Origin of the sequence: Oleiagrimonas soli, from assembly GCF_000761445.1 — a bacterium.
GTDB classification, from domain to species: Bacteria; Pseudomonadota; Gammaproteobacteria; order Xanthomonadales; family Rhodanobacteraceae; genus Oleiagrimonas; species Oleiagrimonas soli.
The window spans coordinates 1,749,836-1,806,159 of the sequence record NZ_KN196470.1 but is presented as its reverse complement, the minus strand read 5'-3'; the positions used below and the strand labels follow the sequence as shown (position 1 = coordinate 1,806,159).

Here is a 56,324-nt window from a genome sequence, read left to right as displayed (position 1 = left end):
TGAGCGAATCGCTGGCAGGCACAGTCAGCGACAGCGGCCATCTGATCGCGGACCTGGGCGACGGCATCTCGGACGGTCTTGGTCAGACCGGGAACATCGACGATCCGGCCAGCACCACGGTGCAGAGTCTGAGTACCGTGGTCGAGGACTCCGGCGGCATCGTGCAGGATCTCGGCACGACCGTCGACAGCATCGGCGCCTTCCAGGGCTCGCCGATCGAGCCGATCACGGCCACGGCCAGCCAGGTGATCACCACCACGGGCGAAAAGCTCGAAGACGGCGGTACCTGGCTCGACGGCACGCTGACGTCCAGCCAGGGTCAGGCCCTGACCGCCCCGCTCGATAACGTGGTGACGGCCATCGGCGGTATCGGCCAGACCAGTGCCGGCGGCGACAACCTGATCGCCTCGACCTCGCTGGCGGTGGGCGACACCACGTCCGGGCTCGGTGACGGCGTGAGCGGTCTGGGACAGCAACTCGGCGACACCTCGCTGCTGGGCGACAGCACCACGACCGCGAACCTGGGCACGACCGTCGACGATCTGGGCGGCTCGATCAGCACGCTGGGCGATGGCATCAGCGGCGGACTGGGCACGTCCGGCGGCGACGGCAATGTCGTGGGCACCACGCTGGATGGCGCCACGGGTGCGGTGTCCGGTCTCGGTACCACGGTCAGCGCTGCGGGCACGACCGTGTCCGATCTCGGTGGCACGCAGACCGCGCTCGCGCCGTTGACGGATACCACCGGAAGCCTGGTCCAGCAGGTCGGAAGCACGGTGACCTCGACCGGCGATGCGCTCGGCACCGCCACCGGCAGCAGCGGGGGACAGACCCTGACGCAGGGCTTGAGTACGGTGGTGAACGGCGTCGCCGACGCGACCGGCGGCAGCCTGGTTGGCGGAACGACGAGCAGCGGAAATCTGCTCGGTGGACTGACTGCCAGCGTGGGCGCCACGTTGGACGCGCAGGCGCAAACCGACACGGGTGCCGACACCTCGACGAGCACCGACGGCAAGCACGGCCTCGTGAGCGGTCTGCTGGGACGCTAGACGCATCGCGCATGATGCGAACCCGCTGCACGGCCGGACAGCAATGGCGGCCCGGCCGTGCAGCGGATGAATCAGCCGACCGACGACCCATGGACAGGGGGAACGTTCGATGAAATCCGCCTCGATCGCATCGCTGGCCTTGCTGGTCGCCACCTCCGCGCAGGCCCAGAACCGCCCGCCTCCGAGCAACCCGCTGCAGACCCTGCCGCAGGTCGAGGAGCCCAAGGTCGCGCCATCGGTGTCCGTGCATGTGCAGAGCAAGCGCAATGCACGTCTGGAAAAGCTCCTGGATCGACGCATCACGCCGAAAAAGTTCGGTGTGGCGGGTGTGCGGAGCCTGCCGTTCGAAACCGTGGCCGCCCTCTTCCGTCCGCTGCGCGGACGTAGCGTCACGGTCGGCGAGTTGCTGAAGGTCGCCAAGCAGTGCACGGCGCTGTATCGCGCGCGCGGCTATCCGCTTTCGTTCTGCTATCTGCCGGCACAGGACTTCGCGCATGGCGTTGTCCGCGTGCAGGTGGTGGAAGGATACGTCGCCGACATTCAGATCGAAGGCGATCCGGGGCCGCTGGAAGCGCAGGTCCGCGCCATCGCCGCGCACATGATCGGAGAACGTCCTCTGAAGCGATCGACGTTCGAACGTTACGTGCAGGTCCTCGGTCTGCTCCCGGGCGCGAGCGTGAAGGTGGATGCTCCGCCACCCTCGACGACCGACGGCGCGACCCGACTGAAACTGCGGGTGCAGCGCAAGCGCTACGACACCAGCGCCGGCATCGACTTCAATCATCCCGGCGTGCAAGGCGTGCTGAGCGGCACGCTGTATGCGCCGACTTCGCTGGCCGATCGGCTCAAGCTCTCGATGCTCTACCCCCGGGGGCGCGGTCATCCGACCTACTACGCCGCGCAATACGCCCTGCCCGTCTACAGTGACGGCCTCTACCTGCAGTTCGACGGTTCGCGTTACCGGGGCACGCCGGATCTCGGCGATGCGCTCCCGACAGAGCTTCGTCACCGGGTGGCGCAGGACCGAATCGACATGTCCCTTCGCTATCCGCTGCATCTGGACCATGAGCGCGCCTGGTTCCTCGATGCCGGCATCTACGGGACCGATCAATCGGATGGCTACCGCAACGTACTCAATGGCGCCGCGCTGCGCGTCGACACGCATACACGCGTGCTGCAGGGCGGGTTCGACTACCGGAAGACGACCGCCAAGCGCCAACGCAGTTTCAGCATGCGCATCGCCCGCGGGCTAGACGCTCTTGGCGCGTCATCGACCGTCATGGCCACGATCCCGGGCACGTTCGGCAACGATGTCGACCTGACGTTCACCCGGGTCCATCTGTCCTTCGTGCAGAGCGACGATTGGCGGCATCACTTCGGCAGCGTGCTGCGTCTGAGCGGTCAGTACAGTCCCGACCGGCTGCCGATTTCGGAAAAGATCACCTTCGGCGGGCCGCGGTTCGCGCATGCGTACGATCCCGGCATCGCGTCCGGCGATTCCGGCTGGGGCGCTTCGGCCGAAGCCCATCGCCGCATCGACGCGGCCCGGGCATGGCTGAAGCAACTGACGCCCTACCTGCTGACGGAGTACGCCCGCACCTATGCGCACAACACGCATCCCGACACGCTGGTCTCGGTCGCGCTGGGGCTTCGCCTGACGGACCGGAGGCATTACAGCGTGGACATATCCGTTGCAAAACCCCTGCGCGACCGCCCCGTCGGCGATGGCAGCGGCCGTCGCGGCACGCGAGCGAACCTGAGCATCGCCTACCGTTTTCCATGAGCGACAGGATGCGAGGGATGCGGCACAATGCCTTCTCCCCGTATTTCCTCGCCATGTCCGATCCGCGCGCCATTCCTGCCCTGCACCGCCCGGTCCGCGACTGGGTGCTGAAAGCCTTCCCCCGCGATCGCGGGAACGGCGTGGATTATCTGCATCCGCAGGGCGATCCCGGACTGTTCGGACCCGATTCCGTGACCTGGCGCATCCATGCCGATTTCCCCGGCATGCTGTCCGGCGGACTGTGCGCGCTGATGCTGCAGACGCTGCATCCACGTGCGCTTGCCGCGGTCTGGGACCACTCGAATTTCCGCGCCGATCTGGTCGGTCGACTGCGCCGCACGACCACCTTCGTCGGCGGCACCACCTACGCGCCTCGCGAGGCCGCGCTGCAGATGATCGAACGCGTGCGTCGGATCCACGCCGGGATCGCCGGACACACCGAAGACGGCTTGCCGTACGCCGCCGACGATCCGCATCTTCTGACCTGGGTGCACGTCACCGAGGCGTACGCGTTTCTGCAAGGCTTCCGGCGCTATGCACGCGTCACGGTGACGACATCCACCGCGGATGCCTACTACGACGAAGTGCGACGTATCGCCGAGGCACTGGGCGCACAGCAGGTGCCGACCAGCGAAGCCGCCGTGCTGGACTATATGCGGCGCATGCGTCCGGAGCTGCGCTTCGATGCCCGCTCGCGGGAGGTGCTGCGCGTGCTGGGCGGCATCCGCCTGCCGGTTCCCGCCGCGGGCCTCTCGCGCGAACTGTTCCTGCATGCGGGCGCCGCCCTGCTCCCACCGTGGGCGCAGGAGCTTATGCAGCGTTCGGGTGCGCAACGCCTGAAGGCGCATGTCGCGGCTTCGACGCTGCATGCGATGGCGCCGGTCTTCCGCAGCGCCTTGCGCGATGGCGTCGCGTCGCAGTCCTGCCGTCGCATGGGGCGTTCGCCGGAGAGTCTGAGCACCTTTCCTGCCAGCCCCGAGTCCTCAGCGTTCTACGTGGATCGGGACCGCTCGGACAATGGAAACGTCCGCAGCACACGATAGCGCACCGACGAAGTCAGCGTGCCCTGGACCAGCGCGAATGCGTCGATGCACCACGGCCATGCTGGCTTCAACGCCGCATCCGCCAGCGGCGTGCGAGCGCGTCGAAGCAGGGTCACATGCGGTACGAAAGGCGTCGTTGGCGTCGGTGCCGGAAACCCCATGTCGGCGAGCCTTGCATGCAACGCGGCATGCAAGGCGGAGAGCGTGTCGGGACACGTGGAAGCACCGAGCCAACCCACGTCCGCGCCGAAGTGACCGACACGATCCAGAATCAGCGTGCATGCGTGTGCGCGAACCGACTCCGCCGCTTCCACGATCGGTTCGATGATTTGCGGGGACACCTGCGCATGGTTTCCCAGGTAGGCCAGCGTGAGGTGATAACGCGAAGGATCGACGCGACGACCGTCCTGTGCATCCCGATTCGACAACGCCCGCTCGGCCGCTTCGCTCAGACGCGCACGCATGACCGCATCGGGCCAGACGGCAAAGAACAGGCTGTGCCGCATCATGCGGAGCGCAGGCAAATGGACGCGGATGTCACGCCGACGCGCATACGAAAACGCCCCGGCCGCGATGCGGTCCGGGGCGTTCGTTCTGCGCGGAGCGCGCTCGCGTTACGAAGTGCGGGTACCGGCAAAGTCGATCACCAGCGAAACGCGACGGTTGTCGGTGCCGGCGTCATGCGTCTTGCCCGGTTCGACCTGTCGATCGCGAGCCTCGCCGTAGCTGACCGCACGCACCTGGTTGGCGTTCATGCCGGCCGTGTTGACCAGATAATCGCGCACCGCTTCGGCACGCTTCATGCCGAGCTTCTTGTTGTACGCGGCCGAACCGGCCGGGTCGGTGAAGCCTTCGACCGTGACCACGGCATCGGAATGATGCGCGTTCATGACCTTGGCGAACTGGTCCAGCATCGCCTTGTCGCTGTCCTTGAGGTCGGCCTTGTTGAAGTCGAAGTGCGCGACGGTGTCGACACTGATGCGACCTTCCATTGCCGTGATGCGCGCGTCGTACTGCGACAGCTTCTGCTGCATGTCCTGCGACAGCGAGTTGATCTGCTGCTGCAGATCCTGATCCTTGGCCTGCAGCTTCTGGATCGCCGCATCGAAATCGGTCTTCTTCACGTAGTTCGTGCATCCGCCCAGCGCAAGCGCAGCCACGGCGGCAGCCATACACAGGCTCTTGTAGTTGAACATCATGGAATCCTCGTTGGCTTTCAGGGGAAGCACCGGCACGCATCGACGTGCGCATCCGGTGACGCTAGAAACCTACTGCAAATTCAGGTTCAGAGCCAAAGAATCGCGAACCGTGATTTCATGGACATTCAGATACCCTTTCACCGCGCACCGCCGCCTGTGACGCGCTCCACAGCTCCATTACATGAACGCTTGCGCCTGCGACAACTGGATGCTTGGGATCGTGGCTCGCTACACTGAATGGATGGCTGGGCGCATTTCTGCGTCCTTCGACACAGGGAGTTGCTTCCATGCTGCGCATGACCTTCTACGTTCTCTCGCTGCTTGCGCTGGTGGCGATCGCTGTCCTTGGAGTTTTCCATCCAGGGGCCTACTACTTCCTGCTCCTGGTGATACCGCTGATCGGCATCGGCCTCTACGACATCTTCATCGCGCGGCAGAACGTGCTCAGCAACTATCCGGTGATCGGACACCTGCGCTACATCATGGAGTTCATCAGTCCGGAAATCCGCCAGTACTTCCTGGAGAGCGACAAGAGCGGCCGTCCGTACACGCGCCAGCAGCGCGGACTGATCAAGGCGCGCGCCCACGGCAGCGAAGCCGTGCATCCGTTCGGCACCGAATACGACGTCGACGAGAGCGGCTACAACCTGGCGCTGCATTCGCTGGCCGTGAAGAAAGTGCCCGAATCGGCTGCTCGCGTGGACATCGGCGGACCGCAATGCACCCGTCCCTACAATAGCTCGCGATTGAACATCTCGGCGATGAGCTTCGGCGCGCTGAGCAACCACGCGGTGCTGGCCATGAACAAGGGCGCCAAGCTTGGCGGCTTTGCGCAGGACACCGGCGAAGGCGGCCTGACGCCCTACCACCTCGAACACGGTGCGGACGTGATCTGGGAGATCGGCTCGGGCTACTTCGGCTGTCGCACCAAGGACGGCCGCTTCGACGACGAACAGTTCCGCAAGAAGGCCTGCCAGGATCCGATCAAGATGATCGAGATCAAGTTGTCGCAGGGCGCCAAGCCCAGCCACGGCGGCGTGCTCCCCGGTTCCAAGGTCAACGCCGAGATCGCCGAAATCCGCGGCGTGCCGGAGGGCGAGGACTGCGTGTCGCCGGCCACGCATCCGGAGTTCGATACGCCACGCGGACTGCTGGCCTTCGTCGAACGCCTGCGCAAGCTCAGCGACGGCCGTCCGGTCGGTTTCAAACTGTGCGTGGGTCGGCGCAGCGAATTCCTCAGCATCTGCAAGGCGATGGTCGAGACCGGCATCACGCCGGACTTCGTCACCGTCGACGGCGCCGAGGGCGGTACCGGCGCGGCGCCGGTCGAGTATTCGGATCGGCTCGGTCTGGTGATCGACGAGGCCCTGCCCTTCGTCCACAACGCCCTGACCGGTTGCGGGCTGCGCGACAAGATCCGCATCATCGCCAGCGGCAAGATCGTCGACGGCTTCGACATGGCGCAGAAGATCGCGCTGGGCGCGGACGTGTGCAACGTGGCGCGACCGATGATGTTCGCGGTCGGCTGCATCCAGGCGCAACGCTGCCACACCAATACTTGTCCGACCGGCGTCGCCACCCAGGATGCGCGTCGCGCACGCGCCATCAACATCGACACCCGCGCCGTGCACGTCAAGCAGTACCACGCGGCCACGATCCGCAGCTTCCTCGACATCACCGGTTCGCTCGGCGCGGCGCATCCCTCGGAACTGCATCCGGAGCACTTCCTGCAGCGCCTGCCCGACCAGACGCCGCGCAGCTACGCCGACATGTTCCCCGCGCCGGACAACGGCGCGCTGCTGCGCGGGGAGATTCCCGCGGACTTTGAAAAGCCGTGGTCGAGAGCCAGCGCCGAACGGTTCTGAATCAGGAGCTGCACGAAAGCATCGAACACCCCGCGCGCTGCGCCGCCCAGGCCGGACGGCGCGCGGCGTAGACTTCGGCGCCGGCCTGCTCGGTGTAGGGATGCCGCAGCACGTCCAGCCAGTCTTCCAGCGCCTGCATGTCGCCCTGCTCGGCGCGTTCGATGGCCTGCTGCGCCAGATAGTTGCGCGGCACATAGCAGGGATTGGCCGCCAGCATGTGCTCGCGGCGCGTTGCGTCGTCCCATGCGTCCGCACGAAGACGCGCCGCATAGCGCGCAAGCCAGGACTGCATCGCCTCGTCGTGCGAGGCACGCAACGCCGCATCGTAGAACGCGGCCTCCAGCGGTTCGCACGAGGGGGCCTGCGGATCGACATCGCACAAACCGCGGAACGTAAGCGTCATGTCCATCTGTGCGCGCGCCATCAGCGTATGCAGATCCTGCAGCAAGGGCAGATCGTCGTCGCCGAAGTGCTCCAGACCGAGCTTGCGTGCGTGATGATGTCGGCTGTGGCGCGTCAGCGTATCGACATAGTGCTGCAGACCGCGCCGCAGGGCTTCGTCGTCGTCGACCACCGGCGCCAGCGCGCTGGCCAGGCAGCCCAGGTTCCAGTAGGCCACGTCCGGTTGCCGGCCGAAACGGTAGCGGCGGCGCTGCGCGTCCGTGGTGTTCGGCGTCCAGTCCGGATCGTAGGGTTCGATCCAGCCGTAGGGGCCGTAGTCGATGGTCAGACCGAGCACGGACATGTTGTCGGTGTTCATGACGCCATGCACGAAGCCCACGCGCATCCATTCGGCGATCATGCGCGCCGTTCGTGCGCAGATGTCGGCGAACCAGTCCGCGCGGCGCGCCTTGCCGCTGCCGGGCAGCTCGGGGAAATCCCGTTCGATGGTGAATTCGACCAACTGCTCCAGCAAGGCGAGATCGCCGCGCGAGGCCGGCAGCTCGAAATGGCCGAAGCGAATGAACGAAGGCGCCATGCGGCACACGATCGCGCCGGGTTCGTGCTGCGGATGGCCGTCGTAGAACATGTCGCGCACCACGCGCTCTCCGGTGCCGATCAGGCACAGCGCACGCGTGGTCGGTACGCCGAGGTGATGCATGGCCTCGCTGCACAGGAATTCGCGCAGTGACGAACGCAGCACCGCGCGGCCGTCCGCACCGCGTGAATACGGCGTGCGACCGGCGCCTTTGAGCTGCAATTCCCAGCGTTCGCCCTGGGCGTTGAGCGTCTCGCCGAGCGAGATGGCACGACCGTCGCCGAGTTGTCCGGCCCAGTGCCCGAACTGATGCCCGCCGTAGTTGCTGGCGAACGGCGCTGCACCCTCCACCCGATGCTGGCCCGAGAACAGGCCGACGAAGCCTGCATCGATATCGGTCGCATCGAGATCGATCCGCGCGGCGGCCTCCGGCGACCATGCCAGCAGTTCCGGCGCGGGCATGCGTGCGGGATCGACCCGCGAATACATGGCGTGCTCGACCACGCGCGGTCCCGTGTCGCGACTGGCGTCACCGGGAAGTTCACGCAGGAAACGATTGTCGAAGTGCAGCGGGCGCATGCGGACTCAGGGATTCAGGGAAGCAATGAACGGCCGCTCACGGCCCCAGTCGAATCGGTGCGACGGTATCGAAGATGGCATCCACGGCGTCGGCGTCGAGTCGTGTCCATGTCCCCGCTTCCAGACCGTCCAGTTCGAGGCCGCCGATGCTCTCGCGGTGCAACGCTTCGACATGATGACCGCAGGCCGCGAACATGCGGCGTACCTGATGATAGCGCCCTTCGGTCAACGTCACGCGGGCGCGTCGGGCATCGAGTGCGTCAAATCCAGCGGGGGCGAGCGCCTGCTCCTCGCCCTTCAACGCCAGATCGCCGGCCGCGAATCGCGCCGCTTCGTCGCCGCGCAGTTCCTCTGCCAACGTCGCGATGTAGCGCTTGGGCACGTGATGACGCGGCGAAATGATCCGATGCAGCAAGGCGCCGTCGTCGGTCAGCAGCAGCAGTCCACTGGTCTCGCGGTCGAGTCGTCCGACGCTGGACAGCACCGGGCGGCGCTGCAGGAAGCGCGGCGGCAGCAGATCGTAGACCAACGGTCCGGCATCGTTGTGCGAACAGGTGTAGCCGACCGGCTTGTGCAGCGCGATCACCAGACCTTGCGGCGGGTCCAGCGGTTCGCCGTCGATCCGGACCTCGGCATGCGTCATGGCATCGTCCGCGTACAGCACCTCGCCCTGCGCATCGGTGATGCGGCCTTCGCGGAACATCGCCTTGACGTCCTTGCGACTGCCGTAGCCGAGGTTGGCGATCAGACGCAGCAGCTTCATGCGCGCACCGCCTCGATGACCTTGAAACCATCGCGCTCGACGACCGTGCGAACCGATGCGAAGGCTTCGCCGAGCACGGCTTCGTACGGCAGATGCCGGTTGGCGACCATCCACAGCACGCCCTGCGGACGCAGCGCCTCGGCCGCGGCGCGGATGAACGCCTGCCCCAGTTCGGGTCGGTCGGCGCGCCCCTGGTGGAAAGGCGGGTTGCTGACGATGACGTCGTAGCGCGCAGGCAACCCTCGCGCCACGTCATGCCAATGCACGTGCACCGGCATCGTGCGCCCCAGCGCATGCATCATTTGCTCCATGTTGCGCCGCGCGGGTTCGAGCGCACGCGCCTCGGCTTCGTACAGGTCCAGCGCGGTGATGCCGGGTGCGCGTTGCAACAGTTCGACGGAAAGATACCCGTAGCCGGCGCCAAGGTCGGCCACATGCCCGCGCAACGTCGACGGCAGGTGTTCGGCAAGCAGGGCCGAGGCAACGTCGATGCGGTCCCAGGCGAACAGGCCCGGCCGACTGACGAAGCGGCCGTCGAGGATGGGTTGCGCCGCATCCAGCGCCAGCCAGGAGGACAACACCTCGGCATCGATGCGGGCGTGCTCCAGGTCGCTCCAGAACACGCGGCATTTGCTGCGCGAGCGATGCTCGATGAAGTCGGTCAGCCGCTGCAGATCGCGTTCGCCGCTGCGTGCGCCGCCCTGGTTGGGCATCGCCGCGACGATCACGCCGTCCGACTTCGTGTGCGCCACGGCATGCGCCAGCCATGCGCGTGCTTCGTCGCGCTGCTTGGGCGGCAGCACCAGCGTGAGGTCGAAGCGTTCGTCGCCGATGTCACCGATCTCGCCATGCACCGAGCGGCCGGCATCGAGCAGCGGCTGCGCCCACGGTCTGAACGATTGCACGCAGGTCCAATGACGCGCACCGGGCCAGGTGTCCAGCGCGCCGGCCTGCGCGCGCAGGAACAGCACGCGTCCGTTCGCGCGCGACGCCAGCGCCGGCTCGGCCAGCGTCTCGGCCATGGCCTGCAATGCGGCGTTCTCGTCCTGTCGAACGGTGGCGGTCATGCGTCTTTCGTGGTGACGGAAACAGGCAGGCATTCTACCGGGCCTTCCGCACTATCCGTTGTGGCGGGTGGCAGCGAGGGGAAAAGCGTCTACCATGGACCTAACTTCGCGGAAGGACCGGCCGAATGAAGTACACGCTTTGTCTGATGGCGCTGATGCTGACGGCCTGCGTGACCGCGATCGCTGTGTCCACGCCAGCGCATGCGCAGCAAGCCGACGGTCCGGGGTTCGTCGCGCAGATCGATCTCGACGGTCCCATCGGGCCGGCGGCCGCGGAATACGTCAATGACCGTTTCGCCGAGGCGCGCAGGGACGGCGCGCGGGCCATCGTGTTGCGTCTGGACACGCCAGGCGGACTGTCGGCGTCGATGCGCACGATCATCGCCGACATCCTCGCCTCGGACATCCCGGTCATCGCCTACGTGGCGCCGGGCGGCGCGCGGGCGGCTTCGGCCGGCACCTATATTCTCTATGCCAGCCATCTCGCGGCGATGGCGCCGGCCACCCATCTCGGCGCCGCCACGCCGGTCTCGCTGGGCGGCAAGACGCCGATGCCGAACCCGCTGCAGCCGGAAGCCAAACCGGCGGCATCCGCCAGCGCGCCCGCTCCCGCCGCAGGCGCGGATGCCGAAAGCAACAAAGTGCTCAACGACGCCATCGCCTACATCCGCTCGCTGGCGCAGTTGCGCGGCCGCAATGCCGCGTGGGCCGAGAAAGCCGTGCGCGGCGCAGCCACGCTGACGGCAGACGAAGCCGCGCGCGACCACGTGATCGATTTCGTCGCCCCCGACATCGCCTCGCTGCTGAAGCAGGCCGACGGCCGTCGCGTACGCCTGGGCGAGACCGATGCCGTGGTGCGCGTCGCCGGACTGCCGGTGCGCGTGTACGAACCGGGATGGCGCACGCGCTTTCTCGGCATCATCACCAACCCGACCATCGCCTATCTGCTGCTGATCGCCGGCCTCTACGGACTGCTGCTGGAAGCCTTCCACCCTGGCGCGCTGTTTCCGGGCATCGCCGGTGCGATCTGTCTGCTGATCGGTCTGTATGCCCTGCAATTGCTGCCGGTAAACTACGCCGGCCTGGCCCTGATGGCGCTCGGCGTCGGACTGGTGGTCGCCGAGGTGATCACGCCGACCGTGGGCGCACTCGGGGTGGGCGGAGTGATTGCGTTCACCGTGGGGTCGATCATGCTGTTCCACAACGACGCGCCGGGCTTCGGCGTCAACGTCGGCGTCATCGCCGGTCTCGCGCTGTGCGCCATCGTCACTCTCGGCGGCGTGCTGTGGATGGTGATGCGTTCGCGACGCGTGCAACCCTTCAACGGCGACACGCAACTGGCCGATCCACGTGGCGAGCTGCTGGAACCGCTGACGGCCGACGGCGAAGCCTGGGCGCGCATCAACGGCGAACGCTGGCGCGTGCGAAGCGAAAGTCATGTCGAGCTGCCGAACGGTGCGCATGTGCGTGCGCGGCGGCGCGACGGATTGATCCTGTGGGTCGAGGCCGACTGAAGGCAGCCCACGCAAACGACGTTTTCGTCACTCTTGGAGAATCACATGTTCGGACTTGGTGGAATCATCCTTCTGTTCGTCGTGGTGCTATTGATCTCGTCGATCAAGGTGCTGCCCGAATACCAGCGCGGCGTGGTGCTCACGCTGGGCCGCTACACCGGCACCAAGGGCCCCGGTCTGGTGATCCTGATCCCGATCGTGCAGAGCATGACCCGCGTCGATCTGCGCGTGGGCGTGATGGACGTGCCGCCGCAGGACGTGATCTCGCGCGACAACGTGTCGGTGCGCGTCAACGCGGTGGTGTACTTCCGCATCATCGAGTCGGACAAGGCCGTACTGCAGGTCGCCGATTTCTATCAGGCCACCAGCCAGTTGGCGCAGACGCGCCTGCGTTCGGTGCTGGGCCAGCATGAGCTGGACGAAATCCTGTCCGAGCGCGAATCGATCAACAAGACGTTGCAGAAGATTCTCGACGAGGCCACCGACCCCTGGGGCATCAAGATCACCGACGTCGAGATCAAGGACGTCGATCTCAACGAGACCATGGTCCGCGCCATTGCCCGCCAGGCCGAAGCCGAACGCGAACGCCGCGCCAAGGTGATTCATGCCGAGGGCGAAATGCAGGCGGCCGAGAAACTGCGCGATGCCGCGGAGATGCTGGCGCAGCAGCCGCAGGCCCTGCAGCTGCGTTATCTGCAGACGCTGGCCGACATGGCCAGCAACGGCAAGTCGACCACCATCGCCTTCCCGCTGCCGCTGGATCTGATCAAGCCGCTGATGGCGGCCTTCGACCGCAAGGACTGACTCAACCGGTTCGTGTCGTGTCCTGATCGTTCGCCGCCGCATAGGTGGAATCGGCGGCGGCGGTCAGCCACGCGTGCTGTGGTTGCGAAGCGGTAATTCGTTCCAGCGCGCCTTCATAGTCGGCCAGATGCTCGCGAATCCAGGTGCGCGTTTCCGGCCCGAAGATGCGCTCGAACTTGCGCTTTGGCGCGCGCAATTCGCCGCGCGTGGAACCCCGCTTCCAGGGCTCGTCGTTGAGGCAGGCGATGTGCTGACGATTGCGGCCGTCGCCGCCCGATGTGTCATGGTCGGGAACGCCGGTCAACGTCCGCAGCAGCGCTTGCACGTCCTCGCTGGCGGCAAACAGGCTGTCGTAGGGAAGCACCGTGTGCCGCGGATCGCCGGCCCATCGCACATGTACGCTCAGGGCGCGGTTCCAGCGCTGGACCCAGTGCGGAATGCCGCCACTGAAGACCTCGTGTTCGCTGTAGCGCATCTGCCCATCCACGGCCGAGGCCAGCACGTCTTCGCCGCGTCGCACCACGTGGATGAAGTGTGCGTCGGGAATCTGCTCCGCCAGCAGTTCCACGTAGGCCAGGTGATCGGGCGTCTTCTCGACCCAACAGCTGCAATCCCGCGCCTTGGCCGAGGCATCGAGAGCGCGCACATAAGCATGGATGTAGCTCCGCCCGCTGACATAGCGCCGTAGCCTTGGTGCCGGCGACGTCCCGAACGCTTCGTCCAGCGAGCGTTGCAGGGCGCCGTGGGTCTTGCGCTTGGCCAGCCGCACGCGCTTGCGCCATTTGGATTCGGCTACAGGGTCCTCGCACAGCCAGCGGTCGAACTGGCCGAACAGGCGGATCGCGTAATGGGTCTCGCCGAAGGACATCACACCGGGAAGCGCGGCCAGCATGGCCTGCACGATCGTGGTGCCCGAACGGGGGCATCCGACGACGAAGATCCTGCGCATGGGGGAAACGGAGGGCATAAACCTGAGAACGCATGACGACGGAAAAGGACGACATCGAAGATACCGATACGCGATGCACGCTTCCGTGCGCTCGACAGGACTTTCGACAGATGCCCGAATCGCCCGCCTGCAGTAAGTTTACCGTTTGACCCACCACGAGGAATCCCCATGCGTAGACATGGTTCCGTGTCCATGCTGCTCGGCATGGCGCTGGCAGTCTTCCTGGCCGTGCCGGCGCTGGCGGCCCCGCCGTCGAAGAAGGACGGCGACGGCATGCACCTGCCGCCCTTCCCCGCCGATGCGCACACCACGCAGGTCACGCATGTGGCCGGCAAGACGATCAAATACAACGTCACCGTCGGTTCCCTGCCGGTGCGCAACGATCAGGGCAAGAAAATCGCCGAGGTCATGTACACCGCCTATACGGTGCCCGGCGGCGACCGGCCGGTCACGTTCGCCTTCAATGGCGGTCCCGGCGCATCCTCCGTGTACCTGAACTTCGGCGCCATCGGCCCGAAGAAGATCCGCTTCGGCGACGAGGGCGACAACCCGTCCGACCGTCCGACGCTGCACGACAACCCGGGCACCTGGCTGGACTTCACCGACCTGGTGTTCATCGACCCGGTCGGCACCGGCTTCAGCCGCTCGCTGGAGCCGCAGAAGCAGACGGTCAAGGATTTCTACAGCACCGACGCCGACATCCACTACCTGTCGCGCATCGTCTACGACTGGCTGATCAAGAACGGCCGCATGACCTCGCGCAAATACCTGGTCGGCGAGAGCTACGGCGGCTTCCGCGGTCCGCGCATCACCGAGTACCTGCAGACCCAGCTCGGCGTGGCGATGAACGGCGTGGTGCTGGTGTCGCCGTATCTGGACCCGAACAGCTACAAGAATGGCGAGGTTTCGCCGCTGCCGTGGATGCTGACGCTGCCGTCGATCACCGCCGCGCATCTGGAGCGCGAGGGCAAGCTGACGCCGCAGGCGATGCAGAAGGTCATCGATTACACCCGTGGCGAATACGCGCATGCGCTGATGCTGGGCAACAGCAACCCGGCCGAGCGCGACCGGATGATTCAGCGCGTCACCGAGATGACCGGTCTGGACCCGACCTTCGTCAAGCAATCCGGCGGCCGTCTCGACACCGGCGCCTACCTGCGCGAGGTGCATCGCAGCCAGGGCAAGCTCGGCAGCGTCTACGATTCCAACCTCACCGGCTGGGATCCGTTCCCCTACGCGCCGCGCCAGAAGAGCAACGATCCGATGCTCAACGCCATCATCGCGCCGACGACCGAAGCCATGGTCAACTTCATCACGCGCACGGTGGGCTGGAAGTACGACGGCCGTTACTACGCACTGAGCTACAAGGTGAACAGCCTGTGGCACGAGGACGACGATGCCGACAGCGGTTCGGTCAAGCAACTGCGCGAAGCGGTGGCCAACGACGGCAAGCTGCGCGTGCTGATCGCGCATGGCTGGAACGACCTGTCCTGCCCGTTCATGGGGTCGATCCTGGTCGTCGACCAGATGCCGAAGATGGGCGACGCCTCGCGCGTGCAGGTGCGCGAATACCCGGGCGGTCACATGTTCTACACCCGCCCCGACAGCCAGAAGGCGTTCCGCAAGGACGTCATGGCGCTGTTCCAGGCGCACTGAGCGCCCGCATCCCGCGCCGGTCGCTTCAGGCGGCCGGCGCGTGTTCGTCCAGCCACGCCTTCGGCGGGCAGACCTCGAAAAGCCCGAGCTTGCGCAGGCGGCGCGCCAGTTTCAGAAGCGCCTTGTCCTTGCTCAGCAGGACATCTGCATCGGCCGCCAGCGCCAGTTGCAGAAACTTCTGATCGTCGGGGTCCTTGCAGCGCGGCAGCGTCTGCGCTTCATCCTCCGGCACCTCGATGCAGCGATGCACCGCATCGAACGCCTCGATGGCGCACACGCGCTGCGCCGGCCGCAGCTCGAACAGCGGATACTGCAGCACATGCAGGAATTCGTCGCGGCAAGCCGGGCTGGTGACCGCATCGCACCGCCCGCTCTCGATCAGTTCCAGCAGCGGCTTCCAGTTCGGATCGCGGAACACGTAGAGATCGAGCAGCACGTTGGTGTCCAGCACCAGTCGCGGGTGCAAGGCAGACCGATCCGTGTCGGACGCGCCTGGCGGATGACGCAGAAACCACGCTTCCAGCGCCAGATGATGGTGTTCGAGTTCATCCTCGTAGGCGTCGAGGATGCAGGGTTCGCAACCGCTGCCGCAGCAATCGGAAGGCAATGGCTTTTCCGGCGCCAGCGGGCGCGGGTCGTCTTCGATCGGCATGCGCGCATTGTACGCGCATGCCGCATCCAGGCTGACCTCACAGCTCGAAGCGGTAGGCCACCTTCACCAGAAACTGCTCGCTGTCGCGCAGGTTGAAGCTCTGGCGGAACTGCGTGCCGGTCGAGGTCAGCAGCGGTTCGAGCGCGTAGCCGCCGCGACCGTAGACGATGTACAGATTCGACAGCGGCGCCAGCTGGTAGCGATAGCGGATCTGGAACCCGAGATTGCGCAAGCTGAAGTCGTCGATCGGCGTCGCATCCGGATGCGCGCGCATGTCCGCGCCGACCTGATACGCTTGCCGCATGCGCGCATTGAGGCCGAGCGCCTGCAGGCGCACACGCAGTTCCTGCCGTTCGCTCAGATTCCAGTTCAGCGCCGCATCCAGCTCCAGGGTGCGGCCGTCGAAGCTGCCGACGAGATTGTCGCGCTGCCAGATCAGCCAGTTCGGCTGGTAGGTGTAGGACACGCCGGGCGTGAAACTCAGCGCATCGCTGAAGTAGTAGGTCGGCAGCACCTCGATCTCATAGCCGATGCGTTTGAGTCCGGTGAGGTCGTTGCCACTGACGTTGGCCGAAAGGTCCCAACCCCAGGCGCCGCGGCGCGGCAGCGTGCGCTCGGCGAACAGCGTCGCGTTGGCATGCGTGCGCAGCGCATGGTTGCCGCGCGTGAGCAGATCGTCGTGCCCGGAGGCATCGAGGTTGAGCTGCAGGTAGTCGGTGCCGCCGTCGCGCCGCTCGTTGCGGCTGATGACACGGAATTGCCGCTGTAGCGTCAGCCCCTGGTCGTTGTTCATGCCGATGATGCGCCAGCGCCATTCGTGCGAGGCATACGTGGAATCCGCCGGCAAGTCGGTGAAACGGCGTCGGACTTCCCAGTGGACGTAATTCAGGTTGTTTCGCGGAAGATATCCAAAATCATTGATATCCAATGTTTTTCCGAAATGCATCGCGATCCATTGCTGGGTCCATCGCGGATTCATCTCGTACTGGATGATGGTGCTTCCACCACTGCCGTGCAGGGTCGTGCCACGCTGCTGGATGGTGTCGCCGACGACGTTGCTGGTCACCGTGAGCTTCGCGTTCGGCTGCCAGATGTGGTCGATGCCGAGCACGGTGGCGTCGCGGTCGAGGAACGGATGGTCGACCCGCGTCAGCAGCGCACCGAGTGTCTGCGTCTGGAAATGATGGCTCACGCGTACGGCATCGAAGGTGCGACCGGCGGCGCCGCTCTCCTGCGCCGACAGCACGCCGTAGTTGGTATCGCCGATGCTGCCGTTGAGCTTCAACGCACCGGTGATGTCGGCCGGACCGCTGCCGTCGTCGGCCGGACCGCCCACGCGGCGCGTGTAGATCAGCTGACTGTTGTCGATCAGCAGACCGAAGTCGAAGATGCCCTGGTTCTCGGTGAAGAACGGACGCTTGTCGCTGAAGAAGGTTTCCTCGGCGCCGAAATTGACCACCAGATCGTCGCTTTCCACCTGGCCGAAATCCGGGTTCACCGTGGCCGTCAGCTGAGTCTGTCCGTTCGGTTTCCAGAACAGGTCCGCACCGGTCTTGAAGCTGCTGCCACCGTGGACCTGATCGTGCACCGCCGACACGTATGGCGTCACCGCCAGCAACGACTGGGTGTAGGACGGCAACGTCACCTTGCGGAAATCGGACAGAAAACGCGCCCGCATGAAGCTTGCCGTCGGCCAAGCCATGCGTTCGCCGGTCGAACCGACCACACGATCGAGATACAAGCCGATGGTGCGCTTGCCGCCATGCGCGCGGCGCATCGGCGCGATGTACCACGGGATCAGTATTTCCACGCTCCAGCCCTGCGCATCCTCGCTGACCGCATGCTTCCAGTCGCCATCCCAGTCCTTGTTGAAGCTGGACTCGTTGGTGATGACTTCGTCGATCACGCTGCCCGAAAGCGCCACGGTGAAGTCGTAGCCGGTACGGCCGTCGCCGTCGAAATCGACCATGACGTTGACGCGATCGACCAGCGCCTCCTCGTCGCGACGCGTGCGCTGGTGCGTGCGCGTCACGCCTGCCGGCTGGGCGAGGCGAAAGGCCACGGCCAGGCCCTTCGGCGTCGACATCACCCAGGCTTCGGTGGGCAGCGAACCGGGCTTGCCGCTGAGCGGCTGCACATCGCGGAAATCCGTGATGTGACGCGCACCCGCCCATTCGCCCGGCGTGATGTGGCCGTCGATAGTCACCTGCGCGCAGGCGGAGAACGCTGCAAGGCTCAGCGCAAGCAGCAACAGCATGCGCGCACATGCACGCCGGACGGGATGTCGATTCATAGGCATACCGGGCACAACCATCGAGGGGATGTGCGAAGTCTAGGGTGCCCGTGCCGTGCCGCCGACTGGCAGAGGTCATGCCAACCTTTTGTGCGCTGCACGCATCCGATACGCGGCGACATGCATCCGGCGATGCCGCATGTGTTGCGGCGCGTGCGCTTCAGACCGGCGTTTCCGCCTCGATGCGCGCCAGGGCGCGGCGGTAGGCGGGGCGTGCCTGGATGCGCTGCAGGAAATGCTCGATCCCCGGCATGGCCAGATCGATGTCCTTGCGCATGGCCAAGGCCTGCAGCGGAGTACTCATCTGGATGTCGGCCGCCGTGAAAGCGTCACCCGCGAACCACTCCCCCGCCGTCAGCGTCTGCTCCACCCACCGCACGTTGTTCTCCAGGCTCGGCTGCAGATAGCCGCGCCGGACACGGCCTGAAATCGCGCGCGCCAGCGGCCGCACCGGCCACGGGGCGCGATCGATGCGGTCGAACACCAGGCCCATGACCAGGTACGGCATCAGCGACCCTTCCGCGTAGTGCATCCAGTAGGTGTAGTCGCGATGTGGCGGCGTCCCCGCCGGCGGTATCAAGGCTTGGCTGCCCTCGCCTTGCAGCAGGTAGTCGATGATCGCACCGGACTCGGCGAGGGTGAACGCGCCGTCCGTGATCACCGGCGCCTTGCCCAGCGGGTGCACCTGGCGCAGCGCGGCTGGCGCAAGTCCGGAGGCCGTGCGCGCATAGCGCTGCACGGCATAGTCGACGCCGAGCTCTTCGAGCAGCCAGACGATGCGCAGAGAGCGCGAGGTGTCCAGATGATGCACCGTAATCATGGGTGTTCCTTGTTGGCGTAACGCGCCGCGTGCGCAGAGGCGATCGCGCCACGGTAACAGCAAGCGAGGTCGACGATGAACCCGTGCATCCGCTGAAGTCCCGCCGCGCGATGCGCTACCGTAGTCGTCGTCCCTATCCATCGGAACCTTCGCGTCATGCAACCCGAGCACGGCATCCACACCATCGACACCGGCTTCCATCGACCCCGTTTCGACGCCGCCTACCTGCTGGTCGAGAACGGCCGCGGCGCGTTCATCGACTGCGGCACCAACCACTCGGTGCCGCGCATGCTCGACGCGCTGAAACATGCGCAGCTGGAACCGGAGCAGGTCGACTTCCTGATCCTCACGCACGTGCATCTGGACCATGCCGGCGGCGCGGGCGAACTGATGGCCCGATTGCCGCAGGCGAAGCTGGTGGTGCACCCTCGCGGCGCACGGCACATGATCGATCCGAGCAAGCTGTGGGCCGGCGCCAGTGCGGTCTACGGCGAAGCCGTGATGGAACGCGACTACGGACGATTGCGGCCCGTGCCGTCCGAGCGTGTGATCGAAGCCGAGGATGGCTATGTGGTGGAGTTCGCGGGCCGCCCGCTAATGTGTCTGGACACGCCCGGACACGCACGGCACCACAACGCCGTGTGGGATCCGCACAGCCGCAGTTGCTTCACCGGCGACACCTTCGGGCTTTCGTACCGCGATTTCGACACCGAAGCCGGCCCGTTCATCCTGCCAACGACCTCGCCGGTCCAGTTCGATCCGGAAGCGCTGCATGCCTCCATCGCGCGTCTGCTCGCGTTGCAGCCGCAGGTCATGTATCCGACGCACTTCGGGCGCATCGAGGACGTCGCCCGACTGGCGCACGACCTGCACGAGCAGATCGACGCGATGGTCGCGATCGCCCTGGCCTGCGACGGCCGCGACGACCGTCACCAGGCGCTGACGGAGGCTTTCGCCGAGCTGTACGCGCGTCGTCTCGCGCGGCATGGATGGACCGGCAACCGCGCACAGTTGCAAACGCTGCTCGGCGTCGACATCGAACTCAACGCACAGGGACTGGAAGTCTGGCTGGACCGTCGCCAGCGCGAGGCCTGATACGCTCAGGACATGCGCGTGCCGTTGGGCACCGGTCGCTCCAGCGTGGTGACGACAACGCCGGCCTCGGTCTCGAACCCGGTCAGCAGGAACTGCGACCGCACTGGACCGATCTGCTTTTCCGGAAAGTTGATGACGCCGACGATCTGCCGCCCGACCAGTTCTTCCGGCGCGTACAGCGCCGTGATCTGGGCGCTGGTCTTCTTCTCGCCGTAGGGTCCGAAATCGACCCACACGCGATAGGCCGGCTTGCGCGCCTCGGGAAACGGCTCCACGCGGGTCACGGTACCGGCCACCAGCAGCACGCGCTGGAAATCCACCCACTCGATGGTGTCGATGTCGTTCGTGGTCATCGTCGCTCCCGCAGGTCCTTCCATGCATCGCGCAGCTGCAGCCACCAGTAGCTGCCCTGCGCGGCAAGATAACCCAGCGGCCGCCACGCCGACACCAGTCCGTAGCGCTGGAACGTCTGCCAGTCGCGATCGTCGCCGGCCATCGCCGCCGCCAGCAGTTCGCCGGCCACGCAGGTCGGCGCCAGACCGTGACCGCCGAAGGCCTGCGCCCACCACAGCCCCTGTCCGTCGCCGCCAATCTGCGGCATCTCGTGTCGTGCGTAGCTCATCAGGCCCGACCAGGCAAAATCGATGCGCGCATGCGCAAGCTGCGGATAGACGCGTGTCAGATCCCGACGCAGCAGTTTCTTTACCGCCTCCGCCGAACGGTTGCGCACGGAGATGCGCCCGCCCCACAGCAGACGATCCTGCGGCAGCTTGCGGTAGTAGTCGAAGGCGAAGCGCGTGTCGTACACGGCGCTCTGCGTGGCGATGGTCTCGTGCAGACGCGCACCGAGCGGCTCGGTCACCATCACGTAGGTCGCGATCGGCAGCACCGCGCGATCCACGCGCGCATGCAGACCGGCCAGATACCCCCCGCAGGCCAGCACGACCTGCTCGGCCTGCACTTCTCCCTCCGCCGTGCGCACGATCCAGCCGGATCCGTCGCGAACCAGCGACTGGGCGCGACTGTGCTCGAAAAGGTTCACGCCCTTGTCCGTCGCAGCCTTCGCCAATCCCTGCGCGTACTTGAGCGGGTGCAGGTGCAGCGCGTTGCGCTCGAACAAGGCATCCGTGTACCGCCGCGTATGCAGTTGCTCGCGCAGCACGGCTTGCGGCACCCAGCTCCATTCGGTATCGAAATGCTTCGCCAGCAGGCGTTGACGCTCCAGCAGCACGCCGGGATCGCTGAACCAGTTCGCCCACAGCACGCCGGCATCGGTGACGTCGCAGTCGATGTCGTAGACGGAAATGCGTCGTCGGATGCGCCGCACGGCATCGACCGTGCGCAGGAAGAGCGTCTTCGCGGCATCGGCGCCGAGCTGGTCGAGCAGACTGCGTTCGCCGAGCGAGTAACCGGCGAACACGAAGCCGCCGTTGCGACCGGAGGCGCCGAAGCCGATGCGCTCGGCTTCCAGCAGACACACATCCTGCACGCCGCGTTCGGCCAGGCCCAGCGCCGTATTGAGTCCAGCGAAGCCGCCGCCGATGATGACCACGCGCGCGCTTCGCCGGCCGCGCAGTGGCGCACGCGGAGGAGCGTTCGCCGTCGTGGCGCGGTAGTAGGACAGGCTTGCGTCTTCACTCATGTCGGCATGCCTCGCGCGGATACCGTTCGACCGCATGGCGCGTCGCCGCGCGACGAACGCTCAGCGAGCGGCAAACGCTTCGTGGACCGCAGGCGCGAGCTCGGGATCGCGCAGCGCCAGATGCATCGTGGCGCGAACCAGACCCCGCTTGTTGCCGCAGTCGAAGCGTTGTCCCGCGAACCGGTAGGCCAGGACACTCTGCTCCTGCAACAGCGCCTCGATAGCGTCGGTCAGCTGGATCTCGCCGCCGCTGCCGGGCCGGGTCTTTTCCAGCAACGCGAAGATGCGGCCGGGCAGCACGTAGCGGCCGACCACGCCGAGATTGCTGGGCGCTTCCTCAGGCTTCGGTTTCTCGACCATGTGACGAATCTTCGACGCATGCGCGTCGATCTCGTCGCCGGTCGCGACGATGCCGTACTTGTGCGTCTGATCGTGCGGCACTTCCTCCACCGCGATCACGCCGGCGTCGTGCGTCAGTGCGGCCTCGGCCATCTGTCCGAGCGCGCCCGCGCCTTCTTCGTTGAGGATTAGGTCGTCCGGAAGCATGACGCCGAACGGCTCGTCGCCGACGACCGGCTTGGCGCAGAGCACCGCGTGACCCAGACCGAGCGCTTCCGGCTGCGTCACGAAGATCGCGCGCACATGCGAAGGCAGCGTGCTGCGCACCTGCGCCAGCAGCGTCTCCTTGCCCTTCTCCGCCAGCTTGGCCTCCAGCTCGTAGGCCTTGTCGAAGTAGTCGGCGATGGCGTGCTTGTAGCGGTTGGTGACGAAGATCAGCGTGTCGGCGCCGGCCTCGACCGCCTCGTCGACGGCGTACTGGATCAGCGGACGGTCCAGCACCGGCAGCATCTCCTTGGCCACGACCTTGGTCGCGGGGAGAAAGCGCGTACCCAGACCGGCGACGGGAAAGACGACTTTGCGCAAACGCTTGCTCATGCGGCTCCTTCATGTTCGGTGGGGTGCAACGGCACGACGTTGTCGGACGACGGCGACTCGTTCCAGCGGAATTCCGGCAGCAGGCGCGAGATCTGTTCCTGCATTGCGGTCTCGTCGCACTGCGCCACGGATTGTTCGAGCTGATCCAGCTGCGCGCCGAGCAGCTCCCACGCGACCTCGCGCGAACGCGCCAGGAAGATCTTGGCGTGCGTGGTCGCGCTGTATTCCTCGCGCGCGTGAAACAACTCCTCGAACAGTTTCTCGCCGGGACGCAGTCCGGTGAAGACGATGGGAATGTCCACGCCCGGCTGCTTGCCGGCCAGGCGGATCATCTGCTCGGCCAGATCGCGGATGCGGATCGGCTCGCCCATGTCGAGCGCGAAGATTTCGCCGCCCTGCCCCAGCGCCGAGGCCTGCAGGATCAGCTGGCAGGCTTCCGGAATGGTCATGAAGTAGCGCGAAATCTCCGGGTGCGTGACCGTGACCGGCCCTTCCTTGGCGATCTGCTCGCGGAACAGCGGCACGACCGATCCGGCCGAGTCGAGCACGTTGCCGAAGCGCACGGTGACGAAATGCGTGCGCCGGGACTTGCGCGAAAAGTTCTGGCAGAAAATTTCCGCCACGCGCTTGCACGCCCCCATCACGCTGGTCGGATTGACGGCCTTGTCGGTCGAGATCAGCACGAAATGATCGACGCCGCAGCGATCCGCTGCCTCGGCCACCACGCGCGTGGTCAGCACGTTGTTGCGCACCGCTTCGCGCACCTGCCGCTGCAGCAGCGGCACATGCTTGTAGGCGGCTGCGTGGAACACGATTTTCGGGCGGTGCTTCTCGAACAGCGCGTTGACGACCGGGCGGTCGCCGGCATCCACCAGCAGCGCATGCAGCACCAGCTCGGGATACTGCGCGCTGAGTTCACGCTCGATGCGATACAGGTTGTATTCGCAGCTCTCCACGATCACCAGTTCGCCGGCGCCCAGACGGGCGACCTGACGGCACAGTTCGGAACCGATCGAACCGCCGCCGCCGGTGACCAGCACGGCGTGCCCGCTGATGCTGGTGCGGATCGCGGTCCAGTCCAGCTGCACGCTGTCGCGGCCCAGCAGATCCTCGATCGCGACGTCCTTGATCTGATTGAACTGTGCGCGACCGGCGACCACATCGTCCAGACGCGGCACCGTGCGGAACGGCACGCCGCTGGCCTGACACAGCTCGACCACGCGCCGCATCTGCGCCGTGCTCGCGCCCGGCTGCGCGATCAGCAGCATCTCGGCGGCCACTTCTCCGGCCAGCGCCGGCAGCTGTTCGATGCGACCCAGCACGGGCACCCCGTGCACGCGCGCGCCGCGCAGCGAAGCGTCGTCGTCGACGAAACCGACCAGTTGATAGCGGCTGTCCCGGCGCAGATCGCGCGCCAGCGTCTCGCCGGCGCGACCGGCGCCGATGATCAACACACGTTGACTCTGCCGGTTCGCGAACAAGTCCAGTCGACTGTCCTTCCAGAATCGATAGGTCAGACGCGGGCCGCCCAGCAGCACCGACAGCGTGATCGGGTACAGCACGAAGACCGAACGCGGCACACCGGCAAGACGGTTGTAGAGGAACAGCATCAGGCCGATGCCAAGGGTGCCGACGACCGCCGCGCGCGCGATGTTCCAGAGATCCGGCAGACTGGCGAAACGCCACAGCCCCTTGTACAGCCCGGTCCAGGCGAAGACGCCGCCCTGCACGACCAGCACGAGCGGGAATTCCAGCGGCAGGAAGTCCGCATGCCCGGTGGTGTGCACCAGCACGTAGCGAAGTGCCTTGGCCAGCCACCAGGCCAGCGCGACCATGACCAGGTCGTGCAGCACCACGGCCAGCCGGGGGTGAATCACGCCGATCAGACTACGCGGGTGCACGAGACGCTCTCCTTGCCACGCGGCGCAGACAGAAACGGCGTGCCGACCACCAGACGATCATGGTCAGCGCATAGGCTGCGACGCAGAGCCACAAGCCGATCGACGGCTCGCGCGCCGCCAGCCAAGCCAGCGGGGCAACGATTGCCAGGTTGTATATCAGATAGAGCCATCCGGTTCGTCCGTGGGAAAATCCGCTGCGCACCAGCCATTGGTACAGATGCTCGCGATGTGCAGTGTACCAACGCTTCCCGCGAAGCATGCGGGCGGCCAGCGTCATGCCGGCATCGGTCATGAAAACGGCGTGCACGATCAGGATCGGCCATAGTGCGGCGATGTCTTCACGGCACCATAACGCGGCGAGCATGAACACCAGCAAGCCGGCGCTTCCGCTGCCGACATCGCCCATGAAGATGCGCGCCGGCGGAAGATTGAAGGCGAGAAATCCGGTGGCTGCCGCCGACAGGCCGAGGTTGAGCATGGCCAGATCGGGCCAGCCCTGCAGCGTGCACAAGCCGGCCGACAGCAGCCCCACGAACACCAGCTGCACGCCTAGCATGCCGTCGCTGCCGTCCATGAAGTTGTGCAGGTTGATGCTCCAGGCCGCCGCCAGCACCAGCGGCGCCAGCCACCAAAGCAACCATCCTGTCATCAGGATCAACGGCACGCAGAACAAAAGAGCGGCCACCAGGTGGATGGCCAGCCGCGGCCATGCCGGCAAGTCCCGGTGATCGTCCATCCAGCCGATCAGCGCGACCAGAAACAGCGCCGCCAGGAAGACGACCGTCAACAGCGCAGGCTGCGTGAACACCAGCACAGGCGCCATGCCGAGCGCGGCGCCCATGGTCAGTCCCAGTCCGCCGCCGCGCGGCGTCGGCATCGTGTGCGAACGACGCTGTCCGGGGTGATCGAGCATGCCGCGGCGGCGTGCGTAGTCGACCATGAAGCCAGTCGCCAGCATGGACGCCAGCATCGCCACCAGCACGGATACGGTCGCCAGGGCGAGCAGATGCAGATCCATCATCGCCTCACTCGTTGGCGACGCCGAGAATCGGCAGCACCGTCGACCAGTTCTTGCAGCTAGGGCACTGCCAGTGATGCGCCTTGGCGCCGAAGCCGCACTGGCTGCAGCGGTACATCGCCTGCCCGGCCAGCAGCTTGCGCGTGAGGTCGCGCAGGATCAGGAAGTTCGCGTGCGCTTCGCCGGAGACTTTGTCCATGGTGGCGTCGATCAGCGCCATCAGTCCGCGCACCGAGGGACGCATGCGCAACTGTGCCGTGAGGAAATCCACCGCCACGCGTTCGCCGTCGCGCTCGCGGTAGATGCGCGTCAACGCCAGCACTGGCGAGATGCCGTGATAGCGCTCGATCACCTCTTGCAGGAAATGTTCGGCACGCGTCATGTGTCCGGCGCGCGCGTAGCTTTCCAGCAGCGGCGGTAGGATTTCCGGCACGAAGGCCAGGTTCGAGCGCGCCGCGCGTTCGTAGCTTTCGATGGCTTTTTCGTCGTCGCCCGCATGCGCATGCATGGCACCGTCGATCATGTGCGCGCGCACGCAGCCGGCCTCGTGCTCGAAGGCCTGCTTGAGATATTTCGCGGCATCGTCGAGCGCGCCGTGATGGCGCGCCTGCTCGGCCAGTTCGCAGTAGAACTGGGCGATCTCGCGGGACTGCGAATGACCGGTCATCTTCTCCAGGCGACGCGCGTGCTCGATGGCCTGGTGCCAGTCGCGTTCGTGCTGATAGATCGCGATCAGATGACGCAACGCCGAGGGCGCGTGGGCGTTCATCGCGGCCAGGTCGGCGAACAGCGTCTCGGCGCGATCCAGCAGACCGGCGCGCATGTAGTCCTCACCCAGTTCGAGCAGCGCGACGGTCTTCATGTCGTCGCTGAGATTGGGACGAGAGACCAGATGCTGATGCACGCGGATGGCCCGGTCGACCTCGCCGCGGCGACGGAACAGATTGCCCAGCGCCAGATGCGTCTCGACCGTATCGCGATTGTATTCGGCCAGGCGCAGGAAGACCTCGATGGCCTTGTCCTGCTCCTCGTTGAGCAGGTAGTTCAGTCCGCGGAAATAGTCTGAGGACAACGCGTTCACGCGGGCACCGGAGTGCTTCGCGCCAGCACGGCGCGCAATCCACCAGCCGCTCAGGAAAGCCAGCGGCAGCAGTGCGCTCAACAGGTAGATCGGATTCATGCGTCGGCTGCGTCCTTGCGCACCTTGCGGGATCGGCGACGGTCGCGCAGATGTCTTGCGCTGACGCCCCACCATGCCGTGAAACCACCGAGCAGCCAGCCCAGCACCAAGGCGGCCAACAGCGTGCCGCCCTTGGGAAGTTGCGCTTGCGCGAAACCGAAGTCGTAACCGACCAGATCGGCATTCAGGGCGCCGAACACGACGCCGGCGGCCAGGCAGACGAGCAGCAGGAGAATGATCAGGATGCGCATGCGCAGAGACTACCCCATTGCCCCTTCGACGCACAGCCGTGCGCGCATGTCGCGGCGATCAATCCTCGCCGCTGTTGACACGCTCGCGCAGTTCCTTGCCCGGCTTGAAATGCGGCACGTGCTTGCCCGGAAGGGCCACGGCTTCGCCGGTCTTCGGATTGCGGCCCATGCGCGGGGGCCGATAGTGCAACGAGAAGCTGCCGAAGCCGCGCACCTCGATGCGATCGCCTTCGGAAAGCGCGCGACTCATCTGTTCGAGCAGGCCCTTCACGGCCATCTCGACATCGCTGTAGGCAAGATGCGTCTGTCCGCGCGCCAGCGCTTCAATCAATTCGGATTTGGTCATGGTACCCGCAGTTTCCCTGGTGCACAGACCGTACAGCTCCCCTGTCAAGCCGTGCCTTGTTTGCTATCTGCTCCCCCTGTGCGCGACACATGCGGATGCATCGTGCGAGCAGGAATACCCCATCTTCTTCGACAAGACCGTGCGGGGCGGCACAAACCGCCCCGCACTCGTCCCGTACTTACTCGGAATCGGGCTTGTTCATCTGCTCCTGCAGAAGCGCGCCCAACTTCGTGGTGCCGCCGCCGGCACCCTGGTACTCGGCCAGCGTTTCCTTCAGCTCGGCCTCGTCCTTGGCGCGGATCGAGATCTGCAGCATGCGGCCGCGACGATCCATGCCGGTGAAGCGGGCTTCGACTTCGTCACCGACCTTCAGATGCTCGGTGGCGTCCTCGATACGCTCCTTGGCGATGTCGTTGGCGCGCAGGTAGGCCTCGACGCCATCGCCCAGGTCGACCACGGCGCCCTTGGCGTCGACTTCCTTGACCGTGCCCTTGACGATGGTTCCGCGCGGATTGACCGCCATGAACTGGCCGAACGGATCCTGCTCCATCTGCTTGATGCCCAGGCTGATGCGCTCGCGCTCCGGATCGACCGCCAGCACCACCGCCTCGACTTCCTCGCCCTTCTTGAAGTCGCGGATCAGGTCTTCGCCGGTGCCCTGCCAGGAGATGTCGGACAGATGCACCAGTCCGTCGATGCCGCCTTCCAGGCCCACGAAGATGCCGAAGTCGGTGATCGACTTGATCTGACCGGATACCTTGTCGCCCTTGTTGTGCATGGCGGCGAAGGCTTCCCACGGGTTGGACTGGGTCTGCTTGATGCCCAGCGAGATGCGGCGACGCTCCTCGTCGACGTCCAGCACCATGATCTCGATCTCGTCGCTGACCTGCACGACCTTGGCCGGATTGACGTTCTTGTTGGTCCAGTCCATCTCGGACACGTGGACCAGACCCTCGACGCCCGGCTCGATCTCGACGAAGCAGCCGTAATCGGTGACGTTGGAAACCTTGCCGAACAGGCGGCTGCCGACCGGGTAGCGGCGGGAGATGTTGACCCACGGGTCATCGCCCAGCTGCTTCAGGCCCAGCGAAACGCGGTTGCGCTCGCGGTCGAACTTCAGCACGCGCACGTCCAGCTCGTCGCCGACGTTGACGACTTCGGACGGATGACGCACGCGCTTCCACGCCATGTCGGTGATGTGCAGCAGGCCGTCGATGCCGCCCAGGTCCACGAACGCGCCGTAGTCGGTGAGGTTCTTGACCACGCCGTGCACGATCGCGCCTTCGGTCAGGCGCTCCAGCAGCTTCTCGCGCTCCTCGGAGTACTCGCTCTCGACCACCGCGCGGCGGCTGACGACGAGGTTGTTGCGGCGACGGTCCAGCTTGATGATCTTGAACTCGAGGTCCTTGCCCTCGAGGTAGCTCGGATCGCGCACGGGACGCACGTCGACCAGCGAACCGGGCAGGAAGGCGCGCACATCGCGGATGTCCACGGTGAAGCCGCCCTTGACCTTGCCGGAGATCTTGCCGGTGACGATCTCGTCCTTGTCGAAGGTTTCTTCCAGGTCGTCCCACACCATGGAACGCTTGGCCTTCTCGCGCGAGAGCTTGGTCTCGCCGAAGCCGTCCTCGAGGGCTTCCAGAGCGACCTTGACCTCGTCGCCCACTTCGACCTCGAGGTCGCCGTTTTCGTTCTTGAACTGCTCGATCGGAACGATACCTTCACTCTTCAGACCGGCGTTGATGACGACCACGTCGGCGCGGACCTCGACCACGATGCCGGACACGATGGCGCCAGGCTTGAGACGGGAGAGGGTCTGTTCACTCTGTTCGAACAGTTCAGCGAAACTTTCAGTCATGTGATTTCCGTAAAATGGTAAAGGCCGCGCCCGCACACGCCGTCGGTTGTTCGCAGCCGGACTGCGCTGCATGCATGCGGATGAAACGGCCCGCCTGTTGTGGGTGCCTTGGCACCGTTGATGTCACCCGCGCCGCGGCACGGGTCCGTACATGAGCATCGGCAGCACGCCGAAGACGCTGAAAAATACGTCCGCGACCGCCCCTTTGCCCCCTACTCCGCACTGTCGCGCCGCTTCAATCCGGCTGCACCAGGGCGATGACTTTCGCAACCACCGCGTCGATGGGCATGCCGGTCGAATCGACGAGCAATGCGCCCTCGGCGGGCCTGAGCGGAGCCACGGGGCGACTGGCGTCGCGTTCATCCCGTGCCTCGATCTCACGTTGCAGACCGGAAATTGTAACGCTGAGACCCTTTTCCTTCAACTGCTTATAGCGTCTTTTCGCACGCTCGGCGGCACTGGCCGTCAGGAAGACCTTGAACGGCGCGTCCGGGAAGATCACGGTGCCCATGTCGCGACCGTCGGCCACCAGCCCGGGACGCTTGCGAAACGCTAACTGTTTGTCCCGCAAAGCTTCTCTCACCGCCGGGATGGCGGCGACCGCGGAGGCGGCCGCGCCGCAGGTCTCGGTGCGGATCTCGTCCGTGGCGTCATGGCCGTTGACGATGACCCGCGTATCGCGGCCGTCCTCGCTCGGCTGGAAGCGAATTTTCGCCGCCTGCGCGCAACGCGTGACCGCTTCGGCGTCGGTCAGGTCGATATCGGCCATCGAGGCCGCGTAGCCGACGGCGCGGTACAGCGCGCCGGAATCGAGCATGTGCCAGCCCAGGCGTTCGGCCACCAGACGACTGACCGTGCCTTTTCCGGAGCCGGAAGGGCCGTCGATGGTCAGCACGGGAACGGGGGTCCTGGAAGGCATGGCTACTCCGCATCGGATCGATCCGGCCCATTCTAGCCCGCGTTGACCCCTTTTCGGGTGCGTGCTACAAGCCGGGTGCATTCAGGGGGAATGCAGAACCGTGCTTCCTACATGACCGATCTACACGCTCTGTTCGAGCGCGCCGTGACGGCGGCGCGACGCCTGCCGGAACGGCCCGACAACGACACCTTGCTGCGTCTGTACGCGCTGTACAAGCAGGCCACCGAGGGCGACGCCCGCGGCCCGCAGCCGGGATTCTTCGACTTCGTCGGCTGCGCCAAGCGCGAAGCCTGGGAGCAGCTTGCCGGCATGTCCGACGAGGAAGCCATGCGCAACTACGTCACGCTGGCGCGATCGCTGGGCGCCAAGGTCTGAAACCCGCCCAGCGCACGTCGCGACCGACTCAGGAACCGAAGCCGATCTCGTCGCCCTGGTGCTTGCGATCCCAGGCGCGCAACTCGTCGCGGATATGCGCGATGCGCTGGCGACCCAGCGCGTTGTGCTCGTCGTCCAGCACCTGACCGCCCAGCAGCTCGGCCATGCGCTGCGCCGTGGGCAGCATCGCGTCCCACGCATCCAGCGCCGACACCGGGCCCGGCAGGGTCATGAAGAAACTCAGACCGGTGGTGGTCAGATCGACCACGCGACTGAGATCGAAACTGCCCGGCTGCAGCATGTTGGCCACGCTGAACACCGGCCCGAGTTCGGGCTTGCCTTCGAGCAGGCGGTGGAAGATGCCCTTGTGGCCGAATTCCAAACCGGCCTTGTCGGCCGCCACCACCAGGTCGGCGCCCTGGAATACCGCGTGCCCGGGGGCGACCACGTTCACCGCGACGATGCGCTCCACAGGCAGATCCGCCGGACGCTGCCCGACGCCGGAACGAAGCGCATCGGGCGCCGGACGCGGCGGTGAAGCCGGTGGCACATGCGCGGCGCGCGGTGTCGGCGTGATCGGCGGAAGCTCGACATCTTCCACGTCGTCCGCTTCGTCCTCGGCTTCACGGTGCTCGTTCAGCAGCGAGGCCTGGAACGGTTCGACCTGCGTGGTGCGCAGCGATTCGTCGGCGTCGTACTCGGCGTCGGCATCCGCGTGGTCCCCGCCGAGCGTCGGTTCGCGGCGCTCGGCGCGGCCGCCACTGGGGGGCGGCGCGGGCTGGCGACGTCCCTGCCCGGGTTTGCGTGGTTGGCCGAACAGCCAGATCGAGGCCAGCACGATCAAGCCGATGATCAACAGCGGAATGCCGACGGCGGGGTTCCAGTGCATGCCCTACTCCAGAAATGCGTGCGCGAACAGTATGCGTGCCGATGCCGAGCGCATCGACGTCAACGCCTATTCTTGCGCCTGTCGCGGCGCAAGCCAACCGTCCGAACGGCCGTGGTTCAGGCGGCGCCGGCCAGACGCGCGGCTTCGGCCAGGTCGACCTGCACCAGACGCGACACGCCCGGCTCGCGCATGGTCACGCCGCACATCTGCTCGGCGGCCTCCATGGTCGACTTGTTGTGGGTCACGAACAGGAACTGCACGCGGTCGCTCATCTCCTTCACCACGCTGGAGAAACGGCCGACATTGGCCTCGTCCAGCGGCGCGTCGACCTCGTCGAGCAGACAGAACGGCGCCGGATTGAGCTCGAAGATCGAGAACACCAGCGACACCGCGGTCATGGCCTTCTCGCCGCCGGACAGCAGCGAAATGTTGCTGACGCGCTTGCCCGGCGGCCGCGCCATGATGGTGACGCCCGTATTCAGCAGATCGTCGCCGGTCAGCTCCAGGTAGCCGTGACCGCCGCCGAACAGGCGCGGGAACAGCTCCTGCATGCCGGCGTTGACCTTGTCGAAGGTCTCCTTGAAGCGCTGTCGGGTCTCGCGGTCGATCTTCTTGATCGCGTTCTCCAGCGTTTCCAGCGCGCTGGTCAGATCTTCCAGCTGCGCATCGAGGTATTTCTTGCGCTCGGCCTGCTCGTCGTATTCCTGGATCGCTGCCAGGTTCACCGGCTCCAGACGCTGGATGCGCTGCGCCAGCGTCTCCAGGTCCTTCTGCCAGACCGACGCGTCCGCGTCTTCGGCGAGTTCCTCGAGCAGCGCGTCCGGTTCCAGACCGAGCTGGGCGATGGATTCTTCTAGCTGACGCGCGCGCAGTTCCAGCGCTTGCGCCGCCATGCGCTTCTCGGACAACGCGTCGCGCTTGCCCTGCAGCGTCTGGTCGAGCTGCTGGCGATCCTGCTCCAGACGACGTACCTGCGCATCGCTTTCTTCGACGGCGCGGCGCGCTTCGACCAGCTTCTTGTCGACCAGCAGGCGCTGATCCAGACAGGCCTGGCGTTCGGCTTCGAGTTCGGCGATCGGGCTGGCGCCCTCCGCGAGCTGCTCCTCGATCGCTTCGCGTCGCGCCAGCAACTGCTGCAACTGGGCTTCCATGCGCGACACGGATTGCTTCAGCGACTGCTGCGACGAACGACGCGATTCCAGCCGCAACGCCAACTCGTGCGACTGATCGGAGGCGTCGCGCGCATTCATGCGCGCTTCCTCGCGCGCTTCGAGCAGGCTGCGACGTTCGTTGTCCAGTTCGCGGCGGCGGTCTTCCAGATCGCCCATGCCGGACACGGTCTGATCCAGGCGTGCACGCGCCTCGCGGGTCTGTTCCTGCAGGGCCGCGTGATGTTCGTCCAGCTCCTTGAGTTCGCCGGCGATCTTTTCGGCGCGCGCCCGTGCCGTTTCGACCTTGCCGCGATGGCTCTGCAGCTGACCGGCCAGCTCGGACAGGCGGCGATGGCCGGTGTACAGCTCGCGCTGCGCATCGTCGCGCGCGCGCTCGGCTTCGCCCTTCTCGTCGCGCAGCGCATCCAACTGCTCGCTCAGTGCCTCGACACGCTGTTCCAGCGACTGCACTTGTTCGCGCAGCTGCTGCAGCTCGCGCTCACGCGCCAGCACGCCGACCTGATTGTCGCCGGCACGACGCACGCGCGCCCACTGCGGCGACAGCCACAAACCATCCTGGGTGATGACCGACTGCTGCGCGGAAAGACTGGCGACCTTCTGCTGCGCCGCCGCGGCGCTGTCGGCCGTGACCACCTGCGCCAGCAGCGCCATCGCCGCGGCGGGACCCTTGACGCGTTCGGCCAGGGTGCCGGCGACCGACGCCGCGTCGTGACGCGCGACCAGCGTGATGCTGGCGTCGTCCAGTCCTTGCAGATCGTCGACCAGCCGATGCGGATCGTCGACCAGCACGCCGTCGAGCATGCCGGCGAGCACGGTCTCGACCGCCGTTTCCCAACCCGGCTCGACCTGCAACGCCTCGCCGAGGCGACGCGACTTGTCCAGACCGAGACGCTGCAGCCATTCACTGGCCGCGCCCTCATCCTGGCCCAGTGCGGCGTGCTGCAGGGCTTCCAGCGACGCCAGTCGACCGGATGCGGTCTGCAGCTGATGACGGGTCTGATTGAGTTCGGTCTGCGTCTCGCGCTCGCGCTCGACGACGTTGTCGTGCGCCTGCTTGCGCTCGTCGAGCGCGGCGTTGAGCGTCTCGACCATCTCGCGCTGACGCTCGTGGTCGGTGTTCAGCGTGTCAGCGGCGGCGGCCAGGGCATCGACGTCACTGGCCTGCTGCTCGGTCTGCAGCGCCTCGCGGCGGCGCGACAGGTCCAGCGCCTGGCGATCCAGATAGTCCAGGCGGGTGCGTTCGACCTCGGCCGCGCGCGACGCCTCGGACGCCGAGCCGGTGTGCTTGTCCCAGCGTTCCTGCCAATCGGCGAGCTTCGCTTCGGCCTCGCGCTGGGCCTCGGCCGTGCTCTGCTTGGCCGCGCGCAGTGTTTCCAACTGCGGCGTGCCTTCGGCGAGTTCGGCGTCGAGGCGGGTCAACTGTTCGCGGTCGGTCTCGAGGTGGCGGACCAGTTCGCCATGCTCGCGATCGGCCTCGCTGCGGGCGCGTTCCAGTCGCTCGGCGGTTTCCTTGTTGTGGCGTACCTGCTGTTCGACGCGCGCGATCTCGGCGCCGATGCGATAGACCTCGCCCTGCACCTCGTTCATGTGCTCGTTGGCACCATGATGATGCTCGCGCGTAGACTCGATGCGCGCCTGCAGCTCGCTCTGCTCGGCGACAAACTTCTCGATCTCCAGTTCGGCGCGGCGCAGCCCTTCGCCCTGGTCGGTGTGCTTGCGCTTCACGCCGCGGTATTCGAGCGCCTGCAGTTCGGCCTGCTTGCGCTTCTGTTCTTCCTTGTAGCCCTTCCAGCGCTCGGCCGCGCGGGCCTGACGGTTGAGGTGTTCGAGCTGCTTTTCGACTTCCTCGCGCACGTCGGATATGCGTTCGAGGTTCTCGCGCGTGTGGCGGATGCGCGTCTCGGTTTCCTTGCGGCGCTCCTTGTATTTGGAGATGCCGGCAGCCTCTTCGAGATGGCCGCGCAGTTCGTCCGGGTGCGCGTCGATGATCTGACTGATCATGCCCTGCTCGATGATCGAGTAGCTGCGCGGCCCCAGACCGGTGCCGAGAAAAATGTCGGTGATGTCGCGTCGACGGCAGCGGCTGCCGTTGAGGAAGTACTGCGACTGACCGTCGCGGCTGACCGTGCGCTTGACCGAGATTTCCGCGTACTGCGCGAACTCGCCCTGCACAGTGCCGTCGCTGTTGTCGAAGATCAGTTCGACCATCGCCTGACCGACCGGCTTGCGCGCGCTGGAACCGGAGAAAATCACGTCGGTCAGCGAATCGCCGCGCAGGCGGCTGGCCGCGCTTTCGCCCATCACCCAGCGGATCGCGTCGATGATGTTGGACTTGCCGCAGCCGTTCGGACCGACGATGCCGGTCATGTTGGTAGGCAGGTGCAGCGTGGTCGGATCGACGAAGGACTTGAATCCGGCCAGTTTGATGGTCGTCAGGCGCATGCTTGTCCGTGTTCGCTTGAGTTCGCCCGGTCGTCAGCGCCGGGCTTCATCGGTTCGTGGAGCAACGTCAAGCCGCCACTGTGCCAAGGGTGTCATGCAGGCGCAATCCGTGAATTGCAGTCTCAAGAAAATCATGGTCTTACAAGACTTTCTTGAGAGCGTTTTCCACATAGTCGACGTCCCCAAGCGCATGCTTGCGCGGTCAAGCGTGCGCGGCAGCCTCGCCGGGCGCATGCGCTTCGATCGCCAGCGCATGGATACCGTCGCCCATCAGCGAACCGACGGCGTCGTAGACCAGACGATGCCGTTTCAGCGGCAGCAGACCGGCGAAGGCGGCGCTGGTGATGCGCACACGGTAATGCCCCTGCCCTTCGCCAGCATGGCCGACATGCAGATGCCCCTCGTCCAGCACTTCCAGCGACTGCGGCTGCAGCGCTTGTTCGATGCGCGTGCGAATGCGCTCGACGGTTTCCGCGCTCACGGCATCACCTGCAGGAACGGACGCACGTCGACGCGCGCGTACACACCGGCCTCGACATACGGATCGGCATCGGCCCAGGCGCGCGCGGCATCGAGCGAGGCGAATTCGGCGACGATCAGGCTGCCGCTGAAGCCCGCCGGCCCCGGTTCCGCCGAGTCGATGGCGGGAAACGGTCCGGCCAGGCGCATGCGGCCTTCGGCCTGCAACGCCTGCAGACGGGCCAAGTGCGCCGGACGCGCGGCTTTGCGCTTGTCCAAGGATTCAGGATGGTCGAAACCGATGATGGCGTACCACATGGCGGAACTCCGCAAGAACTCGGGCCGCAGAGTCTAGTGCATGCCGTACGCGATGGGGCGGTCAGGCACGTCGCGTGCCGTGATCTCATCCTTTGAAAGTCTTGGCGCCGTTGCGCTTGGCGAACGGCGCATACTTGTCGGCCTTGTCCACGAAGACCTTGCTGAAACTCTTTCCGGCATGTTCCTCGCTGCCGATGACGTGCCCCAGTGCCTGCTGCACGCGGCTGCCGTCGCCACCGCCGTGATGATCGCGTCCGACCTCGGCCAGCATCAGGTTGCTCATCTTGTGCGCCCACTTCTGGCCGCGCGGAGTCAAACCGGCCTGGCCGAACGACAACGCAGCGGCGTCCCGATCGCCCGAGATCAGATGCTGCATCCCGGTGGCCACATGCGCGCGGCGCTCTTCCAGAGGCGCTTCCGACGCCCAATAGGTCTTCTTGCCGCTGCCCGGATGCTCCAGACGCCGATCGAGACTCTTGGCGAGGTCGGGATAATCGTAGACCTTGCTCTTGTCCTTCACGCGACTGTTCCAGACGGCGGCGATGTCGTTGCCGACATGCAGGGAATGCATGCCCATCTGATCCGGAGCGAACTCGACCTTGCGATTGACCGTCTTGACCTGCTCGCGGACCGACTCGATGTCGCCGTGTCCGCGCACCGCGGCGGACATGTCCAGGATCGCTCCCGTCTGCTGCGGAATCTTGGCAAAGTCGAGCGCAGCATACGCGGTGACATCGTTCAACTTGCGTGGGCCGGGGATGCCGACGCCGCCGGTCATGTTGATGGTCGGCTGCTTGTTGCCCAGATCGAGCAGCGCGCGATAATCCTCATTGCTGATCGGAGTCCTGCTCCGCCGTTTCGCCGACGACTCCGACATGGAAGCGGAGCGCTTCTTCTTGATGGACGAATGCCGCTTGTCGACGCCCATGTCGCTGACCTTTGGAATTCCTTTTCGACCGCGTCCTCGATCGGACATCGTTCCACTCCCGCGACACATCGTCCTGACGATACGCCGAAGCTAGACCTGCACCGCGAGCACCGTCAAGCGCGCCGATTCGCTCAGGCCTCCGGCCGCATGTACGGGAACAGCAGCACGTCGCGGATCGACGCCGCGTCGGTCAGCAGCATCACCAGCCGGTCGATGCCGACACCGAGTCCGCCGGTCGGCGGCAAGCCGACTTCCAGCGCGCGGATGTAGTCGGCGTCGAAATGCATGGCCTCGTCGTCGCCGGCGTCCTTGGCCTCGACCTGGGCGCGGAAGCGCGCGGCCTGGTCCTCGGGATCGTTGAGTTCGGAGAAGCCGTTGGCGATCTCCTTGCCGCCGACGAACAGCTCGAAGCGGTCGGTCATGCCCTTGTCGGTATCGTTCTCGCGCGCCAGCGGCGAGACCTCGACCGGGTGATCGGTGATGAAGGTCGGCTGGATCAGGTTGCCTTCGACCGTCTTCTCGAAGATTTCCAGCAGGATCTTGCCCCAGCCATACGACGCCTTCACCGACACGCCGAGACGCTTGGCGTGCGCGGCCATGACGTCGCGGTCGCGGATGTCCTCGGGCTTGATCTCCGGATTGGCCTCCAGCACCGCCTCGTCCATGCGCCAGCGGCGGAACGCCGATCCCAGGTCGATGTCGTGGCCATCCCAGGTGACCTGGGTAGTCTCGAGCACCTGCTCGGCCGCATCGCGGATCATGGCCTCGGTCAGGTCCATCACCTCGTGGTAGCTGGCGTAGGCCTGGTACAGCTCCAGCATGGTGAACTCGGGATTGTGCCGCGTGGACACGCCCTCGTTGCGGAAGTTGCGGTTGATCTCGTAGACGCGGTCGAAGCCGCCGACCACCAGGCGCTTGAGGTACAGCTCCGGCGCCACGCGCAGGTACAGCTGCATGTCCAGCGCATTGTGATGGGTGACGAACGGACGCGCCGTGGCGCCACCGGGGATGACGTGCATCATCGGCGTCTCCACTTCCATGAAGCGGCGCGGTTCGTCCTCCAGCCACTGGCGGATGCGGCCGATGATGCGCGAGCGCTTGCGGAAGGTCTCGCGCGCCTCGGCGGTGACGATCAGGTCGGTGTAGCGCTGGCGGTAGCGGCGCTCGACGTCGGCCAGGCCGTGGAACTTGTCCGGCAGCGGGCGCAGGTTCTTGGTCAGCAGCTTGAGCGCGTCGACCTTGACCGACAGTTCGCCGGTCTTGGTGCGCATCAGCACGCCTTCGGCACCGACGATGTCGCCGGTGTCCCAGCCCTTGAACGCGTCGTAGGTCTCGTCGCCCAGCGTGCCCTTGTGGACGAACAGCTGGATGCGCGCCGTGAAGTCCTGCAGCTGCACGAAGCTGACCTTGCCCTGCACGCGCTTGAGCATGATGCGGCCGGCCACCTTCACGCGGCGCGCCTGCTCCTCGATGCGCTCGGCCGGCCAGGCGTCGGCATCGGCGTACTCGGCCTGCAGGTCGCCGGTGAACGCGTCCGGGCGGAAATCGTTGGGGAACGCGATGCCCTGCTCGCGCAGGGCGCGCAGTTTCTCGCGACGCTCGGCGATCAGCTTGTTCTCGCCGGCCTCGGTCTGCGCCGTTGCCAAGGATTCTGCCGACGCTTCGTCGGGACCGTGTGTTGCCGTCATGGGGGGAGCCTGTACCAACTGGAACTGCGCAGTGTATGCGAGCAGCGGCGCTTCACAAAGCCTCGGCCGGATGGCTGCATCGCGGCCGTCGATTGGACATAGACCGTTTACCGCATTGCGAGGCGCGATCCCGCGCGCAAGCCTGTAGCGATGGGGTCCTTCGGAGCATCGATGCGACGCCCGGTTCTACCTACCGAGGAGGAAGCACGATGAAATTCCGTTTCCGCACGACCCTTTTGATCGCCCTGCTGGCACTGATCGCCGCAACCGCGTCGACTACCGTATCCGCCGCCGACGAAAAGAGCGACGACGCCAGTCACCGCAACATCACCTCCGAGTGGGTGCTGTGGAGCAAGCGTGGCGACGCGCCGGCCCTGGAGGCCGCCATCAAGCAACATGCCGCCTGGCGCAAGGCGCAGGGCGAGAACACGCGCTGGGACGTCTACCAGCCGATCGTCGGTCCCGACCTCGAACACTACGTGATCCGCTCGGGCGAACACGCCTGGGCCGACTACGACACCAACCGCGAGTGGTCGATGACGCACCAGGCCGGGCCGCGCTACATGCAGGACGTCGCGCCGCACGTGCGCCACGCGGAGCACTATTTCGCCGCCTACGACACCAAGCACAGTCACTGGATGCCGGACAAGGGCTACCGCTACTTCGCCGTGTACACCTACCACTTCAAGCCCGGCAGCAACGAGACCGTCAAGAACGTGCTGAGCAAGATCCACAAGGCCGCCACCGACGCCAAGTGGCCGCACAGCTTCGGCATCGACTACACCATCGGCGGCAAGGGCGGCATGAACGTGGTGCTGCCGATGAAGAACCTCGCCGACATGGAAGAACCCGACCCGAGCCTGATGAAGGTCGTGGCCAAGTCGCTGGGGTCGGAGAAGGCCGCGAAGGACCTGTGGCAGAGCTTCGCGCTGGCGATCGACGAGCGCAGCATGGCGATCTACGTGCATCGACCGGACCTGTCGACGCCCGAATGAACATGCACGATCGGGATGTCGTCCGGGCCGCCGCGCGCAACGCACGCGGCGGCCCGCTCGATCAGGCGGTGGCGTCGGCGCGCTTGGCGCCGGCTTCCAGACCCGACTTCAGGGCGCCTTCGACGAATTCGTCGAGATCGCCATCCAGCACACGCTGCGTATCGCTGCGTTCGATGCCGGTACGCAGGTCCTTGATGCGCGACTGGTCCAGCACGTAGTTGCGGATCTGGCTGCCCCAGCCGATGTCCGACTTGGTCGCTTCCAGCGCATCCTTCTCGGCGTTGCGCTTCTGGATTTCCAGCTCGTACAGCTTGGCCGCCAGCATCTTCATCGCGCGATCGCGGTTGGCGTGCTGGCTGCGCTCGGTCTGACAGGCGACGACCACCCCGCTCGGCACATGGGTGATGCGGACCGCGGACTCGGTCTTGTTGACGTGCTGACCGCCCGCGCCGGACGAACGATAGACGTCGGTCTTGAGGTCGGCCGGATTGATGTCGATGTCGATGCTGTCGTCGACCTCGGGCGAGACGAACACCGAGGTGAAACTGGTGTGACGTCGGTTGTCCGAATCGAACGGACTCTTGCGCACCAGACGATGCACGCCGATCTCGGTCTTCAGCCAGCCATAGGCGTAGTCGCCCTCGACGCGCAGCGTGGCCGACTTGATGCCCGCCACTTCGCCGCCGGAAACTTCCAGCAGCTCGGTCTTCCAGCCGCGGTGCTCGCACCAGCGCAGGTACATGCGCAGCAGCATTTCCGCCCAGTCCTGGGCTTCGGTGCCGCCAGCGCCGGCCTGGATATCGACGAACGCGTTGTTGGCGTCCATCTGGCCGGAGAACATGCGCTGGAATTCGAGCTGATCGACACGGCGAGCCAAGGCGCCGACATCGTCCTGGATGGAGCGCACGGTGTCCTCGTCGCCGTCGTCGGCCGCCAGCTCCAGCAATTCGCCGGCATCGGAAAGCCCCGAAGTCAGGCCGTCGATGCCGGTGACGATCTGGTCCAGGCGCGCGCGCTCGCGGCCCAGGTCCTGTGCACGCGTCGGGTCGTCCCAGATCGCGGGATCTTCCAGTTCGCGGCTGACTTCCTCTAAGCGTTCACGCTTGCCCGGGTAGTCAAAGAAACCCCCTGAGCGCCTCGACGCGGCTCTTGAGGTCCGCGATCTGCGCAAGGATCGGATTGGTCTCGATCATGATGGTGTTCCGTACGTTGGCTTCGCCCGACGGCATGCCGGGCAAAGGCGGCGAGGATAGCAAATGCCGGCCGCGCTTTCAGTCGCTGCCGAGCCCATCCAGCAACCAGGCGCGGGCGGCGGCCAGCTCGCTGCCGTCGAAGCTGCGGAACTCGCCCGGCAACAGTGCGCTGATCGCCGGCACGGTCGCCTTGATCCAGCCCACGTCGCCCACGATCGCCACGCGCTCGAAGCCGCTGAAATGCCGCAGACCGAGCTTGGCGTCGTCCCACATCGCACGAGTCTCGAAACCGCTGAAGTCGTCGGCGAAGTGGTACAGCAGGCGCACCTTGTCGCGCAACGCGAACATCGCCTCGAGGTCGGGCACGATGATGTTCTCGTAATCGTCCGCGGTGACCTCGCCGTGGGCCGTGAATCCCACCGCGCCGGCGGGAAGGTCGTTCATCTGTTCGATCATGCGTGTGTCTCCGCTTCGCTGCCTGCAACGCGGCTCATGCCTTGAGATAGCCGCGTTCGATGGCCAGACGATACAGGTCCAGCTCTGAACCGGCGCCGAGCTTGCTCATCAGGCTGGCGCGATGGATGTAGACCGTTTTCTGCCCGATGCCGAGCGCGGCGGCGGCCTGCTTCGGCGTCTTGCCTTCGGCCAGCAGCAGAAACACCTCGCGTTCGCGAGCCGTCAGGCGCAGCAGCGGATCGCTTTCCTCGCGCGACTGCACCGAGCGCCGGCGGGCCACATCGGAACTGACGTATTGCTTGCCCTGCATCACCGCGCGCAAGCCGGCAACCAGCTCCTCCGGCGCCGCGCCCTTGGTCACGTAGCCACTGGCGCCGCGACGCAGTGCTTCGGACACGTAGGGTTCGCTGTCATGCATGCTGAGAATCACCACCCGCGTCTTCGGCGCGATGCTGAGCAGATGCTCGACCAGCGGCAATCCGCTGGCGTCGGGCAGCGACAAATCTAGCGCGATCAGGTCGGGCGCCGCGCGCGAGACCGCCTCGACCGCCTCGTCCGCGTTGCAGCACTCGGCCGTGACCTCGAGGTCGGGTTCGATCTCGATCAGGCTCTTGAAGCCTTCACGGACAATGGCGTGGTCGTCGACCAGAACAATGCGGTACATGCGGTGACTCTACCTCCAATCCCTTGAGCAAGGACGCGAGCGTGGCGCAGTGCACGCTCGCATGTAAACTGCCCCGTTGATGCGCCTGTCTTCTCCAACCTGGAGCCGGGGTCCGCTGCTGGGCGTACTGTACTGCGTCACGTGGCTCCTGTTGCTCAACTATGTCGCCCCGCAGTGGATGATCCCACCGGGCCTGCGTTTCGGCGCGCTATTGCTTGCACGCCCGCGGCATTGGCCATGGTTGATCGCCGGCGAATGGGCGGCGCACCTGATGTTCCGCATCGGCTCGGTCGACGAGACGGCCTGGCTGCACCACTTCATCACCAACGATGCCGCCGCCGTGCTGGTGGTCGGCGGTTGCATCGCGGCGCTGCGTCGGTTCGGCCTCAAAGCCACCCTGCGCATGCCCGAAGATGTCGCACGACTGCTGGCCGCCGCGCTGCTGACGGCCTTCGTCAACACGCTGTTCTGCTGCGCGCTGAGCAATCTGATCCATCCGCAGATGGCGCTGCAGAGCCTGGGCAGCGTCATCGGCAGCGAGCTGCTGCGCGAGTATCTGGGCAGCCTGCTGATCGTGCCGATCATGATCATGGCGGTGCGCGAGCCGCCCGAGCGTCAGGAAATCACCCGAACCCTGCTTGAAGCGCTGTTCGTGCTGCTGCCGATCCTGGCGCTGCTGCTGGTGATGCTGAAGAGTTCACCGCCGCTGCCCGGCTTTGCGCGCATTCTCGCGCTGGTGCCGGTGCTGCTGTTCGCCTTCCGCAACGGCTGGCGCGGCGCGGTGTTCGCGATGGTGCTGATCAACGGCGGCATGATGGCATTCACGCGTGCCGACATGCATCAGTTCCCCGCCACCGAATCGCTGCTGTTCCTGGCCGTGGCCGGCACGGGCGCGCTGGTGCTCGGCGCGGCCTCCGATGCGTTGCGTCGAAGCAGTCGGCGCTTGTCGGTGCAGAACGCGCGGCTGGAGGGCGCGAACCGTCGTCTCGACCAGCTGGCGCGCCAGCTCAGCGAAGTCGCGCGTCGCAATCTGCGCACCGAGGAACAGCAACGCCGTTATGTCGCTGCCGAACTACACGACGAACTGGGCCAGAACCTGACCGCCATCCAGACCCGCGTGAAACTGGCGCAGACCCGTCTGCGCGAAGCCGGGCTGTCCGACGTCTCCACCTCCATCAACGACATCCTCGCCCACATGCGCGCCGCCGTGCGTCGCCTGCTCAACAGCCTGCGCCCGACGGTGCTGGACGAATTCGGCCTGGCCCGCGCGCTCGAAGACGGACCGATCCGCGATCTGCTGAAGACGGCCGGCGTCGCCTATCACCTGGACCTGCGCGGCAATCTGCAGGATCTCGACGAAGACACCCGCATCACCGTCTACCGCGTGGTGCAGGAGGCCGCCACCAACACCGTGCGCCACGCGATGGCCAGCCACTTCATGCTTCGCGTGCTGAGCGGCAAGCGCAACGGGCGGCGCATGGTCGCGCTGGACATGCGCGACGACGGCGTCGGCCTCGGCAGTGGCACGCCGGGCACCGGCGGCGGGCGTCGTGGCGGTCATGGATTGCAGAGCATGCGCGACCGCGTCACCGCGCTCGGCGGGACACTGCGCATCCACATCAGCGAAAACGGTACCCGCCTCCGCATCCTGCTCCCGGCCAGCGGCCGAGAGGCCTGATTTTCACGCGAAGGAACCATGCAAGGTGATGGTTTGCATGGACTTTTGCATCGCGGTGCGGCGGCTAGGAAATTTTCCGATATTCATGGACCGTTAACGTGGCTAAGCTGGCTCCAACGTTGTGGGGGAGTCGCCGCCTAGCGGCGATCCGAGCCAATCGTGGGGACGGTTGGTTCAACGGCCCGGAGGGAATCGGGTCTGCCGGAGATGGATCGTCCGGATGCGCAGTGACGCGCCGCCGGGTCGCAACCGGCTTGAGCCGCGCGAAGAACATGGAGTTCTTCCGCGGCCTTTTATTTTCCAGGGAATGGAAAACGCGGACCGAGGCACCTCGCCCGCGCCAGGCCCTCGGCGGTTCCGCCTACTTCTTCTTGCTGCCCTTCGAACGCACGTACAGCACCAGACTGTGGTCCTGGATCTCGTAGCCGTGGCGTTCGGCGATCTCGTGCTGCAGCTTCTCGATTTCGTCGCTGACGAACTCGATCACCTTTCCGCTGTCTACGTCGATCATGTGGTCGTGATGCTGGCCGCGATCGAGTTCGAAGACGGCCTGCCCGCCCTCGAAGTTATGCTTGATCAGGATGCCGGCAGCCTCGAACTGCGTGAGTACGCGATACACCGTGGCCAGACCGATGTCTTCCTGGCTGTCCAGCAGCTGACGATAGATGTCCTCGGCCGTCAGGTGACGCCGAGGTGATTCCTCGAACAGATGCAGGATGCGCATGCGAGGGTGGGTGACCTTCAGGCCGGCCTTGCGAAGTTCTAGCGATTCCTGATCCATTGCGGGATTCCCAGAGCGATTTGAACGCCTTGTGGTGGCACACGTAGTGTATCATCGACCCTTTGGACCAAACCGGATTTTCGCGACATGCGCAAGCTCTTTCGTCCTCTGCTCCTGGCGTGCCTCGCCGTCTCCCTGGCAAGTTGCGGCCTGGTCTACAAGCCGGCCATCCAGCAGGGGAACCTGATCGAGAAGAAAGACCTCGATCAGCTCAAGCCGGGCATGACCAAACGCCAGGTGCTGGCGCTGCTGGGTACGCCCGCGATCAACTCGCCGTTCGATCACGATCGCTGGGACTACATCCAGACCACGAAGCTGCGCGGCAAGAAGGTCGTGGAACACAAGCTCAGCCTGTACTTCGAGTACGGCGCGCTTGCCCGTACCGAGGGCACGTACTACGGCCAGAACGCCAGCAAGGAACAGGAACTGCTGGATCAGGCCAAGAAGTACCATATCGAAGCGCCGAGCAACGGCACCCGCGGCGACAAGAATCACAATGGCGACAACAGCGATTCGGACGGCTCCTGAGGACGGACCTAGTCGTCCTGCCCGCGGGCCCGGCGACGACGGGCCTGCATCGGATCCAGTTGCAACGGACGATACAGTTCCACCCGGTCGCCATCGCGAAGGCGATGATCGTGACCGACCTTGCGGCTGAAGATGCCGACCGGCAACGCACTCACATCGAGCGCCGGCAGCACCTGGCCCAGATCGCATGCCTGCAGCGCATCGGCAACGGTCGCCCCCGCAGGCAAGCGCAGATCGCGAAGATACACGCTGTCCGGGGCCGCGTACGCCACCTGCACGGAGATCGACTCAGCCATAAGCCCGCTCGGCTTCGGCGCAGAAATCGTCGACCATGCGGCTGGCCAGCCCCTGAAAGCCGATGCGCAGCGCCGCGGCACCCAGGCGCGAGGAGAGTTCAAAATCCAGTTCCAGCGCCACCTTGCAACCGGCATCGCCCATGGCCGTGAATGTCCACGCGCCATCCAGTTTGCGGAACGGGCCGTCGACGAACGTCATGTCCAGGCGCGCCGGCCGCTCGCCGCGATTGCGCGTGGTGAAGCTGTGACGCAGGCCGGCGAAGCGCAAGTCCAGACGCGCCGTCAGCGTGTCGCCCTGGCGTTCCAGCACGGTCGCCCCCACACACCAGGAAAAGCGCTTTGGGTATGCTTCGACATCGTTCACCAGATCGAACATCTGATCGGGCGTAAAGCGCACCAGGGCGCTGCGGCGAATCTGGACCACGGCTTCCTCAATTCATTCCGGCGCCGCACGACGGCGGCTGACAGACCTACAGTCTAACGAACATGGCCAAGAACAAGGACAAGGCATCGACGAACGGCGGCACGATCGCGCTGAACAAGCGTGCGCGCCACGAGTACCACATCGACCGTCGTTTCGAGGCCGGGATCGCCCTGCAGGGCTGGGAAGTGAAGGCCCTGCGCGCCGGACGCATCAACTTCGGCGACAGCTACGCCATCATCAAGGACCGCGAAATCTATCTGTTCGGCACCTCGATCCCGCCGCTGATCTCGGCCTCCACGCACGTGCTGGCGAACGACCGCCGCACACGCAAGCTGCTGCTGAACCGACACGAGATCGACGAGCTGATCGGCGCGGTCGAACGCAAGGGCTACACGCTGGTGCCCACCGCGATGTACTGGAAGCAGAACCACGTCAAGGTCGAGATCGGTCTGGCCAAGGGCAAGAAAGCGCATGACAAGCGCGAGACGGAGAAGGAACGCGACTGGAATCGCGAGAAGCAGCGCATCATGAATGCGCGCAACACCTGAACAAAGTGCGTCTGCGGGCTTGAACGGCCTCCGAACGCCTATATACTGAGTTTTGCCAACACACAGTTTCCCCGGGGGTGTCATGGCTTCGACGGGGGTAGTGCGATGGCTTGGTGCATGCCGAGGGGGCAGCTTTCCTCGATAATCCAGCCGCAAAACACATAATTGCCAACGACAGCAATTACGCTCTCGCCGCTTAAGGCGTAAGCCCCGAACCAGTCTGTGCCCGTGCGGGCCGGTGTAGGGTCATCCACGCGGGACCGCCTTCGGACTGTTGCCTGTCGGTCCAAGGTCAAATCAAGCAGGCTGGTTCTGCGGCGCGCTTTGTTCACCGTGCTGCCGTGGAACGAGACTCAACGGTGAGCTAAGCATGTAGTACCGGGCGTCAAACGCCTTCGGACGCGGGTTCGACTCCCGCCACCTCCACCAATATAGCCCGCTAAGTGATTGATTTACTTAGCGGGCTTTTTCGTTGGTTGGTCTATGTGGGTCTGGTTTGGTCCCGGTTTGGTCAACATTTCGTCAACCTTCCCCGCCCTGTTCGCCGGCGGCTTGGGCCGCGCGATATAGTCCTGGGTGATCAAGGTTCCAGATGTACTCCAGCGCGGCGAGCTGGCGGCGCTGGCAGATGGTGTGCGTGTGTCGGTGAGCGCCCATGGTCGAATCTACGGACCTGGACGCCGGACTTCCCATGCACGGATCGACTACGAAATATTCGTATATCCAAGGTGTTAAGAAACATTCTTATCCATGCCCACAGCTGGGTATGGATACCCTTTTGTGCGGCGCAACGCCATGCACAGGGGAAGAAACATCATGCGTCATATCGCATCCATTGCTGTCGCACTGCTGCTGACAGCGTGCAGCACACTGTATCCGGTGTCGCCGAATCTTGCCGACCCGACGCAGGTACCGACGAACATGCACGCCGGCCCCGCGATCACGACGGTCAAGCAGGCGCGGGAACTGGTTTTCAATGCCCAGGCCATCCTGCAGAACGCTTCCGCCAACAAGAAGACCGCGCAGACCGTGATTCAGGAAATCATCTTCTACGGCACCTTCGTGGCCGTCTTCGGCGTCATTCATGACAGCGTGGCCGCGAGGAACACCGGCGCCGGCCTCGCCGCGCTGGGCTCGGCCCTGAGCGGTCACTACCAGTTGTCCGACCAGAAGGTGGCTTTCCAGCAGGCGGCATCCGCCCTGCAATGCATCAAGCTGGCGATATCCCCGATCGATCCTGATGTCCGCGAGGCTTTCGATGGAGAGTTCAAGCCCATCGGCCGAACCGACACCGAAACGGACGATGAAAAATCCGCGCGCGAGGGATTGATGAACGCGTACATGAACGTTCCCGACGCCACCATTCACGCGATTCAGTCCGTCAACACGCATCTCGTCGCGGCGCTCAACGGCATCACGCTTCCAACACCCGGAAACGACGAAATATCGAGAATCGTCGAGGCCTACGGCAAGACGAAGACGCGATCCGACACTACGGCCGAGCAGTTGACCGCGCCTGCAGAAGATGGCGAAAAAGCCCGACTGGCCCTGGCAGGCAACACGCGGCTGTCCGGCTACACCGACAACGAACTGGCGGATGCCAAGCGCAAGTTCATCAAGGCGACGCTTCAGTATCAGGACCAGATCAACCTCTGTCTGTCCACCAATCAGCACTGACGGGGCCATGCCGCCTGGCTCAAGAAAAAGGCCGACCTCTCGCGAGGTCGGCCTTTTCACGACGGCGAGTCGCCGTCTCGCATCGACGATCAACGCATGCGCATCACTGGTTGGCGATGATGTTCAGGATCACGCCCGTGGTCATGGCAACGAGCAAGAAGTCGCCGTTGTCGCTGCGCTGCCAGCGGTACCCGCGCGGCGGCTCGTGCAGGTGATACGCGCGCCAATCGGTGACCACGTAGCGCTGCGAACGATACATTTCCGGCACGCGACCGCCTTTGTGATACCAGCCTTCCTTGCGACCGCGATCGTGATGCATGCGCTCGTAGCCATGATGTTTCCAGGCATGCGGGTTGCCATGACCGTGGCCGTGCCCCGCATGACCCGGCGGATCGGCCATGGCCGTACCGGCAAACAGCAGCGACGCCGCGCAGATCGAAACCATCAGCTTGTTCATCTTCATGGTCTTGCCCTCGTTCTTATGGTGGATCAGGGGCTGTGGTGCGTGGTGTTCCGCACGAAAACCCTTATGGACCGTGCCCCATCAGCCTGTTGGAACCTCGCGGAAGCCTAGCTGAATGCACTATCCGCCATCGTGATCCACGGCTCCAAACCGCATACGGAAGCCATTTTCCACGCTCGATCCCCTGCATAGGCCATCGGTCATAGTTGACGCTTTCGATCTTGGTGTTATAGTTCACTACAACACCAGTCACCTAGGCCACCAAGGAGGCCGTCATGAACACCAGCAAGACCATCGCCGCCGCAGCGTCCGTCGCCATCCTGGTCTCCACGCTCGCCGTCTTCCGCACCAGCGCCAATACGCCGGTCCACTTCACGCACGCCGCCGCCACGGCCGGGATCGACAACCGTCCGGTCACCGAACTGGCTCCGGTCGTCGTCTATGCCTCGGCGCTTCCGGACGGTAAAGTCGGCGCCCTCAATGCATCGTTCGATACGGACACGCACGCCGAGGGCGTGTTGCCGACCCTGGAAAGCAGCGCGCTGCGCTTCGGTTCGCAGCTGTACATGCCCTACTACTCGTTTGCCTCGAACCTGCACACCCTGATCAAGGAATAAGGCATGACCATCACCTGGAACGACAACGTCCCGATCTATCGCCAGCTGCGCGCCCGCGTAGTGGCGATGATCCTGGACGGTGCGTTGTCCGAGGGCGACGCCCTGCCCTCGGTACGACAAGTGGCCGCCGACTACCAGATCAATCCGTTGACGGTGTCGAAGGCCTATCAGGAGCTGGTGGACGAGGATCTGGTCGAAAAGCGTCGCGGACTGGGCATGTTCGTGACCGAGGGCGCACGCAAGGCACTGCTGGGTTCGGAGCGCGATCGCTTCCTGCGTGAAGAATGGCCCGCCATCCACGCCCGCATGCAGCGGCTGGGACTCAACCTGGAGCAGCTGATGAAGGCTGCCGACAACGACAAGGAGAATGCTTCATGAGCGCCGCAATCGAGGCCGCCAAGCTCACCAAGCGCTACAGCAGCACGAAGGCGCTGGACGAGGTCGATTTCAGCATCCAGGCCGGACGCATCATCGGCCTGATCGGTCCGAACGGCGCCGGCAAGACCACGGCGTTGAAAGCCATCCTCGGTCTGACCGACTTTGAAGGGTCGCTGTCGGTACTGGGCAAGGACCCGCGCAAGTCGCGCGAGGACCTGATGCGCGACGTGTGCTTCATCGCCGACGTGGCCGTGCTGCCGCGCTGGATCCGCGTGCATCAGGCCATCGACTTCGTCGAAGCGATCCATCCGCGCTTCGATCGCGCCCGTTGCGAGCAGTTCCTGGCCCGCACCAAGCTGCAGCCGCAGCAGAAGGTCAAGCAGCTCTCCAAGGGCATGATCGTGCAGCTGCACCTGGCCCTGGTCATGGCCATCGACGCCAAGCTGCTGGTGCTCGACGAACCCACGCTGGGCCTGGACATTCTCTATCGCAAGCAGTTCTACCAGAGCCTGCTGGAAGATTACTTCGACGAGGACAAGACCATTCTCGTGACCACGCACCAGGTCGAGGAGATCGAGCACATCCTCACCGACCTCATGTTCATCCGCGACGGCAAGGTCGTGCTGAACACCGACATGGACAGCATGGGCGAGCGCTTCATCGAAGTGATGGTCAATCCGGACAAGGCCGACGCCGCGCGCCAGCTGCAGCCGCTGGACGAGCGCAGCGTGTTCGGCAAGAACATCTTCCTGTTCGACGGCATCGAACGCGCCCGGCTCGAAGCGCTCGGCGAGACCCGTCGACCCTCGGTCAGCGACCTGTTCGTCGCCACCATGAAAGGAACCTACGCATGAAGACCTTCGCCTGGCTCATCAAGCGCGAATTCTGGGAGAACCGCGGAAGCTTCTTCTGGGCGCCGGTGGTCACCACAGGGGTATTCCTGCTCCTGAACATCATGGGCATCATCACCTTCGAGGTGTTCGCGGCACAGCGCAATTTCAAGATCAGCAGTCTGAACATCAATCAGTTGGTGCAGAACATGGACGCCAAGAACATGGCCAACATCGGTGTCGGCATCGATCTGGCGATGATGTCGGCCAGCAGCCTGATCGGCATCGTGCTCGGCATCGTGGTGTTCTTCTATTGCCTGGGTTCGTTGTACGACGATCGTCGCGACCGCAGCATCCTGTTCTGGAAGTCGCTGCCGATCTCCGATCGCGACACCGTGCTGTCCAAGGTCGTCAGCGCCACGGTCGTGGCTCCGGTCATCGCCACTGTGTGCGGTCTGGTCGGCGCCCTGGTCATGCTGCTGATCGTGATGCTGGTGGCGGCTTTCCACGGCGTGCACCTGTGGACCCTGCTCGGCTACGCCCATCCGTTGCGCACGCTCGCCACCATGGTCGCGCTGATTCCGGTCAACCTGGTCTGGGCCCTGCCCGCCGTCGGCTGGCTGATGCTGTGCTCGGCGTGGGCCAAGAGCAAGCCGTTCCTGTGGGCCCTGGCGGTTCCGGTCGGTGCGGGCATCGTGGTCAGCTGGTTCAGCGTGATGGGTGTGTTCAACCTCTCCAGCGGCTGGTTCTGGAAGCACATCGTCGTGCGCTCGCTGACCAGCGTGTTCCCCGGCGGCTGGATCGAGGGCGGGAAGATGACTCACATCAACATGCAAGGCTTCAACCTCGGTGACCACCTCGACAAGATCATCGGCGTGGGCAATGCCTGGAGTCAGCTGGCGCGCATGGACTTCATCATCGGCGCCGTCGTTGGTGCGGCCATGATTGCGGCAGCCATCTGGTTCCGCGGCCGCCGCGACGATTCCTGACGACCCGTCTGTACGTGCCCGGACCACCTGGTCCGGGCACTCTGCAAGGAGATACCCGTCATGACCCTTTCCCGCTTTTGCGTGATCGCCGGCGTGCTCGCCGCGACCTTCTCCATGACCGCCTGCGGCCGCAACCCGCACACCTACATCAACATCTCGCACGGCAACATCGTGCTGCAGGACGATGCTGTGACGATCCACGCCGACGACGCGCCGACCGCCACCGTAACGTCCGCCGGCGACCTCCGCATCGGCACGAAGACCATCGCCGTGGACGCCGCCCAGCGGCAACTGCTGCGCACCTACTATCAGGACGCCGAGCGGATCGGCCATCAGGCGGTCGATGTCGGCAAGGCCGGCGCGAACATGGCCGGCGGCACCATCCGTGACGTGTTCAGCAACCTGGCCGACGGCCATCCGGATCGCATCGATGCCGACGTGAAGAAACGCACCGCCACTCTTCTGGAACATGCCTCGCGCATCTGCGACACCCTGCAGTCGATGCAGGGCACGCAGGACGCGATCGCCGCCCAGCTCGACGCGTTTCGTCCCTACACGCGTCTGCAGGCCTCCGATGCACAGGAGTGCCGCGCGGACATCGCCAAGGAGCGCAGCAAGCTCGCCCAGTCCGACGACTGACGCGCTGCATCCCGCAAACAAAAAGCGCCCGGCATGCACCGGGCGCTTTTTTATGCTCGGATCACGGCGCGCAGCCGGAGCTCCGCGCCGCCACGCTCACTTGCCGTGGATGCCGCCCTTGGTCAGTTCGACCGGGTCCAGCAGCTTCTTCAGCTCGGCGTCGGACAGGCCGGTGGTCTCGCGGGCCACGTCCATGATCGGACGCTTTTCCTTGTAGGCCTGCTTGGCCGTGGCCGCGCCCTTCTCGTAGCCGATCACCGGATTGAGCGCCGTGACCAGCACCGGGTTCTTGTCGAGCGCGCCGGCGATGTTGTCCTTGTTGACCTTGAAGGTGGCGATGGCCTTGTCCGCCATCAGGCGCGAGATGTTGGCCAGAATCTCGATCGACTGCAGCAGGTTGTAGCCGATCACCGGCAGCATCACGTTGAGCTGGAAGTTACCGGCCTGACCGCCGACGGTGATGGTGGCGTCGTTGCCGATCACCTGCGCGGCGACCATCGCGGCAGCCTCGGGAATCACCGGATTGACCTTGCCCGGCATGATCGACGAACCCGGCTGCAGCGCCTCCAGCTCGATCTCGCCCAGGCCGGCCAGCGGACCGGAGTTCATCCAGCGCAGGTCGTTGGCGATCTTCATCAGCGACACGGCGTAGGTCTTCAGCGCGCCCGACAGCTCGACCGCGGCGTCCTGCGAGGAGATGCCCTCGAAGTAGTTCTCGGCCGATTCGAACTTCACCTTGGTCATCTTCTTCAGCTCGACCGCCACGGCCGGGCCGATCTTCGGATCGGCGTTGATGCCGGTGCCGACCGCGCTGCCGCCCAGCGGCAGACGGCGCATGCGCTTGAGCGCGTCCTCGATGCGCTCGATGGCCGAACCGACCTGCGCCGACCAGCCCGACAGTTCCTGGCCGAAGGTCACCGGCATGGCATCCATCAGATGCGTGCGGCCCGTCTTGGCGACGTTCTTGAGCTGGCGCGCGCGCTTGTCGATGGCCTTCTTGAAGTGCTTGAGCGCCGGCAGCAGCTGCTCGCTGGCGGTCAGCGTGGCGCTGACGTGGATGGCGGTCGGGATGACGTCGTTGGAGCTCTGCCCGTAGTTGACGTCGTCGTTCGGGTGCACCTTGCGGTTACTGGCACTGCTGGCCAGATGCGCGATGACCTCGTTGGCGTTCATGTTGGAGCTGGTGCCCGAACCGGTCTGGAAGATGTCGATCGGGAAATGCGCGTCGACCTCGCCGGCGATGACCTTGTCGGCCGCCTTGCGGATCGCCGTCGCCTGCACCTTCGGCATGTGGCCCAGCTTGGCGTTGGCCTCGGCCGCGGCGGCCTTGATCAGGCCCAGCGCGCGAATGAACTCGCGCGGCATGCGCAGGCCGGACACCGGGAAGTTGTCGACCGCGCGCTGCGTCTGCGCACCCCACAACGCATCGGCGGGCACCTGCAGTTCGCCCATGCTGTCGTGTTCGGTTCGGAACGTGCTCATGCTGACTCCGGGAATCGGTGGGAAACGCCCATTATACCGGGCCACGTCGGGTTTCCGCCGTGCCGTCCGCCGTCGCGCGCTACCACTCGTGCTCGGGCAGCGCCTCGAACAGCCGGTGAAGGCCCTGGTCCCACTCCCGGTTGACCTGATTCATGTACGCATCGTCTTCCATCAGGCGCTGACGCGTCTCCACCCGCAGGCTGTCGGTCCGGTAGATCAGCAGATCGATGGGGGCACCGACCGAGAGGTTGGAGCGAATGGTGGCGTCGAAGGAGATCAACGCGCACTTGACCCCCGCCGCCAGCCGGGACTGGCGGTGGATCATGCGGTCGAGGATCGGCTTGCCGTACTTGATCTCGCCGATCTGGAAGTACGGCGTGTCGTTGAGCGCCTCGATGAAGTTGCCTTCCGAATAGACCAAAAACAGGCGCGGCGTCTCGCCCGCGATCTGGCCGCCGAGGATGAAGCTGGCCGAGGCGTCGATGTTCTGTTCGCGCAGGTATTTTTCGTCGTGCGCGCGCACTTCGCGCATGGCGTCGCCCAGCAGCCGCGCGGCCTCGTACATCGAACGGACGTTCCACAACGAAGGCGCCTGCGGGTCCTCGCGCACGCGCATCTCCAGGAGGTTCAGAGCGTTCTGCGTCACCGAAAGATTGCCAGCCGACAACGCGACCAGCACGCGGTCGCCGGCGTTCTCGAACACGCGCATCTTCTCGAAACGGGCGATCTTGTCGATGCCCGCGTTGGTGCGCGAGTCGGAGACGAAGACGAGTCCTTCGTCGAGACTCATGCCGATACAGTAGGTCATGGTTTCAGGCTGGCCGGAGCGGGATAAATGGTCGTCAGCTTACCATCGCGCCGACGTTGCGCCCGGCTTCGCTACCCAGACCCGCGCCGATGTCGGTGGACGTCATGAAGGTCTCGACGATGGTCCAGGTCAGTGCCTCCAGCCGCTGCATGAAATCGTCCAGGAATACCTTGATGCCCTGCTCCTGCACCTCCGCCATGCAGCCGTAGCGGAGCCGCGCGGCCAGCGCGCCGGCCTGACGCACCACCTCGCTGCGCGGTTCCTCGGCCAGCAGTTCGAGAATGCGATGCAAGGTCTGCGTGCACACCGCGAGCGAATGCGGCATGTCCTGCTGGAAGATCATCATCTCGGACACATGCAGCGGATGGACCGCATCGCGGTAGGTCTTGCGGTAGGTCTCGAAGGCCGACATCGCCTGCAACATCGCGCTCCACTGGTAGTACTGGATGAAGTCGCGCGAGCCGCTCTCCGGCTCCTCGCCCTGGGCGTACTTGATGTCGAGCAGGCGCACGGTGTTGTCGGCGCGCTCGACCGAGGTACCGAGCACCATGAAGTGATAGCCCTCGTCGCGCCCCATGGTGCCGATGGTGACGCCGCGGAACGCTGCCGAGCGCGTCTTGACCCATTCCAGAAACGGCGACACGCCATCGCTGCTGGCGGCGCCCTCGCTGGCCTCTTCCAGATCCAGCCACGAGGTGTTGAGTTCCTGATACATCTCGGCCGTGATCGCGCCGCGCTGCGCGCGACCGAGCTCGCGCCCCTGGAACAGGCAGTTGCGGATCGAGGACGGGTTGTCGGCATCCAGCATCAGCCAGCGCAGGACGCGTTCGACCTGAATCTCGCCGCACGTCTGTTCGTACGGTTCCAGTTGACCCAGCGCGTCCAGTCCGCGTCGCCAGGCGGTCGTGGACGACTTGCCGGGGTCCAGCCGCTCGGGCAGCAGGGAGATGCGCTGGGTCAGATCGATCAGCCGCGCGGTGTTCTCCGCGCGCTCGACGTAACGCGACAGCCAGTACAGATCGCTTGCAGTGCGACACAGCATGTCAGCCCTCCAGTACCCAGGTGTCCTTGGTGCCGCCGCCCTGGGACGAGTTGACCACCAGGGAACCCTCGCGCAACGCCACGCGGGTCAGTCCGCCCGGCACGACCATGGTCTCGCTGCCCGACAGCACGTACGGCCGCAGGTCCACGTGCCGCGGCGCCACGCCGGAATCCACGAACGTCGGACACGTCGACAGCGACAGCGTCGGCTGCGCGATGTAACGCTCCGGCTCGGCCAAAATCTGCTGGCGGAAGGTCTCGATCTCGGCCTTGCTCGCGGTCGGACCGATCAGCATGCCGTAGCCGCCGGCGCCCTGCGCTTCCTTGACCACCAGTTCTTCCAGATGATCGAGGACGTACTTGCGGTCGTCGTCATGACGCAGACGGTAGGTCGGCACGTTGAGCAGGATCGGGTCCTCGCTCAGGTAAAAGCGGATCATCTCCGGCACATAGGGATAGATCGACTTGTCGTCAGCGACGCCGGTGCCGAAACTGTTGGCCAGCGTGACCCGACCCGCGGCGACTGCCGAGAACAGTCCCGGCACGCCCAGCACCGAGTCGGGACGGAACACCTGCGGATCGAGGAAATCGTCGTCGATGCGGCGATAGATGACGTGCACGCGTCGCGGTCCGCGGGTGGTGCGCATGTAGACCGTGTCGTCGCGCACGAACAGGTCCTGCCCCTCGACCAGCTCCACGCCCATCTGCTGCGCCAGAAAGGCGTGCTCGAAATAGGCCGAGTTGAACGACCCCGGCGTCAGCACCGCGACCACCGGCTCGTCCAGTCCCTCCGGACCGACCGACTGCAGGGTCTCCAGCAGCAGCGCCGGGTAGTGCTCGACCGGCGCGACCGACTGCGTGGCGAACAGCTCCGGAAACAACCGCATCATCATCTTGCGGTTCTCGAGCATGTAGGACACGCCCGACGGCACGCGCAGATTGTCTTCCAGCACGTAGTACTCGCCCTGGCCCGCGCGCACGATGTCGATGCCGGCGATATGGGCATATACCTCGTTGGGCAGATCGATACCCTGCATTTGCGGGCGGTACTGGGAGTTCCTCAGCACCAGCGACTCCGGAATCACCCCGAATTCGAGGATGCGTCGGCCGTGGTAAATGTCGTGCAGGAACATGTTGAGCGCGCGCACGCGCTGGATCAGTCCGGCCTCCAGCACCTTCCACTCTCCGGCGGGGATGATGCGCGGAGCGATGTCGAAAGGAATCAGTCGTTCGCCGCCGCTTTCCTCGCCGTAGACCGCAAAAGTGATGCCCACGCGGTGAAAGGAAATTTCCGCCTGCCGCCGCTTCTGCGCGATCCGCGCATCCTGGGTGTCGTCCATCCATGCCGCGAATGGCGCGTAATGCGCCCGGATATGGCCCTCGGCGTCGTACATCTCGTCGTACG

55 protein-coding genes and 1 other RNA gene (2 of these 56 running past the window's edge) are annotated in these 56,324 nt (G+C 65.3%); 20 read left to right on the top strand and 36 right to left on the bottom strand.

The window, feature by feature from the left end; translation table 11 throughout:
- The 3 genes from LF63_RS07845 to LF63_RS07835 form a co-directional block, all read left to right on the top strand.
- Positions 1–1,049: the 3' portion of a collagen-like triple helix repeat-containing protein gene (locus LF63_RS07845; RefSeq protein WP_043100841.1), read on the top strand. It extends 457 nt beyond the left edge of the window; only the last 1,049 of its 1,506 coding nucleotides appear in the window; its start codon lies beyond the left edge, outside the window; the stop codon is at positions 1,047–1,049.
- Positions 1,050–1,158: 109 nt separating this feature from the next.
- On the top strand, positions 1,159–2,832 hold the full coding sequence (locus LF63_RS07840) for a ShlB/FhaC/HecB family hemolysin secretion/activation protein (RefSeq protein WP_043100838.1): 1,674 nt from the start codon (positions 1,159–1,161) through the stop codon (positions 2,830–2,832).
- A 17-nt stretch (positions 2,833–2,849) separates the two neighbouring features.
- Positions 2,850–3,875, top strand: a complete 1,026-nt coding sequence (locus LF63_RS07835) for an oxygenase MpaB family protein (RefSeq protein WP_081945139.1) — start codon at positions 2,850–2,852, stop codon at positions 3,873–3,875.
- On the opposite strand, the gene thpR is transcribed toward LF63_RS07835, so the two are convergent.
- Both thpR and LF63_RS07825 read right to left on the bottom strand, forming a co-directional pair.
- Complete coding sequence (thpR, locus tag LF63_RS07830; protein ID WP_043100836.1) at positions 3,824–4,384, bottom strand: RNA 2',3'-cyclic phosphodiesterase; 561 nt, start codon at positions 4,382–4,384, stop codon at positions 3,824–3,826. The two genes, LF63_RS07835 and thpR, sit on opposite strands and share 52 nt — an antisense overlap.
- A gap of 105 nt (positions 4,385–4,489) precedes the next feature.
- The gene (locus LF63_RS07825) at positions 4,490–5,074 is read right to left on the bottom strand and encodes an OmpA family protein (protein WP_152569283.1); all 585 of its coding nucleotides are present in this window, start codon (positions 5,072–5,074) and stop codon (positions 4,490–4,492) included.
- A 287-nt stretch (positions 5,075–5,361) separates the two neighbouring features.
- On the opposite strand from LF63_RS07825, the gene LF63_RS07820 reads away from it, so the two are divergent.
- Positions 5,362–6,939, top strand: a complete 1,578-nt coding sequence (locus tag LF63_RS07820) for an FMN-binding glutamate synthase family protein (RefSeq protein ID WP_043100835.1) — start codon at positions 5,362–5,364, stop codon at positions 6,937–6,939.
- Position 6,940: 1 nt separating this feature from the next.
- On the opposite strand, the gene LF63_RS07815 is transcribed toward LF63_RS07820, so the two are convergent.
- Genes LF63_RS07815 through LF63_RS07805 form a run of 3 tightly spaced genes read right to left on the bottom strand, consistent with a single transcriptional unit; the run spans position 6,941 to position 10,327 of the window.
- Positions 6,941–8,497, bottom strand: a complete 1,557-nt coding sequence (locus LF63_RS07815) for a protein adenylyltransferase SelO (RefSeq protein WP_043100833.1) — start codon at positions 8,495–8,497, stop codon at positions 6,941–6,943.
- Between the two features lie 37 nt (positions 8,498–8,534).
- Entirely contained in the window at positions 8,535–9,260 is a 726-nt protein-coding gene (locus LF63_RS07810) for a pseudouridine synthase (protein WP_043100831.1), read from the bottom strand.
- Positions 9,257–10,327 (bottom strand): class I SAM-dependent methyltransferase, encoded by a 1,071-nt coding sequence (locus LF63_RS07805; protein ID WP_043100829.1) that lies wholly within the window; start codon positions 10,325–10,327, stop codon positions 9,257–9,259. Before LF63_RS07805 ends, LF63_RS07810 begins: the two co-directional genes overlap by 4 nt.
- A 125-nt stretch (positions 10,328–10,452) precedes the next feature.
- Here LF63_RS07805 and LF63_RS07800 point away from each other — a divergent pair, with 125 nt between their 5' ends.
- Entirely contained in the window at positions 10,453–11,841 is a 1,389-nt protein-coding gene (locus LF63_RS07800; protein WP_043100828.1) for an NfeD family protein, read from the top strand.
- Positions 11,842–11,886: 45 nt separating this feature from the next.
- A complete protein-coding gene (locus LF63_RS07795) occupies positions 11,887–12,645 on the top strand; it encodes a slipin family protein (protein ID WP_043100827.1) in 759 nt (252 codons plus the stop codon).
- 1 nt (position 12,646) lies between these two features.
- Here LF63_RS07795 and LF63_RS07790 read toward each other — a convergent pair whose 3' ends face one another.
- Positions 12,647–13,594 (bottom strand): sulfotransferase family protein, encoded by a 948-nt coding sequence (locus LF63_RS07790; RefSeq protein ID WP_161782332.1) that lies wholly within the window; start codon positions 13,592–13,594, stop codon positions 12,647–12,649.
- Positions 13,595–13,762: 168 nt separating this feature from the next.
- Between LF63_RS07790 and LF63_RS07785 the strand changes: the two genes are divergently transcribed.
- Complete coding sequence (locus LF63_RS07785) at positions 13,763–15,250, top strand: S10 family peptidase (RefSeq protein ID WP_043100824.1); 1,488 nt, start codon at positions 13,763–13,765, stop codon at positions 15,248–15,250.
- 25 nt (positions 15,251–15,275) lie between these two features.
- On the opposite strand, the gene LF63_RS07780 is transcribed toward LF63_RS07785, so the two are convergent.
- The 3 genes from LF63_RS07780 to LF63_RS07770 all read right to left on the bottom strand — a co-directional run bounded on the left by LF63_RS07780 (position 15,276) and on the right by LF63_RS07770 (position 19,015).
- Positions 15,276–15,902 (bottom strand): putative toxin-antitoxin system toxin component, PIN family, encoded by a 627-nt coding sequence (locus LF63_RS07780; RefSeq protein WP_081945137.1) that lies wholly within the window; start codon positions 15,900–15,902, stop codon positions 15,276–15,278.
- 37 nt (positions 15,903–15,939) lie between these two features.
- On the bottom strand, positions 15,940–18,159 hold the full coding sequence (locus LF63_RS07775; RefSeq protein ID WP_235205290.1) for a DUF5916 domain-containing protein: 2,220 nt from the start codon (positions 18,157–18,159) through the stop codon (positions 15,940–15,942).
- Positions 18,160–18,355: 196 nt separating this feature from the next.
- Complete coding sequence (locus LF63_RS07770) at positions 18,356–19,015, bottom strand: glutathione S-transferase (RefSeq protein ID WP_043100819.1); 660 nt, start codon at positions 19,013–19,015, stop codon at positions 18,356–18,358.
- A 156-nt stretch (positions 19,016–19,171) separates the two neighbouring features.
- Between LF63_RS07770 and LF63_RS07765 the strand changes: the two genes are divergently transcribed.
- Complete coding sequence (locus LF63_RS07765) at positions 19,172–20,110, top strand: MBL fold metallo-hydrolase (protein WP_043100817.1); 939 nt, start codon at positions 19,172–19,174, stop codon at positions 20,108–20,110.
- Between the two features lie 5 nt (positions 20,111–20,115).
- Here the strand turns inward: LF63_RS07765 and LF63_RS07760 are convergent, their stop codons facing one another.
- The 10 genes from LF63_RS07760 to cmk all read right to left on the bottom strand — a co-directional run bounded on the left by LF63_RS07760 (position 20,116) and on the right by cmk (position 30,161).
- The gene (locus LF63_RS07760) at positions 20,116–20,463 is read right to left on the bottom strand and encodes a tRNA-binding protein (RefSeq protein WP_043100815.1); all 348 of its coding nucleotides are present in this window, start codon (positions 20,461–20,463) and stop codon (positions 20,116–20,118) included.
- The gene (locus tag LF63_RS07755; RefSeq protein WP_043100813.1) at positions 20,460–21,752 is read right to left on the bottom strand and encodes an NAD(P)/FAD-dependent oxidoreductase; all 1,293 of its coding nucleotides are present in this window, start codon (positions 21,750–21,752) and stop codon (positions 20,460–20,462) included. Before LF63_RS07755 ends, LF63_RS07760 begins: the two co-directional genes overlap by 4 nt.
- Before the next feature lie 60 nt (positions 21,753–21,812).
- Positions 21,813–22,688 carry a UTP--glucose-1-phosphate uridylyltransferase GalU gene (galU, locus tag LF63_RS07750; RefSeq protein ID WP_043100812.1) on the bottom strand — a complete coding sequence of 292 codons (876 nt, stop codon included), beginning with the start codon at positions 22,686–22,688 and terminating at the stop codon, positions 21,813–21,815.
- The gene (locus LF63_RS07745) at positions 22,685–24,589 is read right to left on the bottom strand and encodes a nucleoside-diphosphate sugar epimerase/dehydratase (protein ID WP_052394832.1); all 1,905 of its coding nucleotides are present in this window, start codon (positions 24,587–24,589) and stop codon (positions 22,685–22,687) included. Before LF63_RS07745 ends, galU begins: the two co-directional genes overlap by 4 nt.
- Positions 24,576–25,610: an MraY family glycosyltransferase gene (locus LF63_RS07740; protein ID WP_043100810.1), complete on the bottom strand. Its 1,035-nt coding sequence runs from the start codon at positions 25,608–25,610 to the stop codon at positions 24,576–24,578. Before LF63_RS07740 ends, LF63_RS07745 begins: the two co-directional genes overlap by 14 nt.
- A gap of 4 nt (positions 25,611–25,614) precedes the next feature.
- Entirely contained in the window at positions 25,615–26,787 is a 1,173-nt protein-coding gene (lapB, locus tag LF63_RS07735) for a lipopolysaccharide assembly protein LapB (RefSeq protein WP_043100807.1), read from the bottom strand.
- Complete coding sequence (locus LF63_RS07730; protein WP_043100805.1) at positions 26,784–27,038, bottom strand: LapA family protein; 255 nt, start codon at positions 27,036–27,038, stop codon at positions 26,784–26,786. Before LF63_RS07730 ends, lapB begins: the two co-directional genes overlap by 4 nt.
- A gap of 58 nt (positions 27,039–27,096) precedes the next feature.
- Positions 27,097–27,384: an integration host factor subunit beta gene (locus LF63_RS07725; protein WP_043100803.1), complete on the bottom strand. Its 288-nt coding sequence runs from the start codon at positions 27,382–27,384 to the stop codon at positions 27,097–27,099.
- 178 nt (positions 27,385–27,562) lie between these two features.
- On the bottom strand, positions 27,563–29,242 hold the full coding sequence (rpsA, locus tag LF63_RS07720) for a 30S ribosomal protein S1 (RefSeq protein ID WP_043100801.1): 1,680 nt from the start codon (positions 29,240–29,242) through the stop codon (positions 27,563–27,565).
- Positions 29,243–29,477: 235 nt separating this feature from the next.
- Entirely contained in the window at positions 29,478–30,161 is a 684-nt protein-coding gene (gene cmk, locus LF63_RS07715) for a (d)CMP kinase (RefSeq protein WP_081945136.1), read from the bottom strand.
- Between the two features lie 111 nt (positions 30,162–30,272).
- Between cmk and LF63_RS07710 the strand changes: the two genes are divergently transcribed.
- Positions 30,273–30,536: an acyl-CoA-binding protein gene (locus tag LF63_RS07710; protein ID WP_043100799.1), complete on the top strand. Its 264-nt coding sequence runs from the start codon at positions 30,273–30,275 to the stop codon at positions 30,534–30,536.
- Between the two features lie 28 nt (positions 30,537–30,564).
- Here the strand turns inward: LF63_RS07710 and zipA are convergent, their stop codons facing one another.
- The 6 genes from zipA to lysS form a co-directional block, all read right to left on the bottom strand.
- Entirely contained in the window at positions 30,565–31,425 is an 861-nt protein-coding gene (zipA, locus tag LF63_RS07705; protein ID WP_043100798.1) for a cell division protein ZipA, read from the bottom strand.
- Positions 31,426–31,541: 116 nt separating this feature from the next.
- Positions 31,542–35,039 carry a chromosome segregation protein SMC gene (gene smc, locus LF63_RS07700; RefSeq protein WP_043100796.1) on the bottom strand — a complete coding sequence of 1,166 codons (3,498 nt, stop codon included), beginning with the start codon at positions 35,037–35,039 and terminating at the stop codon, positions 31,542–31,544.
- A 202-nt stretch (positions 35,040–35,241) separates the two neighbouring features.
- Complete coding sequence (locus tag LF63_RS07695; RefSeq protein WP_043100794.1) at positions 35,242–35,520, bottom strand: BolA family protein; 279 nt, start codon at positions 35,518–35,520, stop codon at positions 35,242–35,244.
- Complete coding sequence (locus LF63_RS07690; protein WP_043100793.1) at positions 35,517–35,816, bottom strand: YciI family protein; 300 nt, start codon at positions 35,814–35,816, stop codon at positions 35,517–35,519. The genes LF63_RS07695 and LF63_RS07690 overlap by 4 nt, the downstream gene beginning before the upstream one ends.
- A gap of 85 nt (positions 35,817–35,901) precedes the next feature.
- Positions 35,902–36,744, bottom strand: coding sequence for a hypothetical protein (locus LF63_RS07685; protein ID WP_043100792.1), 843 nt, complete (start codon positions 36,742–36,744; stop codon positions 35,902–35,904).
- A gap of 131 nt (positions 36,745–36,875) precedes the next feature.
- Positions 36,876–38,432 (bottom strand): lysine--tRNA ligase, encoded by a 1,557-nt coding sequence (gene lysS, locus LF63_RS07680; RefSeq protein WP_081945135.1) that lies wholly within the window; start codon positions 38,430–38,432, stop codon positions 36,876–36,878.
- A gap of 209 nt (positions 38,433–38,641) precedes the next feature.
- Here lysS and LF63_RS07675 point away from each other — a divergent pair, with 209 nt between their 5' ends.
- Complete coding sequence (locus LF63_RS07675) at positions 38,642–39,427, top strand: hypothetical protein (protein WP_043100790.1); 786 nt, start codon at positions 38,642–38,644, stop codon at positions 39,425–39,427.
- A 61-nt stretch (positions 39,428–39,488) separates the two neighbouring features.
- On the opposite strand, the gene prfB is transcribed toward LF63_RS07675, so the two are convergent.
- From prfB to LF63_RS07660, 3 genes are all read right to left on the bottom strand, one after another.
- Positions 39,489–40,620 (bottom strand): peptide chain release factor 2 gene (prfB, locus tag LF63_RS07670; RefSeq protein ID WP_152569282.1). Its coding sequence is split into 2 segments (ribosomal slippage): positions 39,489–40,544 and positions 40,546–40,620, totalling 1,131 coding nucleotides; the frame shifts between segments, so codons are not numbered across the junction.
- Between the two features lie 78 nt (positions 40,621–40,698).
- Complete coding sequence (locus tag LF63_RS07665; RefSeq protein ID WP_043100789.1) at positions 40,699–41,076, bottom strand: SpoIIAA family protein; 378 nt, start codon at positions 41,074–41,076, stop codon at positions 40,699–40,701.
- Between the two features lie 34 nt (positions 41,077–41,110).
- Complete coding sequence (locus tag LF63_RS07660) at positions 41,111–41,740, bottom strand: response regulator transcription factor (RefSeq protein WP_043100787.1); 630 nt, start codon at positions 41,738–41,740, stop codon at positions 41,111–41,113.
- A gap of 79 nt (positions 41,741–41,819) precedes the next feature.
- Here LF63_RS07660 and LF63_RS07655 point away from each other — a divergent pair, with 79 nt between their 5' ends.
- Positions 41,820–43,418: an MASE1 domain-containing sensor histidine kinase gene (locus LF63_RS07655; RefSeq protein WP_043100784.1), complete on the top strand. Its 1,599-nt coding sequence runs from the start codon at positions 41,820–41,822 to the stop codon at positions 43,416–43,418.
- A 361-nt stretch (positions 43,419–43,779) separates the two neighbouring features.
- On the opposite strand, the gene fur is transcribed toward LF63_RS07655, so the two are convergent.
- Positions 43,780–44,199: a ferric iron uptake transcriptional regulator gene (fur, locus tag LF63_RS07650; RefSeq protein WP_043100782.1), complete on the bottom strand. Its 420-nt coding sequence runs from the start codon at positions 44,197–44,199 to the stop codon at positions 43,780–43,782.
- 87 nt (positions 44,200–44,286) lie between these two features.
- On the opposite strand from fur, the gene LF63_RS07645 reads away from it, so the two are divergent.
- Complete coding sequence (locus tag LF63_RS07645) at positions 44,287–44,727, top strand: outer membrane protein assembly factor BamE (RefSeq protein WP_043100780.1); 441 nt, start codon at positions 44,287–44,289, stop codon at positions 44,725–44,727.
- Between the two features lie 8 nt (positions 44,728–44,735).
- Here LF63_RS07645 and LF63_RS07640 read toward each other — a convergent pair whose 3' ends face one another.
- A complete protein-coding gene (locus LF63_RS07640; RefSeq protein ID WP_043100778.1) occupies positions 44,736–45,023 on the bottom strand; it encodes an RnfH family protein in 288 nt (95 codons plus the stop codon).
- Positions 45,016–45,447, bottom strand: a complete 432-nt coding sequence (locus LF63_RS07635) for a type II toxin-antitoxin system RatA family toxin (RefSeq protein WP_043100776.1) — start codon at positions 45,445–45,447, stop codon at positions 45,016–45,018. The genes LF63_RS07640 and LF63_RS07635 overlap by 8 nt, the downstream gene beginning before the upstream one ends.
- A gap of 62 nt (positions 45,448–45,509) precedes the next feature.
- Between LF63_RS07635 and smpB the strand changes: the two genes are divergently transcribed.
- The 3 genes from smpB (at position 45,510) to LF63_RS07625 (ending at position 47,672) form a co-directional block, all read left to right on the top strand.
- Complete coding sequence (gene smpB, locus LF63_RS07630; RefSeq protein WP_043100775.1) at positions 45,510–45,995, top strand: SsrA-binding protein SmpB; 486 nt, start codon at positions 45,510–45,512, stop codon at positions 45,993–45,995.
- Positions 45,996–46,068: 73 nt separating this feature from the next.
- Positions 46,069–46,424: a transfer-messenger RNA gene (gene ssrA / locus LF63_RS15520) on the top strand.
- 387 nt (positions 46,425–46,811) lie between these two features.
- Positions 46,812–47,672, top strand: a complete 861-nt coding sequence (locus tag LF63_RS07625; protein WP_043100774.1) for a hypothetical protein — start codon at positions 46,812–46,814, stop codon at positions 47,670–47,672.
- A 103-nt stretch (positions 47,673–47,775) separates the two neighbouring features.
- Here the strand turns inward: LF63_RS07625 and LF63_RS07620 are convergent, their stop codons facing one another.
- On the bottom strand, positions 47,776–48,135 hold the full coding sequence (locus LF63_RS07620) for an RcnB family protein (protein ID WP_043100773.1): 360 nt from the start codon (positions 48,133–48,135) through the stop codon (positions 47,776–47,778).
- Positions 48,136–48,410: 275 nt separating this feature from the next.
- On the opposite strand from LF63_RS07620, the gene LF63_RS07615 reads away from it, so the two are divergent.
- The 5 genes from LF63_RS07615 to LF63_RS07595 are packed head-to-tail and all read left to right on the top strand — an operon-like array spanning position 48,411 to position 51,588.
- Complete coding sequence (locus LF63_RS07615) at positions 48,411–48,752, top strand: hypothetical protein (RefSeq protein WP_043100772.1); 342 nt, start codon at positions 48,411–48,413, stop codon at positions 48,750–48,752.
- A gap of 3 nt (positions 48,753–48,755) precedes the next feature.
- Complete coding sequence (locus LF63_RS07610; protein ID WP_043100770.1) at positions 48,756–49,130, top strand: GntR family transcriptional regulator; 375 nt, start codon at positions 48,756–48,758, stop codon at positions 49,128–49,130.
- Positions 49,127–49,984, top strand: coding sequence for an ABC transporter ATP-binding protein (locus LF63_RS07605; RefSeq protein ID WP_043100768.1), 858 nt, complete (start codon positions 49,127–49,129; stop codon positions 49,982–49,984). Before LF63_RS07610 ends, LF63_RS07605 begins: the two co-directional genes overlap by 4 nt.
- Positions 49,981–50,949: an ABC-2 transporter permease gene (locus LF63_RS07600; protein ID WP_043100766.1), complete on the top strand. Its 969-nt coding sequence runs from the start codon at positions 49,981–49,983 to the stop codon at positions 50,947–50,949. The genes LF63_RS07605 and LF63_RS07600 overlap by 4 nt, the downstream gene beginning before the upstream one ends.
- A 60-nt stretch (positions 50,950–51,009) precedes the next feature.
- Positions 51,010–51,588, top strand: coding sequence for a YggN family protein (locus LF63_RS07595; protein WP_043100765.1), 579 nt, complete (start codon positions 51,010–51,012; stop codon positions 51,586–51,588).
- A 96-nt stretch (positions 51,589–51,684) separates the two neighbouring features.
- Here LF63_RS07595 and LF63_RS07590 read toward each other — a convergent pair whose 3' ends face one another.
- From LF63_RS07590 to LF63_RS07575, 4 genes are all read right to left on the bottom strand, one after another.
- Entirely contained in the window at positions 51,685–53,070 is a 1,386-nt protein-coding gene (locus LF63_RS07590) for a class II fumarate hydratase (RefSeq protein ID WP_043100763.1), read from the bottom strand.
- Between the two features lie 79 nt (positions 53,071–53,149).
- Complete coding sequence (locus LF63_RS07585; RefSeq protein ID WP_043100761.1) at positions 53,150–53,878, bottom strand: proteasome-type protease; 729 nt, start codon at positions 53,876–53,878, stop codon at positions 53,150–53,152.
- A gap of 34 nt (positions 53,879–53,912) precedes the next feature.
- Positions 53,913–54,920: an alpha-E domain-containing protein gene (locus tag LF63_RS07580; protein ID WP_052394831.1), complete on the bottom strand. Its 1,008-nt coding sequence runs from the start codon at positions 54,918–54,920 to the stop codon at positions 53,913–53,915.
- Position 54,921: 1 nt separating this feature from the next.
- Positions 54,922–56,324, bottom strand: partial view of a circularly permuted type 2 ATP-grasp protein gene (locus LF63_RS07575; RefSeq protein WP_043100759.1) — the 3' portion only. 16 nt of this gene lie beyond the right edge of the window; the window shows 1,403 of its 1,419 coding nt (coding positions 17–1,419); its start codon lies beyond the right edge, outside the window — the gene reads right to left on this strand; it ends in the stop codon at positions 54,922–54,924.

Bases quoted from the DNA above. Each gene is read 5' to 3' on its own strand.
- LF63_RS07840 (WP_043100838.1), top strand. From the start codon at position 1,159: ATGAAATCCGCCTCGATCGCATCGCTGGCCTTGCTGGTCGCCACCTCC.
- LF63_RS07835 (WP_081945139.1), top strand. From the start codon at position 2,850: ATGCGGCACAATGCCTTCTCCCCGTATTTCCTCGCCATGTCCGATCCG.
- thpR (WP_043100836.1), bottom strand. From the start codon at position 4,384: ATGATGCGGCACAGCCTGTTCTTTGCCGTCTGGCCCGATGCGGTCATG.
- LF63_RS07825 (WP_152569283.1), bottom strand. From the start codon at position 5,074: ATGATGTTCAACTACAAGAGCCTGTGTATGGCTGCCGCCGTGGCTGCG.
- LF63_RS07820 (WP_043100835.1), top strand. From the start codon at position 5,362: ATGCTGCGCATGACCTTCTACGTTCTCTCGCTGCTTGCGCTGGTGGCG.
- LF63_RS07815 (WP_043100833.1), bottom strand. From the start codon at position 8,497: ATGCGCCCGCTGCACTTCGACAATCGTTTCCTGCGTGAACTTCCCGGT.
- LF63_RS07810 (WP_043100831.1), bottom strand. From the start codon at position 9,260: ATGAAGCTGCTGCGTCTGATCGCCAACCTCGGCTACGGCAGTCGCAAG.
- LF63_RS07805 (WP_043100829.1), bottom strand. From the start codon at position 10,327: ATGACCGCCACCGTTCGACAGGACGAGAACGCCGCATTGCAGGCCATG.
- LF63_RS07800 (WP_043100828.1), top strand. From the start codon at position 10,453: ATGAAGTACACGCTTTGTCTGATGGCGCTGATGCTGACGGCCTGCGTG.
- LF63_RS07795 (WP_043100827.1), top strand. From the start codon at position 11,887: ATGTTCGGACTTGGTGGAATCATCCTTCTGTTCGTCGTGGTGCTATTG.
- LF63_RS07790 (WP_161782332.1), bottom strand. From the start codon at position 13,594: ATGCGCAGGATCTTCGTCGTCGGATGCCCCCGTTCGGGCACCACGATC.
- LF63_RS07785 (WP_043100824.1), top strand. From the start codon at position 13,763: ATGCGTAGACATGGTTCCGTGTCCATGCTGCTCGGCATGGCGCTGGCA.
- LF63_RS07780 (WP_081945137.1), bottom strand. From the start codon at position 15,902: ATGCCGATCGAAGACGACCCGCGCCCGCTGGCGCCGGAAAAGCCATTG.
- LF63_RS07775 (WP_235205290.1), bottom strand. From the start codon at position 18,159: ATGCTGTTGCTGCTTGCGCTGAGCCTTGCAGCGTTCTCCGCCTGCGCG.
- LF63_RS07770 (WP_043100819.1), bottom strand. From the start codon at position 19,015: ATGATTACGGTGCATCATCTGGACACCTCGCGCTCTCTGCGCATCGTC.
- LF63_RS07765 (WP_043100817.1), top strand. From the start codon at position 19,172: ATGCAACCCGAGCACGGCATCCACACCATCGACACCGGCTTCCATCGA.
- LF63_RS07760 (WP_043100815.1), bottom strand. From the start codon at position 20,463: ATGACCACGAACGACATCGACACCATCGAGTGGGTGGATTTCCAGCGC.
- LF63_RS07755 (WP_043100813.1), bottom strand. From the start codon at position 21,752: ATGAGTGAAGACGCAAGCCTGTCCTACTACCGCGCCACGACGGCGAAC.
- galU (WP_043100812.1), bottom strand. From the start codon at position 22,688: ATGAGCAAGCGTTTGCGCAAAGTCGTCTTTCCCGTCGCCGGTCTGGGT.
- LF63_RS07740 (WP_043100810.1), bottom strand. From the start codon at position 25,610: ATGATGGATCTGCATCTGCTCGCCCTGGCGACCGTATCCGTGCTGGTG.
- lapB (WP_043100807.1), bottom strand. From the start codon at position 26,787: ATGAATCCGATCTACCTGTTGAGCGCACTGCTGCCGCTGGCTTTCCTG.
- LF63_RS07730 (WP_043100805.1), bottom strand. From the start codon at position 27,038: ATGCGCATCCTGATCATTCTCCTGCTGCTCGTCTGCCTGGCCGCCGGC.
- LF63_RS07725 (WP_043100803.1), bottom strand. From the start codon at position 27,384: ATGACCAAATCCGAATTGATTGAAGCGCTGGCGCGCGGACAGACGCAT.
- rpsA (WP_043100801.1), bottom strand. From the start codon at position 29,242: ATGACTGAAAGTTTCGCTGAACTGTTCGAACAGAGTGAACAGACCCTC.
- cmk (WP_081945136.1), bottom strand. From the start codon at position 30,161: ATGCCTTCCAGGACCCCCGTTCCCGTGCTGACCATCGACGGCCCTTCC.
- LF63_RS07710 (WP_043100799.1), top strand. From the start codon at position 30,273: ATGACCGATCTACACGCTCTGTTCGAGCGCGCCGTGACGGCGGCGCGA.
- zipA (WP_043100798.1), bottom strand. From the start codon at position 31,425: ATGCACTGGAACCCCGCCGTCGGCATTCCGCTGTTGATCATCGGCTTG.
- smc (WP_043100796.1), bottom strand. From the start codon at position 35,039: ATGCGCCTGACGACCATCAAACTGGCCGGATTCAAGTCCTTCGTCGAT.
- LF63_RS07690 (WP_043100793.1), bottom strand. From the start codon at position 35,816: ATGTGGTACGCCATCATCGGTTTCGACCATCCTGAATCCTTGGACAAG.
- LF63_RS07685 (WP_043100792.1), bottom strand. From the start codon at position 36,744: ATGGGCGTCGACAAGCGGCATTCGTCCATCAAGAAGAAGCGCTCCGCT.
- lysS (WP_081945135.1), bottom strand. From the start codon at position 38,432: ATGACGGCAACACACGGTCCCGACGAAGCGTCGGCAGAATCCTTGGCA.
- LF63_RS07675 (WP_043100790.1), top strand. From the start codon at position 38,642: ATGAAATTCCGTTTCCGCACGACCCTTTTGATCGCCCTGCTGGCACTG.
- LF63_RS07665 (WP_043100789.1), bottom strand. From the start codon at position 41,076: ATGATCGAACAGATGAACGACCTTCCCGCCGGCGCGGTGGGATTCACG.
- LF63_RS07660 (WP_043100787.1), bottom strand. From the start codon at position 41,740: ATGTACCGCATTGTTCTGGTCGACGACCACGCCATTGTCCGTGAAGGC.
- LF63_RS07655 (WP_043100784.1), top strand. From the start codon at position 41,820: ATGCGCCTGTCTTCTCCAACCTGGAGCCGGGGTCCGCTGCTGGGCGTA.
- fur (WP_043100782.1), bottom strand. From the start codon at position 44,199: ATGGATCAGGAATCGCTAGAACTTCGCAAGGCCGGCCTGAAGGTCACC.
- LF63_RS07645 (WP_043100780.1), top strand. From the start codon at position 44,287: ATGCGCAAGCTCTTTCGTCCTCTGCTCCTGGCGTGCCTCGCCGTCTCC.
- LF63_RS07640 (WP_043100778.1), bottom strand. From the start codon at position 45,023: ATGGCTGAGTCGATCTCCGTGCAGGTGGCGTACGCGGCCCCGGACAGC.
- smpB (WP_043100775.1), top strand. From the start codon at position 45,510: ATGGCCAAGAACAAGGACAAGGCATCGACGAACGGCGGCACGATCGCG.
- LF63_RS07625 (WP_043100774.1), top strand. From the start codon at position 46,812: ATGCGTCATATCGCATCCATTGCTGTCGCACTGCTGCTGACAGCGTGC.
- LF63_RS07620 (WP_043100773.1), bottom strand. From the start codon at position 48,135: ATGAAGATGAACAAGCTGATGGTTTCGATCTGCGCGGCGTCGCTGCTG.
- LF63_RS07615 (WP_043100772.1), top strand. From the start codon at position 48,411: ATGAACACCAGCAAGACCATCGCCGCCGCAGCGTCCGTCGCCATCCTG.
- LF63_RS07610 (WP_043100770.1), top strand. From the start codon at position 48,756: ATGACCATCACCTGGAACGACAACGTCCCGATCTATCGCCAGCTGCGC.
- LF63_RS07605 (WP_043100768.1), top strand. From the start codon at position 49,127: ATGAGCGCCGCAATCGAGGCCGCCAAGCTCACCAAGCGCTACAGCAGC.
- LF63_RS07600 (WP_043100766.1), top strand. From the start codon at position 49,981: ATGAAGACCTTCGCCTGGCTCATCAAGCGCGAATTCTGGGAGAACCGC.
- LF63_RS07595 (WP_043100765.1), top strand. From the start codon at position 51,010: ATGACCCTTTCCCGCTTTTGCGTGATCGCCGGCGTGCTCGCCGCGACC.
- LF63_RS07590 (WP_043100763.1), bottom strand. From the start codon at position 53,070: ATGAGCACGTTCCGAACCGAACACGACAGCATGGGCGAACTGCAGGTG.
- LF63_RS07585 (WP_043100761.1), bottom strand. From the start codon at position 53,878: ATGACCTACTGTATCGGCATGAGTCTCGACGAAGGACTCGTCTTCGTC.
- LF63_RS07580 (WP_052394831.1), bottom strand. From the start codon at position 54,920: ATGCTGTGTCGCACTGCAAGCGATCTGTACTGGCTGTCGCGTTACGTC.